This is a genomic window from Parcubacteria group bacterium (assembly GCA_016186325.1).
Classification (GTDB): domain Bacteria; phylum Patescibacteriota; class Minisyncoccia; order UBA10092; family UBA10092; genus JACPHB01.
Map to the genome: position 1 here is coordinate 1 of JACPLW010000002.1, position 54909 is coordinate 54909.

Annotated in this window: 61 protein-coding genes and 15 tRNA genes (1 of these 76 only partly in view); 32 read left to right on the forward strand and 44 right to left on the reverse strand. The window is 42.6% G+C overall.

Going from position 1 to position 54909, the window contains the following annotated elements; translation table 11 throughout:
- Nucleotides 1-344: 344 nt before the first annotated feature.
- From HYW79_00410 to HYW79_00460, 11 genes are all read right to left on the reverse strand, one after another.
- Nucleotides 345-431, reverse strand: a tRNA-Leu gene (locus tag HYW79_00410).
- A gap of 8 nt (nucleotides 432-439) precedes the next feature.
- Entirely contained in the window at nucleotides 440-859 is a 420-nt protein-coding gene (gene rplS / locus HYW79_00415; GenBank protein ID MBI2635003.1) for a 50S ribosomal protein L19, read from the reverse strand.
- Nucleotides 860-880: 21 nt separating this feature from the next.
- Nucleotides 881-1720 (reverse strand): RluA family pseudouridine synthase, encoded by an 840-nt coding sequence (locus tag HYW79_00420; protein MBI2635004.1) that lies wholly within the window; start codon nucleotides 1718-1720, stop codon nucleotides 881-883.
- A gap of 25 nt (nucleotides 1721-1745) precedes the next feature.
- A complete protein-coding gene (locus HYW79_00425) occupies nucleotides 1746-2384 on the reverse strand; it encodes a hypothetical protein (protein MBI2635005.1) in 639 nt (212 codons plus the stop codon).
- A 32-nt stretch (nucleotides 2385-2416) separates the two neighbouring features.
- Nucleotides 2417-2488, reverse strand: a tRNA-Val gene (locus tag HYW79_00430).
- Nucleotides 2489-2705: 217 nt separating this feature from the next.
- Nucleotides 2706-3884 (reverse strand): hypothetical protein, encoded by a 1179-nt coding sequence (locus HYW79_00435; protein MBI2635006.1) that lies wholly within the window; start codon nucleotides 3882-3884, stop codon nucleotides 2706-2708.
- Between the two features lie 70 nt (nucleotides 3885-3954).
- Nucleotides 3955-4029: transfer RNA gene (locus tag HYW79_00440), tRNA-Val, on the reverse strand.
- A 20-nt stretch (nucleotides 4030-4049) separates the two neighbouring features.
- Nucleotides 4050-4121: transfer RNA gene (locus tag HYW79_00445), tRNA-Ile, on the reverse strand.
- Nucleotides 4122-4380: 259 nt separating this feature from the next.
- Nucleotides 4381-6222 (reverse strand): ATP-dependent metallopeptidase FtsH/Yme1/Tma family protein, encoded by a 1842-nt coding sequence (locus HYW79_00450; protein ID MBI2635007.1) that lies wholly within the window; start codon nucleotides 6220-6222, stop codon nucleotides 4381-4383.
- A gap of 132 nt (nucleotides 6223-6354) precedes the next feature.
- Complete coding sequence (locus tag HYW79_00455; protein ID MBI2635008.1) at nucleotides 6355-7596, reverse strand: MBL fold metallo-hydrolase; 1242 nt, start codon at nucleotides 7594-7596, stop codon at nucleotides 6355-6357.
- A gap of 340 nt (nucleotides 7597-7936) precedes the next feature.
- Nucleotides 7937-8968 (reverse strand): hypothetical protein, encoded by a 1032-nt coding sequence (locus HYW79_00460; protein MBI2635009.1) that lies wholly within the window; start codon nucleotides 8966-8968, stop codon nucleotides 7937-7939.
- A 285-nt stretch (nucleotides 8969-9253) separates the two neighbouring features.
- Here HYW79_00460 and HYW79_00465 point away from each other — a divergent pair, with 285 nt between their 5' ends.
- Nucleotides 9254-10015: an NUDIX domain-containing protein gene (locus tag HYW79_00465; protein MBI2635010.1), complete on the forward strand. Its 762-nt coding sequence runs from the start codon at nucleotides 9254-9256 to the stop codon at nucleotides 10013-10015.
- Nucleotides 10016-10017: 2 nt separating this feature from the next.
- A complete protein-coding gene (locus HYW79_00470) occupies nucleotides 10018-10626 on the forward strand; it encodes a hypothetical protein (protein ID MBI2635011.1) in 609 nt (202 codons plus the stop codon).
- Nucleotides 10627-10666: 40 nt separating this feature from the next.
- On the opposite strand, the gene HYW79_00475 is transcribed toward HYW79_00470, so the two are convergent.
- On the reverse strand, nucleotides 10667-11836 hold the full coding sequence (locus HYW79_00475) for a 30S ribosomal protein S1 (protein ID MBI2635012.1): 1170 nt from the start codon (nucleotides 11834-11836) through the stop codon (nucleotides 10667-10669).
- 133 nt (nucleotides 11837-11969) lie between these two features.
- Between HYW79_00475 and HYW79_00480 the strand changes: the two genes are divergently transcribed.
- The 3 genes from HYW79_00480 to gyrA are packed head-to-tail and all read left to right on the forward strand — an operon-like array spanning nucleotide 11970 to nucleotide 15528.
- On the forward strand, nucleotides 11970-12692 hold the full coding sequence (locus HYW79_00480; protein ID MBI2635013.1) for an MBL fold metallo-hydrolase: 723 nt from the start codon (nucleotides 11970-11972) through the stop codon (nucleotides 12690-12692).
- Nucleotides 12692-12940: a hypothetical protein gene (locus HYW79_00485; GenBank protein MBI2635014.1), complete on the forward strand. Its 249-nt coding sequence runs from the start codon at nucleotides 12692-12694 to the stop codon at nucleotides 12938-12940. The genes HYW79_00480 and HYW79_00485 overlap by 1 nt, the downstream gene beginning before the upstream one ends.
- 50 nt (nucleotides 12941-12990) lie before the next feature.
- A complete protein-coding gene (gene gyrA, locus HYW79_00490; GenBank protein MBI2635015.1) occupies nucleotides 12991-15528 on the forward strand; it encodes a DNA gyrase subunit A in 2538 nt (845 codons plus the stop codon).
- A gap of 735 nt (nucleotides 15529-16263) precedes the next feature.
- Here gyrA and HYW79_00495 read toward each other — a convergent pair.
- A complete protein-coding gene (locus HYW79_00495) occupies nucleotides 16264-16518 on the reverse strand; it encodes a hypothetical protein (protein ID MBI2635016.1) in 255 nt (84 codons plus the stop codon).
- Nucleotides 16519-16656: 138 nt separating this feature from the next.
- Here HYW79_00495 and HYW79_00500 point away from each other — a divergent pair, with 138 nt between their 5' ends.
- The 3 genes from HYW79_00500 (at nucleotide 16657) to HYW79_00510 (ending at nucleotide 19133) form a co-directional block, all read left to right on the forward strand.
- Entirely contained in the window at nucleotides 16657-18117 is a 1461-nt protein-coding gene (locus tag HYW79_00500) for an HD domain-containing protein (protein ID MBI2635017.1), read from the forward strand.
- The gene (locus tag HYW79_00505; protein MBI2635018.1) at nucleotides 18114-18980 is read left to right on the forward strand and encodes a hypothetical protein; all 867 of its coding nucleotides are present in this window, start codon (nucleotides 18114-18116) and stop codon (nucleotides 18978-18980) included. The genes HYW79_00500 and HYW79_00505 overlap by 4 nt, the downstream gene beginning before the upstream one ends.
- 80 nt (nucleotides 18981-19060) lie before the next feature.
- Nucleotides 19061-19133: transfer RNA gene (locus HYW79_00510), tRNA-Pro, on the forward strand.
- A 4-nt stretch (nucleotides 19134-19137) separates the two neighbouring features.
- Here the strand turns inward: HYW79_00510 and HYW79_00515 are convergent.
- Nucleotides 19138-19695, reverse strand: a complete 558-nt coding sequence (locus HYW79_00515; GenBank protein ID MBI2635019.1) for a hypothetical protein — start codon at nucleotides 19693-19695, stop codon at nucleotides 19138-19140.
- A gap of 535 nt (nucleotides 19696-20230) precedes the next feature.
- Here HYW79_00515 and HYW79_00520 point away from each other — a divergent pair.
- Together HYW79_00520 and HYW79_00525 are read left to right on the forward strand one after the other, a co-directional pair.
- Nucleotides 20231-20836 (forward strand): RNA polymerase sigma factor, encoded by a 606-nt coding sequence (locus HYW79_00520; GenBank protein MBI2635020.1) that lies wholly within the window; start codon nucleotides 20231-20233, stop codon nucleotides 20834-20836.
- A 22-nt stretch (nucleotides 20837-20858) separates the two neighbouring features.
- Nucleotides 20859-21194: a hypothetical protein gene (locus HYW79_00525; protein ID MBI2635021.1), complete on the forward strand. Its 336-nt coding sequence runs from the start codon at nucleotides 20859-20861 to the stop codon at nucleotides 21192-21194.
- An 85-nt stretch (nucleotides 21195-21279) separates the two neighbouring features.
- On the opposite strand, the gene HYW79_00530 is transcribed toward HYW79_00525, so the two are convergent.
- The 7 genes from HYW79_00530 to HYW79_00560 all read right to left on the reverse strand — a co-directional run bounded on the left by HYW79_00530 (nucleotide 21280) and on the right by HYW79_00560 (nucleotide 25804).
- Nucleotides 21280-21350: transfer RNA gene (locus HYW79_00530), tRNA-Gly, on the reverse strand.
- 55 nt (nucleotides 21351-21405) lie between these two features.
- On the reverse strand, nucleotides 21406-21678 hold the full coding sequence (locus HYW79_00535; protein MBI2635022.1) for an HU family DNA-binding protein: 273 nt from the start codon (nucleotides 21676-21678) through the stop codon (nucleotides 21406-21408).
- 39 nt (nucleotides 21679-21717) lie between these two features.
- Nucleotides 21718-23241 (reverse strand): ribonuclease Y, encoded by a 1524-nt coding sequence (gene rny, locus HYW79_00540; GenBank protein MBI2635023.1) that lies wholly within the window; start codon nucleotides 23239-23241, stop codon nucleotides 21718-21720.
- 203 nt (nucleotides 23242-23444) lie between these two features.
- On the reverse strand, nucleotides 23445-23729 hold the full coding sequence (locus HYW79_00545) for a hypothetical protein (GenBank protein MBI2635024.1): 285 nt from the start codon (nucleotides 23727-23729) through the stop codon (nucleotides 23445-23447).
- A gap of 261 nt (nucleotides 23730-23990) precedes the next feature.
- Entirely contained in the window at nucleotides 23991-24467 is a 477-nt protein-coding gene (cdd, locus tag HYW79_00550; protein ID MBI2635025.1) for a cytidine deaminase, read from the reverse strand.
- Between the two features lie 262 nt (nucleotides 24468-24729).
- Nucleotides 24730-25314 carry a hypothetical protein gene (locus tag HYW79_00555; protein ID MBI2635026.1) on the reverse strand — a complete coding sequence of 195 codons (585 nt, stop codon included), beginning with the start codon at nucleotides 25312-25314 and terminating at the stop codon, nucleotides 24730-24732.
- Nucleotides 25315-25585: 271 nt separating this feature from the next.
- Nucleotides 25586-25804: a hypothetical protein gene (locus HYW79_00560; GenBank protein MBI2635027.1), complete on the reverse strand. Its 219-nt coding sequence runs from the start codon at nucleotides 25802-25804 to the stop codon at nucleotides 25586-25588.
- Between the two features lie 296 nt (nucleotides 25805-26100).
- Between HYW79_00560 and HYW79_00565 the strand changes: the two genes are divergently transcribed.
- From HYW79_00565 to HYW79_00585, 5 genes are all read left to right on the forward strand, one after another.
- On the forward strand, nucleotides 26101-26430 hold the full coding sequence (locus tag HYW79_00565) for a hypothetical protein (protein ID MBI2635028.1): 330 nt from the start codon (nucleotides 26101-26103) through the stop codon (nucleotides 26428-26430).
- A gap of 216 nt (nucleotides 26431-26646) precedes the next feature.
- Entirely contained in the window at nucleotides 26647-27318 is a 672-nt protein-coding gene (locus HYW79_00570; GenBank protein MBI2635029.1) for a helix-turn-helix domain-containing protein, read from the forward strand.
- Nucleotides 27309-27382: transfer RNA gene (locus HYW79_00575), tRNA-Gly, on the forward strand. The genes HYW79_00570 and HYW79_00575 overlap by 10 nt, the downstream gene beginning before the upstream one ends.
- Before the next feature lie 127 nt (nucleotides 27383-27509).
- Nucleotides 27510-28292, forward strand: a complete 783-nt coding sequence (locus HYW79_00580; GenBank protein MBI2635030.1) for a hypothetical protein — start codon at nucleotides 27510-27512, stop codon at nucleotides 28290-28292.
- A gap of 26 nt (nucleotides 28293-28318) precedes the next feature.
- Nucleotides 28319-28540, forward strand: coding sequence for a hypothetical protein (locus HYW79_00585; GenBank protein ID MBI2635031.1), 222 nt, complete (start codon nucleotides 28319-28321; stop codon nucleotides 28538-28540).
- Nucleotides 28541-28612: 72 nt separating this feature from the next.
- Here HYW79_00585 and HYW79_00590 read toward each other — a convergent pair.
- The 10 genes from HYW79_00590 to HYW79_00635 form a co-directional block, all read right to left on the reverse strand.
- A tRNA-Phe gene (locus HYW79_00590) sits at nucleotides 28613-28683 on the reverse strand.
- Between the two features lie 47 nt (nucleotides 28684-28730).
- Nucleotides 28731-29216: a hypothetical protein gene (locus tag HYW79_00595; GenBank protein ID MBI2635032.1), complete on the reverse strand. Its 486-nt coding sequence runs from the start codon at nucleotides 29214-29216 to the stop codon at nucleotides 28731-28733.
- The gene (locus HYW79_00600; protein MBI2635033.1) at nucleotides 29213-29803 is read right to left on the reverse strand and encodes a peroxiredoxin; all 591 of its coding nucleotides are present in this window, start codon (nucleotides 29801-29803) and stop codon (nucleotides 29213-29215) included. The genes HYW79_00595 and HYW79_00600 overlap by 4 nt, the downstream gene beginning before the upstream one ends.
- Nucleotides 29804-29903: 100 nt before the next feature.
- Nucleotides 29904-30986, reverse strand: coding sequence for a sigma-54-dependent Fis family transcriptional regulator (locus HYW79_00605; protein ID MBI2635034.1), 1083 nt, complete (start codon nucleotides 30984-30986; stop codon nucleotides 29904-29906).
- 140 nt (nucleotides 30987-31126) lie between these two features.
- Nucleotides 31127-31879 (reverse strand): hypothetical protein, encoded by a 753-nt coding sequence (locus HYW79_00610; GenBank protein ID MBI2635035.1) that lies wholly within the window; start codon nucleotides 31877-31879, stop codon nucleotides 31127-31129.
- A complete protein-coding gene (locus HYW79_00615) occupies nucleotides 31876-33288 on the reverse strand; it encodes a hypothetical protein (protein ID MBI2635036.1) in 1413 nt (470 codons plus the stop codon). The genes HYW79_00610 and HYW79_00615 overlap by 4 nt, the downstream gene beginning before the upstream one ends.
- Before the next feature lie 89 nt (nucleotides 33289-33377).
- Nucleotides 33378-34046 carry a hypothetical protein gene (locus HYW79_00620; GenBank protein MBI2635037.1) on the reverse strand — a complete coding sequence of 223 codons (669 nt, stop codon included), beginning with the start codon at nucleotides 34044-34046 and terminating at the stop codon, nucleotides 33378-33380.
- 42 nt (nucleotides 34047-34088) lie between these two features.
- Entirely contained in the window at nucleotides 34089-34409 is a 321-nt protein-coding gene (locus tag HYW79_00625; protein MBI2635038.1) for a nucleotide pyrophosphohydrolase, read from the reverse strand.
- A 3-nt stretch (nucleotides 34410-34412) separates the two neighbouring features.
- A complete protein-coding gene (locus HYW79_00630; GenBank protein ID MBI2635039.1) occupies nucleotides 34413-34679 on the reverse strand; it encodes a hypothetical protein in 267 nt (88 codons plus the stop codon).
- Nucleotides 34680-34718: 39 nt separating this feature from the next.
- Nucleotides 34719-34790 (reverse strand) — tRNA-Arg (locus tag HYW79_00635).
- Nucleotides 34791-34877: 87 nt separating this feature from the next.
- Between HYW79_00635 and HYW79_00640 the strand changes: the two genes are divergently transcribed.
- Complete coding sequence (locus HYW79_00640) at nucleotides 34878-35930, forward strand: trypsin-like peptidase domain-containing protein (GenBank protein MBI2635040.1); 1053 nt, start codon at nucleotides 34878-34880, stop codon at nucleotides 35928-35930.
- Between the two features lie 394 nt (nucleotides 35931-36324).
- On the opposite strand, the gene HYW79_00645 is transcribed toward HYW79_00640, so the two are convergent.
- Nucleotides 36325-37086: a hypothetical protein gene (locus HYW79_00645; GenBank protein MBI2635041.1), complete on the reverse strand. Its 762-nt coding sequence runs from the start codon at nucleotides 37084-37086 to the stop codon at nucleotides 36325-36327.
- 875 nt (nucleotides 37087-37961) lie between these two features.
- Between HYW79_00645 and HYW79_00650 the strand changes: the two genes are divergently transcribed.
- Nucleotides 37962-38201, forward strand: a complete 240-nt coding sequence (locus tag HYW79_00650; GenBank protein ID MBI2635042.1) for a hypothetical protein — start codon at nucleotides 37962-37964, stop codon at nucleotides 38199-38201.
- 380 nt (nucleotides 38202-38581) lie between these two features.
- Here the strand turns inward: HYW79_00650 and HYW79_00655 are convergent, their stop codons facing one another.
- From HYW79_00655 to HYW79_00665, 3 genes are all read right to left on the reverse strand, one after another.
- Nucleotides 38582-38725, reverse strand: a complete 144-nt coding sequence (locus tag HYW79_00655; protein ID MBI2635043.1) for a hypothetical protein — start codon at nucleotides 38723-38725, stop codon at nucleotides 38582-38584.
- Nucleotides 38725-38798, reverse strand: a tRNA-His gene (locus HYW79_00660). The genes HYW79_00655 and HYW79_00660 overlap by 1 nt, the downstream gene beginning before the upstream one ends.
- 69 nt (nucleotides 38799-38867) lie before the next feature.
- Nucleotides 38868-39116 carry a hypothetical protein gene (locus tag HYW79_00665; protein ID MBI2635044.1) on the reverse strand — a complete coding sequence of 83 codons (249 nt, stop codon included), beginning with the start codon at nucleotides 39114-39116 and terminating at the stop codon, nucleotides 38868-38870.
- A 129-nt stretch (nucleotides 39117-39245) separates the two neighbouring features.
- Here HYW79_00665 and HYW79_00670 point away from each other — a divergent pair, with 129 nt between their 5' ends.
- The gene (locus HYW79_00670) at nucleotides 39246-39452 is read left to right on the forward strand and encodes a hypothetical protein (protein MBI2635045.1); all 207 of its coding nucleotides are present in this window, start codon (nucleotides 39246-39248) and stop codon (nucleotides 39450-39452) included.
- Between the two features lie 70 nt (nucleotides 39453-39522).
- Here the strand turns inward: HYW79_00670 and speD are convergent, their stop codons facing one another.
- From speD to HYW79_00685, 3 genes are all read right to left on the reverse strand, one after another.
- A complete protein-coding gene (speD, locus tag HYW79_00675) occupies nucleotides 39523-39915 on the reverse strand; it encodes an adenosylmethionine decarboxylase (protein ID MBI2635046.1) in 393 nt (130 codons plus the stop codon).
- A 136-nt stretch (nucleotides 39916-40051) separates the two neighbouring features.
- The gene (locus tag HYW79_00680; protein MBI2635047.1) at nucleotides 40052-40621 is read right to left on the reverse strand and encodes a hypothetical protein; all 570 of its coding nucleotides are present in this window, start codon (nucleotides 40619-40621) and stop codon (nucleotides 40052-40054) included.
- Nucleotides 40622-40781: 160 nt separating this feature from the next.
- Nucleotides 40782-40853: transfer RNA gene (locus tag HYW79_00685), tRNA-Arg, on the reverse strand.
- Between the two features lie 77 nt (nucleotides 40854-40930).
- Here HYW79_00685 and HYW79_00690 point away from each other — a divergent pair.
- The 4 genes from HYW79_00690 to HYW79_00705 all read left to right on the forward strand — a co-directional run bounded on the left by HYW79_00690 (nucleotide 40931) and on the right by HYW79_00705 (nucleotide 43485).
- Nucleotides 40931-41001: transfer RNA gene (locus tag HYW79_00690), tRNA-Pro, on the forward strand.
- Between the two features lie 75 nt (nucleotides 41002-41076).
- Complete coding sequence (locus HYW79_00695) at nucleotides 41077-41331, forward strand: GIY-YIG nuclease family protein (protein MBI2635048.1); 255 nt, start codon at nucleotides 41077-41079, stop codon at nucleotides 41329-41331.
- 37 nt (nucleotides 41332-41368) lie between these two features.
- A tRNA-Ala gene (locus HYW79_00700) sits at nucleotides 41369-41442 on the forward strand.
- A gap of 1431 nt (nucleotides 41443-42873) precedes the next feature.
- Entirely contained in the window at nucleotides 42874-43485 is a 612-nt protein-coding gene (locus tag HYW79_00705) for an HIT family protein (protein ID MBI2635049.1), read from the forward strand.
- Between the two features lie 30 nt (nucleotides 43486-43515).
- Here the strand turns inward: HYW79_00705 and HYW79_00710 are convergent, their stop codons facing one another.
- Nucleotides 43516-44334 (reverse strand): CDP-alcohol phosphatidyltransferase family protein, encoded by an 819-nt coding sequence (locus HYW79_00710; protein MBI2635050.1) that lies wholly within the window; start codon nucleotides 44332-44334, stop codon nucleotides 43516-43518.
- 152 nt (nucleotides 44335-44486) lie between these two features.
- On the opposite strand from HYW79_00710, the gene HYW79_00715 reads away from it, so the two are divergent.
- From HYW79_00715 to HYW79_00735, 5 genes are all read left to right on the forward strand, one after another.
- Nucleotides 44487-44891 carry a YraN family protein gene (locus HYW79_00715; protein ID MBI2635051.1) on the forward strand — a complete coding sequence of 135 codons (405 nt, stop codon included), beginning with the start codon at nucleotides 44487-44489 and terminating at the stop codon, nucleotides 44889-44891.
- A gap of 183 nt (nucleotides 44892-45074) precedes the next feature.
- Nucleotides 45075-46310 (forward strand): ornithine--oxo-acid transaminase, encoded by a 1236-nt coding sequence (rocD, locus tag HYW79_00720; GenBank protein MBI2635052.1) that lies wholly within the window; start codon nucleotides 45075-45077, stop codon nucleotides 46308-46310.
- 54 nt (nucleotides 46311-46364) lie between these two features.
- Nucleotides 46365-46437: transfer RNA gene (locus HYW79_00725), tRNA-Val, on the forward strand.
- A 170-nt stretch (nucleotides 46438-46607) separates the two neighbouring features.
- Nucleotides 46608-46681, forward strand: a tRNA-Val gene (locus HYW79_00730).
- Nucleotides 46682-46823: 142 nt separating this feature from the next.
- Complete coding sequence (locus HYW79_00735) at nucleotides 46824-47126, forward strand: hypothetical protein (protein ID MBI2635053.1); 303 nt, start codon at nucleotides 46824-46826, stop codon at nucleotides 47124-47126.
- Nucleotides 47127-47183: 57 nt separating this feature from the next.
- On the opposite strand, the gene HYW79_00740 is transcribed toward HYW79_00735, so the two are convergent.
- Nucleotides 47184-48080 (reverse strand): tyrosine-type recombinase/integrase, encoded by an 897-nt coding sequence (locus HYW79_00740; protein MBI2635054.1) that lies wholly within the window; start codon nucleotides 48078-48080, stop codon nucleotides 47184-47186.
- 130 nt (nucleotides 48081-48210) lie between these two features.
- Here HYW79_00740 and rpsO point away from each other — a divergent pair, with 130 nt between their 5' ends.
- The 4 genes from rpsO (at nucleotide 48211) to HYW79_00760 (ending at nucleotide 51619) form a co-directional block, all read left to right on the forward strand.
- Nucleotides 48211-48477, forward strand: a complete 267-nt coding sequence (rpsO, locus tag HYW79_00745; protein ID MBI2635055.1) for a 30S ribosomal protein S15 — start codon at nucleotides 48211-48213, stop codon at nucleotides 48475-48477.
- Nucleotides 48478-49017 carry an NYN domain-containing protein gene (locus HYW79_00750; GenBank protein ID MBI2635056.1) on the forward strand — a complete coding sequence of 180 codons (540 nt, stop codon included), beginning with the start codon at nucleotides 48478-48480 and terminating at the stop codon, nucleotides 49015-49017.
- A 103-nt stretch (nucleotides 49018-49120) separates the two neighbouring features.
- Nucleotides 49121-51232 carry a polyribonucleotide nucleotidyltransferase gene (locus tag HYW79_00755; protein MBI2635057.1) on the forward strand — a complete coding sequence of 704 codons (2112 nt, stop codon included), beginning with the start codon at nucleotides 49121-49123 and terminating at the stop codon, nucleotides 51230-51232.
- 12 nt (nucleotides 51233-51244) lie between these two features.
- Nucleotides 51245-51619 carry a hypothetical protein gene (locus HYW79_00760; GenBank protein MBI2635058.1) on the forward strand — a complete coding sequence of 125 codons (375 nt, stop codon included), beginning with the start codon at nucleotides 51245-51247 and terminating at the stop codon, nucleotides 51617-51619.
- A gap of 98 nt (nucleotides 51620-51717) precedes the next feature.
- Here the strand turns inward: HYW79_00760 and HYW79_00765 are convergent, their stop codons facing one another.
- The 3 genes from HYW79_00765 to HYW79_00775 form a co-directional block, all read right to left on the reverse strand.
- The gene (locus tag HYW79_00765; GenBank protein ID MBI2635059.1) at nucleotides 51718-52266 is read right to left on the reverse strand and encodes a hypothetical protein; all 549 of its coding nucleotides are present in this window, start codon (nucleotides 52264-52266) and stop codon (nucleotides 51718-51720) included.
- Nucleotides 52267-52488: 222 nt separating this feature from the next.
- Entirely contained in the window at nucleotides 52489-52665 is a 177-nt protein-coding gene (locus tag HYW79_00770; GenBank protein MBI2635060.1) for a hypothetical protein, read from the reverse strand.
- Nucleotides 52666-52702: 37 nt separating this feature from the next.
- Nucleotides 52703-52885: a hypothetical protein gene (locus tag HYW79_00775; protein MBI2635061.1), complete on the reverse strand. Its 183-nt coding sequence runs from the start codon at nucleotides 52883-52885 to the stop codon at nucleotides 52703-52705.
- Between the two features lie 148 nt (nucleotides 52886-53033).
- On the opposite strand from HYW79_00775, the gene HYW79_00780 reads away from it, so the two are divergent.
- The gene (locus HYW79_00780) at nucleotides 53034-54134 is read left to right on the forward strand and encodes a hypothetical protein (protein MBI2635062.1); all 1101 of its coding nucleotides are present in this window, start codon (nucleotides 53034-53036) and stop codon (nucleotides 54132-54134) included.
- On the opposite strand, the gene HYW79_00785 is transcribed toward HYW79_00780, so the two are convergent.
- Nucleotides 54123-54909: the 3' portion of a hypothetical protein gene (locus HYW79_00785; protein MBI2635063.1), read on the reverse strand. The gene runs 338 nt beyond the window's last position; 787 of the gene's 1125 nt are visible here — the last part of the coding sequence; its start codon lies off the right edge, out of view; the stop codon is at nucleotides 54123-54125. The two genes, HYW79_00780 and HYW79_00785, sit on opposite strands and share 12 nt — an antisense overlap.

A 54909-nucleotide genomic window follows, 5' to 3' on the forward strand; every position in this document is an offset into this window, starting at 1 on the left:
GAGCGCGACTTGTATCTGACGAAGAAAGACACTCTCCTGCGTCAAAAAGCGAAGCTGGAGGAAAGTTTGGGAGATTTTGGGCAACAGGGAAAGAATCGGCTCGAACCCTTGCGGAGTTTCGTTTTGTCCTTGAAAGAAGCGGAAAAAGTGGCGCAAACAAAAAATTACGCCGAATGGCGCAACTTTTTCCGTTCTCTCGGCTCTAACCCTGAAATCAAGGACAAAACGCTTTCAATCAATTGGGGCGAACTCTGGGATTTCACGGCGAAAACAAAAGCGGATTTTGCCCTGCTCCGCGCGGCGTACTCGCCGCGCGGAGCAGTCAATTCCGACAAAGTTAATTCTGGTGCGCGGGAGAGGACTCGAACCTCCACGCCCTTTCGGGCACCAGCACCTCAAGCTGGCCTGGCTACCGATTACAGCACCCGCGCGTATTAAATTAAGCCGTCGGAACTTCTTCAGCAGCCGGTAATACTTCCTCTTTTGCCGTTTCCGGCGCGACAGCTTCGGCAAGCTCAATTTGTTTCATTTTGGTTTTTTTGCCTATACGGCCGCGCAGGTAATAAAGCTTGGCACGGCGAACCTTTGCTTGCGACAATACCTCAATCTTATCAACGGTCGGCGTGTAAAGTGGAAAAATTCTTTCAACCCCGACGCCACTTGAAATTTTTCTGACGGTGAAAGTACCCGACTTGTCGCGGCCGTGTTTAACAGCAATAACAAGGCCTTCAAACGCCTGCAAGCGTTCTTTGTCGCCCTCCTTGATCTTTTGCCAGACACGAATTTTCATTCCGGGTTTAATTTCGGGCATTCCAGCTTTCAATCCTTTTTTATCAAATTGTTTTATTTTGTCGGTCATATTCAATCGCTTATTATTCCATCATTTTTCTAATTTAGCAAGTACCTGCTCTAAATCATCCGGTAAATCCGCTTCAAGCGCCAGTTTTTTACCGGATGGTAAGCCGAAGCTTAAATAATGCGCATGAAGAAATTGGTGAGTTAATCCTTGGGGAATTTCTTTATTTTTTCCATAAATTTTGTCTCCGGCAACAGGCGTGCCCAATGAAGCCATATGAACCCTTATTTGATGCGTCCTTCCGGTTTTTGGTATTACTTCAACCAAAGAATAATTCCTGTATTTTTTAATAACTTTGTACTCGGTAACCGATAACTTGCCGCTGACTGTTTTTTCCAAGTTTTTCTCCGGCCTTACTACCATTCTTTTCCTAAAATCTTTAACAGACCGTGCCAGTTCCGAAACAATTTCTCCTTTTTCATTTTTAAGATGGCCGCAAACCAGGGCAAAATATTTTTTAATAACTTTCCCCTCCCCCGCCCGAACGACCGAAGTCATTCGGTCTGGCGGGTGCCATTCTTTTTTTAAAAATTCAAATGCTTTTTGGTTTTTGGCTATAACCAAAAGTCCGGAAGTATCTTTATCAAGCCGGTGAACAATGCCGGGCCGCAAGTTCTCTTGTCCTGCCGTTCGAGGCCCTGATGGGCCCTCAGGCCCTAGAAGGGAGCTTGTCGAGGGGTCGCCGACATTTTTTATTTCCGGATAGCGCGCAATTAAAGCATTGGCGATTGTTCTGCTTGGCTCGTTTATGGAAGGATGGACCGAGATTCCCGCTTGTTTGTTCAAAACCACAACATCGTTGTCTTCATAAACAATAATAAGCGGAATATTAAAATCCGGTTTTAATTTTAGTTGACTAGTCATAACGTTTAAACCAAACCGTCTCAATTTAGTCGGGCTTGTATTGTTTAATATATTTATTTTCTTCAATCTGTTCATATCCCATTTTTTTAGCTAATGTCGTGGTCAAACCTTCGTATTGTCTATCTGAATTTTGACTCCTGGAGTTATCAACAATTTCGCTTCGTAAACCACTGGCAGAAATTTTATCAGAATATTTTTTCATAATATTTTTAATAATTCCCCCTCTCATTAATAGCATTGCGCTTCCATACCCCAATCCTTCGTAATCTTTATTGGTTTCGAATTCTCCCTTTACAGTGTTTTTTTCGAAATTGAACATTAATCTTGTCATAGAAATTTCACCTTCGTTGAATAGGCTTGTATTTCCGATATTTGCTGGTGGAACTTCTTGGAATAAACCGACCCTAATCCATATATTTCCGGATTTTCTTGGATAAATTTCATACAATAAAGTAAATATTTTTCCATCAATTTCCAGCGATTCTTCGAAGCGTAGCTGTTCCTGTAATGTAGATTGTAAAAGTCTATATGCGTGCTCCAATATTTTTCTGGTTGATTCTTTAGAAATTTCTCCCTCTATCTCGAAATAACTTAAAATAAGTTTTAATTCTTCAGAATCTATAGTTTCTAATTTATGTAAACTATTCTTTGGCTCTTGCTCCATAATATATGTTAAAATATTTATTTTCTAAAATGTGGGCGCAGAAGGGATCGAACCTTCGATCTTTACAATGTCAATGTAACGCTTTACCACTAAGCTATGCGCCCTTATTAAATTATCAACTTAGTGGTGTTTTTTGATTGAAGTTCGAACATTTTTTGACGAAAATCCGAATTCCGAATTTTAAAATCCACTCGCTCGGGCGGGCAAAAAGGAAGAGGGTTGGGGGGGAAGGAATTTTTGCCCGCCCTCGCTTTCCGATTCCGATTTTCCCGCCGCCGAATTTCGTGCCAGTAAAACTGGCGCGCCGCTTACATTTAAAGATTATAATTCTTTTCCCTCGGCTTCAACTTCTTTCTTAAATTTTACCTTATCCAAATTTTCCAGTTGCTTTTCCGTTAATCTTACATCAACAATTTTTCCGATACCAACTTTTAGCCCGGTGGCATTTAATAATCTAATCAAGGCCAATTGGTTCATAAGCTGATTTCGCATTTTCTCGTCTTGATTCAAAAAATCTGGGTTTTCTTCCAGCGCACTCATAGCTTCTTCCATTACTTGTTTATTTTCACCCTTAACAACGCTACCGAGTTTAAATGTCCATTTGCCGTCTTGTTGATGAAATAAAACATTTTCCTGACCAACTAAATCAATAAATTTGCCCGATGCTTCAAAATATTCCTTGAATCTCAATAAAAATTCTCTCGCACAATCTGCAAATTCTTTATCTTTATCCGCTAGCTCAAAAATTGGTTTCAGCTTTTCGTTAAATTTCAAAAAATCTTTTTCATCAAATTCACCACCGCCTAAAAGTGCCCTATTCATTTTGTCATAGACTTCTCTATTTTCCTCAATAGATGGGTCTCGCTCGGTATAGCCAGCACTAAAATCTTTTTTATTCGGGTCTTTAAAAATATCACTCGCTTCCTGTATTGAAATTACACCCTCAATATTTTGCGAAATACCGTTCTGCTCAACACTTATTTTTTGCACCATTACTTTTTCACGCAAGCAATGTTCTTGTCCGAAATGTTTGTATAATTGTTCATTTTTACCATTTTCACCTTCTACGTATTCATCTGCCATTTTTCTTATTTCAGGGGGCAACTCAGCTTGTCCAATACTGCTCGCTTTTTCTAAAGCACTTCTATTTAACTTTATAACAAAAGCTGGATTTTGGGGATAAATAAAAACATCATGAGTGCCACCATGTCCGACTCTTTGCAACTGATTAAAATCAATAAATCCTTCTTTGTTTGGCAATTCACTTATAAAGGATTGAATTTTTATATCTTCACTTTCTATGCCGAACTGCTCTCTAATCTCCTCAATCTTATTTTCGTCATCAATTTTTCTTTGGATAGCTTCTATTCGCTTGGTGTTATCAACGCCCTCTTCTTGTGGCGGTTGACTTGAAACTATTTCAGCTTGTGGTATTTCCGCGGCTTTCTTCTCTTCTTCCGGATTTTTTGGTTGCCTAAATTTTACTTCAAAATTTTCCATAAAATTATTTCATTAAATCATCAATTGAAACACCTAGCCCTTTAGCAATTTTCGCCATAGTTTCAATTTGTGGGCGCATCTGGATTTGAACCAGAGACCTTCTCAATGTCAATGAGACGCTCTAACCGGGCTGAGCTATGCGCCCTTATTAAATTATCAACTTAGTGGGCGCACTAGGATTCGAACCTAGAACCGGTCGTGTATAAGACGACTGCTCTGCCATTGAGCTATACGCCCGTTCAATCTATCATAATTTACAACAAAAATCCCGCTTTGGCAACGGGATTTTTGTTATTCCGATTTTTAAATAAAAAATGATAAATAAATTATTTTCCGAAGCTTATGAAAGCGTTTTAGCATGGTTTCACCCCGCAGTTGCGGGGTGAATAAAACGCTTTCATCGGACAGCGAGGTCGCCGCTGGGCGAATGAGCGCGCGAGAAAAATGATTTATTTATTATTTTAGCGCGCGAAGAAAAATGTGGCGAGAATTCCAATTACGCCCCAACCATAATCGCTTCAAACTCATCCCGTTCAATCGTTTCTTTTTCTATCAGCCGCATGGCAATTTCTTTAAGTTTTTTCCTTCTTTGGGAAATGATTTTCTTTGCCGTGTCATAAGCAATAGAAAGAAAACTCGTAATTTCTCTGTCAATAAGCTGGGCTACCGATTCTGAATAGTTTTTTTCTGATCCGAGTCCTCTGCCTAGAAACACCATTTCGTTTTCTTCGCCCAAAGAAATTGGGCCTAGTTTTTCCGACATCCCAAATTCGGTAACCAACTTTCTCGCCAGGTCGGTTGCTTTTTTAAGATCACTCGCGGCACCGGTAGTAAGTTCTTTGAAAACAATTTTTTCGGCCGCATAGCCCCCCATCAAAACGGCAAGATCGGCCAAAAATTGGCCTTTGGAATGAAGATGGCGGTCTTCAATCGGGAGCTTTAAAGTATAGCCGGCGGCACTGCCACGGGAAACAATCGAAATTTTATGAACCGGGTCGGCATTGGGCAAAACGCCGGCAACCAACGCATGGCCCGCTTCGTGATAAGAAGCAATTTCTTTTTCTTTTTCTGAAAGAATGTGGCTTTTGCGTTCCGGCCCTAAAAGAACTTTTTCAATGGCATAGTAAAAAGTTTCTTGCTCAACGATTTTTTTGTTCTGGCGGGCGGTTAAAATCGCCGCCTCGTTTATGACGTTAGCCAAATCGGCGCCGGAAAAACCCGGAGTTCTTTCGGCAACCCTTCTCAAGTTAACTTCCGGAGCCATGGGCTTATCAAGCGCGTGGATTTTTAAAATCGCCTCGCGATCGTTTATATCCGGAATATCAATCATGATTCGGCGGTCAAACCGTCCGGGGCGAAGCAACGCTGGATCCAAAATGTCGGGACGGTTTGTAGCCGCCACAATAATAACGTTGGTCTCACGGTCAAACCCGTCCATTTCAACTAGAATTTGATTGAGCGTTTGCTCTCTTTCATCATGACCGCCGCCAAGGCCCGCGCCTCTTTGCCTGCCAACCGCGTCAATTTCGTCAATAAAAATGATAGAAGGTGCGAATTTTTTTGCCATATTGAATAAATCTCTAACTCTTGAAGCGCCAACCCCGACAAACATTTCCACAAACTCGGAACCGGAAATGTAGAAAAAAGGCACGTTGGCTTCGCCGGCAACAGCTCGAGCTAAGAGGGTTTTGCCGGTGCCCGGCGCGCCTACAAGAAGAGCGCCTCTTGGAATTCTGGCGCCAATATCTAAAAATTTTTTTGGATTTTTCAAAAAATCAACAATTTCAACGAGTTCTTCCTTGGCTTCGTTCGCTCCGGCAACATCGGAAAACATAACTTTTTTGCGTCCATCAAACGGCCCGGAAAGTTTGGCTTGCGATTTGCCAAATGAAAATGCACCCATATTGGCGCGACCGGCCTGCCGCATCATGTACCATATTAAAAATCCGACGAAGATAAACGGCAAAATAATGGGAAGAACCGTGCCGGCCCAAAAACTAAAACCAACGCTTTGTTCAACTTGAATATTTACATTTTTTAACTTAGCGCCGTCAACGCCATAGTTTTTCAGGGTTTCGGAGAGCGAACTTTCAATTTCTTTTTTGGCAAAAAATTTATCGTTGTTTTTAGAAGTTATTTCCAAATCATCGTTTTTAACGACAATTTTCGAGATTTCTTCGTTATTTATTTTACTAACCAGCTCGGAAAGAGCAATCACGTTCGGCTTTTCAAAAGCCGAATTAAGATAAGCAAAAATAAACGCGATCAAAAATAACGCGCCCAAGACAATAAGAATCTGATTGATAAACTTTTTATAATTGAATTTAATTATTTTCATAATCGGTTTTTGGTTATATTATCATAAAATTCAGAAATAGGCAATTTAATACCCCGTCCCGCAGCCCCGACGTTGTAGTCGGGGCTCCGACCATAATGCGTCGGAGCTGCGGGACGGGGTTATCCTAGAATCTTACAAATCTCTAATTTCTTGGCCATTATAACCGCCTAAAACTCGAATACATTGGTTATGATCTCTAATTTTCCTCATCAGCCCTTGAAAAGCTGAAAGAGTGGCATGGGTAACAATTACCTGCCACGGATTTATCTTGTATACCCATTCAGACAGCTCTTTTCCGGAAGCATGCGACGAGAGATGAAATCTCTCCACATCGCAATGTCTGGGAATTTGCTGACGGTTTACTTGGAACTGATGGCCGCGCTCAAGCTCTAAGAGCCGCCGGCCGCCGGTGCCCTCTACTTGATAACCCGGCAAAAGCACCGCGCTTTTATGGTCTGTCAGAATGTGGGGCAGATAAAACATCGCGAGTCCGCCCTCAAGCATTCCATGGGAAGAAACGATTACCGCCGGACCGCTTTTAAGAAGTTCTTGGCGGTAAGCGTAGGCCTCTTCCTGCTCTTCGGGAACGGCAATCAAATTTCTGGGAAAAGCTAAGCCATTATCATTAGGACTCCATTCATTAGAGTCGTTGATGATACCGGCCGCCGTTCTAATCATCCCATCAATATGAACCGGAACATCAATTCCGGCCTTGGCTAAGCCATTGGCCAAAATAATGCCTATGTTCGGTCCAGTGATGGAAAAAGACGGGACCAAAACCTTTCCACCCCGGCCTAGAATCCCGATAACCCGATTAACAAACCGTTGTTCCTCATGTTCACGGTCCGGCAAATTCCGGTCGCCGTAAGTTCCCTCCGTGATTAAAACCTCCGGAGAAAAAATATCATTGATAACTTCAGCCCCCTTAATGGTCGGCTGGTCGTGAAAACTAATGTCTCCCGAATGAGTTATCCTAAAACCGCTTGGGGAAACGATATCGATGCTCGCCGCTCCATTAATGTGGCCGGATGACCGAAATCTCATTTTCCAGCCCGGCCAAGGCGAAAACCATTCCGGCTTATGGACTAACTTAAATCTTTTGGGACTCACCGCCTTACTTATATCGGAAGCGGAGAAATATATATCAACTTTTTCTCCTCTATCCAGTTTACGAGTTACGACTTTGTAAGAATCCCACAAAAGCATGCGGGTAAAGCGCCAAGTAACTTTGGTGCTGTAAACAGGCGTATCGGGATGCGCGTTCGTAAAAAGAGGCAGCATTCCGATGTGGTCAAGATGGCCGTGAGTTAAAAGCAACGCATCAACATGGCCTTCCACTATCGGCGGAGGCAAAATCTTTCCGCCTCTTTGCACTGCTCCGCAGTCAATAACAATCCTTTTGTTGTCAAGTTCAATTAAGTAATGAGACCCCGAGATGGGGACTCCGCCACTGAGCGCAGTAAACCTCACCTTTCCCTCCTTTTGGGCTTTTCTTAAGTTTTTTATTTATTTTAAAACTGATATAAAAGAGCTGATAAATATCATTTATCCCAGGAATGTTGGAAACCGAGCTTCCAACATGATAGATAACATTTATCAGGTCTTTTTAAAAATTTTCCCGCCTTTGGCGGGATCAGCCTCGGGCTGAAAAAATTTGGGGCGGCGAGACCGAGTGTCTCGCCGCCCCGCCGCCCCCGCCAATTGCGAAGGGTTATTACTTCTTGCCGCGAGCGCGGTCGCGCTTCCAGTCGGAACTCTTATGAGTTCCGAACTCAGCGCCGAAGGTGCGCCGGTTCGCGGCGCCGCCTTCCAGCGAGCGCGCCTGGCTGACGCGCCCGGCGCTCTCCGCCTCACGCTTGACCACGAGGCGAAGCCCCGCGACCGTATAGAACGTGAGAACTGCCCGCCGCTCCACCCAGTCAGGGTGGTCTTGCGGCAGATCCTTGCGGGCCCGGAAGTCCTCGAGGGCCTCCGAGCGGCACGTGCCGCAGCAGCGAATGCCGTAGGCGAGCGTCTTGCCCGCCTCCTCGATCTTGACCACTCCCGGAGGGATTTCTCCCGGAGGGATTTCCCACGGGAAGTTCTCCGCGTCGGCGCGGAGAAGCTCGCCGGCGACGATGTCGCCGCCGTCGCCCTTGCCGTGCTGACGGCGGTGAAGCTTGCCATCGTCTCCCCGCTCGAGGAGGAAACGCTGGGTCAGCTCCACCGGCTCGTTGTAACCGCGATGCCGCGGAGTGGCGCACGGCATCTTCTTGCCGGCCACGAGCGGATCGGGATCCGGCTGCTCGGCGACCAGCTCCGCGATCGCCGCCTTCTCCGCGGCCAGCTCGGAAAGATAGTGCCTGAACATGGACCGGGTGATCTCCACCCCGTCCTTGGCCTCGGCAGCAAACCGCTGCCGAATCCCACGGACCGTCGCCTGGCCCTTGTAGAGCCCGGCGTCCCAGTCCGCCTGCATCTCGCTGTCGAAGAGCAGCCGGTCGTCGTTGGCCGGCCTGCTGCTGCCGTCCTTCTCGGCCTTCTCGCGCTTGCCGCGCGAGATGATCTCGGCCGTCGCAGCCTCGATCTCAGCCACGGTCACGTCGGCCGGCATCCGCGGCTTGACCACCTCCGAGGCGGCCCACACCGCGAAACCGAGCGACCACCCCTGCTTCTCGGCGATACGCTTGAGCGCCTCGATGACGCCCTGCTGGCTGAACCGCTTCTTGTCATCCGCTGCTACAACTATCTTCCTGGGCTTGGCCATGATTGGCCTCCGTTGTCCCGCCAAAGGCAGGGACTTTTGTATTGGTTGTCGCTCTTGAGGGCCGTTATTGGCCTCTTGAGCTTAAACCCTGTTTAGGAACTATTAACCACATTATATCAAATATACAGAATATGTCAAGTACCTACTTATGCCGGCAGGTAGGCTTGACAATATAGCTAAAAAGGCGTACTATAAAAACAATCCGAGCACCTGCTTTCGCTCGTCGTCGGCGGATCGTGTTTCGCCGAAGCCGAGCTTCAGCGAGGCGAAGGCGGGGAAGATTCTTTGACAACAATAATAAACAAGGAAGAGGCGATGGAAACACTGCCTAAAACGATGTCTTGTTTCGGAGTGATTATAGAACATAATCAAAGCCCGCCAAGAATTTATCTGGTCCATAATACCGCAGACCCTTTGGGGCCGAATGGCGAGGAAGGCAAGCCGACTGGCTGGGGACTTCCCGGCGGCGGCAGTTTGGATGGCGAAAGCCCTGATGAAACTGTTCGCCGAGAAGTGCTTGGCGAAGCCGGATTGGTTACCGAAATTGCGACACGAGGAAAAAATTCCGAATTCGGCGAAATCCTTTTTGAAGATAAACCGCTCATCAATAACAAAGTTTACATTTTTCATCTTAAAAGGATTGGCGAGGGATTTAGAAATATTGAGGAAACCGGCGAAACCGGAAGGGTTATGCTGGCAGATTTGGGAAGCATTCTAAAAATGCCCTTGGCTATTAAGAACATCCGTCATGAAGACGGAACAACGGAACAAATCAAAAACCCGGAAGGGATTTATTTTTCCGTCAGAGAAAGAATTTTCGGGGTACTGGATTATCTGGGTTATGATTTTTATAATCTCATTCCCGATCTTGATAAACTAATCAGTGAAATCAGCCGAAAGGAAGTCGGTAATTACATTTACAACTTGCTTGCCGAGGTGATTGCAAAAAAGAATGAACTTTACGAGCGCCGGGCGCGGCGTCTGCGACCTGACGACGACGAGCTTTTGGAAAGATACAGCGAGTGGGCCGTAAGGCAGGAGGGATGACAATGGGAGAGCAAAAGTTCGTCAGAATGTTTGGCCGACCCGAAATCCACATTACCGCCTGCGCTGTTACCAGAGATCGGGATTTCAACAATGTTATTAGCGACATTATTATTGAGACCAACCAGTTTTGGGACAGATATCCTCCTCATCATGAAAGAGCGTTGCTTAAAATGTATCAACAGAACCCGGGAAAGAACCTGATTTGTAACGATAGTACTCAAACCCTAAGAATCCCGATGTTGTTTTTGGGCAATAATTCCAACGATGGCTGGGGAGAATTGCAATTCCTTATTAAAGCGCCGAGATTGGTGAGACTAGCCCGTCACCGCTGTTTTGATACCAGGGTCAATCAATGGGTTCCAGAAACTAAACTGATCCAGCCAAAAACCAATATGGAAACCCACGCTTATCTGGCCCTGCGGTTTTACCACAATAGTTATCTGCCGCCGAAGATGCCGAAAACGCGGCGATGGTACTTTGAGCCGGTATATGTGTCAATAAGAAATTCGGATTTTTACAAAATTGATGTTTTGTGGGAAAAGGAAAAAATCAAGATTACGGTAACCGTATTAGACAAAAATTCGCCCGAAATTCCGAAACATTTGAGGTAAATAAATTCGCCCCGTCTGCAATTTGCAGGACGGGGTATTTTTAAACTTTTTCTTCTTTCCCGCCCGTCATTGCCTGCGCCTGCCCGCCAGTCGCTGATGCTCCAGGCATCTGCAGGCGGGGCTCAGACTGCTCACGGACAGGCAAAAGACCCAAACTCATCCGGTGTTCATCGGGAATAAAAGTTAAAACTTGAAATTTATATTTTTTGCCCGCTTCAAGCGCGGCTTTCATTTTATCGCCTGTGCCAAACTCCGAAATATGACAAAGTCCTTGCAAAGATTCGTTATCCGGACAAACCACCTCAACAAAAGCGCCAAATGGATTAAACTTTTTAACCAGACCTTCAACTGTTTTGCCTTTTTCAAAATGAGGAATGGCCACTTTCCAAGGATCGGGCTTTAACCGCTTTAAAGACAGAGAAATCCTGTCATTGGTGATGTCAATAATCTGGGCAGAAACATCATCACCGACTTTCACAAAATCAGCCGGATTTTCTATTAATTGCCAATCAAGTTCGGAAATGTGAATTAGCCCTTCGAGCTTGTCTTCACCAGCGGGCTTGCCCTCCGTAACCACGCTTTGCGGGGTGAAGGAGGACCATTTTATAAACGCGCCCCAATCAACAATGCCGGAAATCTCACCTTTGACAATATCGCCTATTTGATAATGGCCGATGGCCTCTTTAAAGTTTTCTTCTTCGGCCGCTTTTTCCGAAACAATCAGTTTGCCTTCTTTAGAATCAAAGTCTAAAACGCGCACCTTAAAGTCACAGCCTATGAATTTTAACAGCTCTTCTAATATCTTTGTTTTGTCTCCGCCCTCAACCCGCGGGTAATGTTCGTTTGAGAGCTGACTAACCGGAAGAAATCCGGCAACGCCGCTGATTTCAATCATCAGTCCGCCGCGATTGGCGTTAATTATTTTTGTGACAACTGCTTTATTTGTCTTTTTCAGTTCACGAATCAAATCCCATGATTTCTGACTTTGAGCTTCCGCGAGAGACAACTCTCTTAAACCGGCCTCATTTTCGACTTCCACAATTTTGGCAAAAACACTATCGCCGATTTTCAGGTTCTTTATTATGTTTTGGGCATTGGCAAATTCTATGCCGTAAACAATGCCAATACCGAAAATGCCAAGATCAATATATAAATTCTTGGCGGTTTTATTTAGCACTCTTCCTTCAATTACCTCGCCGGCCTTGGGCATGTTAAATGCTTTTGGCAGTTTGGCCAGAAGATTTTGCATATTTAAAATTCCTATTTGAGCTTCCATACCTCACCAAGGTTATCATAAAATATCTTCTTGTCAACTGTCATAAAATCTGATAACATTTTCTCATATGACAATTTCTTGGTATGGAGAGGCCTGCTTTTTACTTGAAAGCGGGGGCATAAGAATCTTAATCGAACCGCCGCAAAAAGAATCCGGAATTAATCCACCTCGCTTAAAAAGCGATGTTTTGGTTTATTCCCGCCCCAAAGGGGCGCCGCCGGAGGCGAGCCTCGCCAAGGGCGGGAGGCTCGCCTCATCAAATGAGGCGGCGAAACCTCGCGCCGAGAGAGTGGCTTTTTCCGACCCAGAATCAGGAGCGTTTATAATCGAATCGCCGGGCGAATACGAAGTTAAGGGCGCCAATATCCTAGGGATTGCCGACCCCGCAGCTGCGGGGCAAGCAAATATTATATATAGCATTGAAATGGACGAAATAAAAATCGCCCATCTCGGTTTTGCGAATAAAAAATTTAATAGTGAAAAATTAGCAGAGCTTGACGATCCGGACATTGTTCTCGCGCCTGTTGGCGGAGGCGACATTTTGGACGCCGAAGGAGCAATGAACGTTATAAACCAGCTGGAACCGAGCATTGCCATTCCAATGCTCTATGATATAAAGGGATTGAAAACCAAAAAAGCCCCTCTTTCCATGTTTCTTAAAGAAAGCGAGGCGAAAGAATCTCCCCAGCCAAAATTAATAATTAAGAAAAAGGACTTGGTCGAGGAAGAAACAAAAATTATAATTTTATCCCCCTACGGGGGATCTCCCGCAGGGAGAGAACAATCATAATGAAACGAATACTGGAAAACATCCAAACCAAACCTGGCGCCGTAAAACACGTAGTAATGTGGGTCGGAATTTTTTTAATAATGACCGCGATTTTTAGCTTTTGGCTTATGACTTTTTCCTGGCAAGTATCTCAAACTGCGGAAAATAACTCCGCTTCAGAACTTGAAAAAGAGCTGCCATCGGTTTTTAACAGTTTAAAATCACAGACCGGCCTTCTTTTTGAAACTATGAAAAACTTAGGCAAATAAAATGGTCCCCCCACCCTTTGCGGATTTTGCTCTAAGTTTAAAAATGGATAATGACTAAAAAAATAATCACAAACTCTAAAGAAACCCCTAAAAACGAAAGAGATTCGCAAAACTTAAACTTATCCGCAAAGGGTGGGGGAGAAACGGGCTACGTAAAACCGCGGGAAATCGTCCGCGAGATGGAAGATTCGTATCTTGAGTACGCGATGTCGGTTATTATTTCCCGCGCTCTTCCCGATGTCAGAGACGGACTAAAGCCGGTTCACCGCCGGATTCTTTATGCCATGCACGATCTGGGCCTGACCCATCAGGCAAAATTCCGCAAATCGGCTCTTGTTGTCGGCGAGGTTTTGGGTAAATATCATCCGCACGGCGATATTTCGGTTTACGACGCCTTAACCCGGTTGGCGCAGGACTTTTCTTTGCGTTACCCGCTGGTAAACGGACAAGGTAATTTCGGAAGCATTGACGCCGACGCGCCGGCGGCGATGCGTTACACGGAGGCGCGGCTTACTTCGCTCGCCGAGGAAATGCTAAAAGACATAGATAAAAACACTGTAGATTTTATTGATAATTATGACGCCACCCGCAAAGAGCCAAAAGTTCTTCCGGCCGCTGTTCCCCAGCTTCTTTTAAACGGCACCGTGGGTATAGCCGTAGGTATGGCTACAAATATTCCGCCCCATAATCTTGGGGAGATAATTGACGCTACTTGCCAACTTATTAAACATCCTAAAAGTTCGGTTGAAGACCTTTTGGAATTCGTAAAGGGTCCCGACTTTCCGACCGGCGGCATTATTTATTCCAAAAAAGATATTGCCGCCGCTTACGCCACCGGTAGGGGGCCTATTATCGCCCGCGGCGTAGCCGAAGCGGTTGAGGATAAAAAAGGCCGCGCTCAAATAATAATTACCGAAATTCCGTATCAGGTAAATAAATCAACCCTTCTTGAAAAAATTGCCGAGCTTGTCAGCGAGAAAAAAATTGACGGTATCCGCGACTTACGCGACGAATCGGACAGGGAGGGCATGAGAATTGTCATTGAGCTCAAAAGCGACGCCGCGCCGCAAAAGATTTTGAATAACCTCTACAAGCACACCGATCTTCAAAAAACTTTCCACTTAAACATGCTGGCTTTAGTTGACGAAATCCAACCGCAAGTTCTTTCGCTTAAGGCCGTTTTGGAATATTACCTAAAACACCGAGAAGAAGTGGTGGTGCGTCGCGTAAAATACGATTTGGTAAAAGCGCAAGAGCGAGCGCATATATTAGAGGGCTTAAAAAAAGCGCTTGATTCAATTGATGAAGTAATTAAGGTTATAAAGAAATCGCAAGACAGGAGCGAGGCCTTAAAAAATCTTATAAACAGGTTCAAACTCACGGAAATTCAGGGGAGCGCTATTTTGGAAATGAAACTTGCCACTCTAGCCAATCTTGAAAGAAAAAAGATTGAAGATGAACTTATTGAAAAGGTAAAATTGATTAAAGAATTGACCCTTATTTTAAAAAGCCGCGAAAAAATACTGGAAATAATTTATCAAGAGCTTCAGGCAATAAAAGAAAAATATAACGACCAGAGAAAAACGAAAGTTATGGCCTCGTCTCTGGGCGAATTCAGAGAAGAAGATTTGGTACCGCTTGAAGAAGCTGTCGTAGTCTTAACCGAATCCGGATACATTAAAAGAATGAATCCCTCTCTAGTCCGCTCACAGCATCGCGGCGGCAAGGGCATGACCGGAATGTCTACAAAAGAAGAGGACGCTGTCACCCACTTTGTTTCAGCAAAAACCCACGATAACGTTTTGTTCTTCACCAACACCGGCCGCGTTTTCCAAACTAAGGTCTGGGAAATTCCGGAGGCCAGCCGGCAATCGCGCGGCAAAGCCGCAGTAAACTTTTTGGCCTTGAGCGGCGATGAAAGAGTTAACGCGATTCTGACATACAACGAAAAACAGCTAAAGGAGAAGGGCACTGAAAAGTTCTTGGTGATGGCAACCAAGAGCGGACTAGTCAAAAAAACACCGATCGCCGACTTCGGTTCGGTTCGTCATTCCGGCCTCATTGCCATAAAACTTAAGAAGGGCGACTCTCTCAAGTGGGTAAAAGGCTCTTCGGGCGAAGACCAAATAATTTTTGTAACTATGCTCGGGCAAGCGATAAGATTTTCGGAAAAAGACGCGCGGCCATTGGGGCGGGCGACAGCCGGAATGCATGGCATCCGCCTGCATCAGGGCGACGAAGTTGTCAGCATGGATGTAATAACCGCCTCGGCCGCAAAAGACCAAAACACCAAATTCTTGGTGATTATGGAAAACGGTTTCGGCAAAAAAACATTCATTAAATTTTACAAAAAACAAAACCGGGGCGGTTCCGGCGTTAAAACCGCTAAAGTTACCCCTAAGACCGGAAAAATCGTTTCGGCGTTCATTATAGGACCAGACACTAAGGAAATGATTGCCATTTCAAAAAAAGGCGTAGTAATCCGCCTTGATCTTGAGTCAATTTCAACCGTTTCACGTGTAACCCAAGGCGTCCGTATAATGAGAGTTGAAGCGGGAGATAAAGTAGTTTCAGCAACGTTGTTGTAGCGACTTTACCATAGGAACTATTCTGCAGTGATCATATAGTGTATTTCAAAAGTTACAACTTAAGAACCGATCGGAAATTAAGTTGTTAAAAATTTAAATTATGTCAAAACCTATAAAAGTTAAAAAGACATTAAAATAATTGAGGGCCCTCGCATTGCGCGGGGGCCCTTATATTTATTTCACCTGAGTCGCTTCTGGCAGCAACCCAGATCCCCCATCCATCCGCACGACGTGCGGAGATGGGCGATCCTACTGCTGCTCGTCACCCTGGGAGGAGACTCCATGGTGATGAACGGCACCGGCTCGACTGCCGCCGGCTTCCGTGGAGGAAGAGCGACGAGCTTGACGCTCACCAGCCGGCGCGGCCTCTCCTTCCTGGGCAGTGCCCAAGAATGGTGGCCGTTCGAAACTGCGTCCGCGGCCACACCAGCGAAGGTTGCGCCGTGCGCAACCTCCTCGAGGATTTCGCGGCGCTCCTTGCCCTGACGGTTGTAACCGCAGAGCAACTTGAACGGATCGGAACTATCGAGATTAAGGATAGACCCACGACGCGTGATGCCGCGTGAGGCCTTACTCCCGATGAGTTTCGCATCTCCTCGCCGCCGCCGTCTCGTGTCCAGGCGGCGGTTGTTGCCGTCGTCGTAGGTGTTCCTGAACCGCCCAAATTGCATCTTCGCCTCCTCCTTCTTCTTTATTTAAAAAAACAGGGGGGGGTCGAACCGCCCCCCTCGGATCCTAGACGACGACGCGCTTCGCGCTCGACGCGTGGAGCTCGTCGAGCGCCGCCTGGGTGAGGTTCTTGCGGACCCACATGTGGGCTCCGCAGAAGAGCGGCCGCACGCCCGGACGGCGCGCCTTCGTCGCGCGCTCGCCGCCGTTGCCCCGCTTCTGACGGCGGGGGTTGTCGCAATCGGCGACGCGGCACGACGCCTTGAAATGCGCGAGCCACTCTTCGCGAGGTGGAATGACGGCCACGATTTCGTAGCCCATGGTCCTCTCTCCTTTTGCCCCGCAACTGCAGGGCTTGTAAGAGTTTCGTGAAAGAACGGTTAACTATGCTTAATTATTATAATCTATATTCAACAATTTGTCAATACCGCGCCCAATGTGCTAAAATAGGCAACATATATGACTAAAGAAAGTTTAAATATCCCAAAAGAAGTTAGAGAAACAATAAAGGCGCTAAATGACGCGGGGTTTGAGGCGTATGCCGTTGGCGGGTGCGTGCGCGATTTTATTTTGGGCCGGGAACCGAACGATTGGGATATAACCACCAACGCTAAACCGGATGAAATCCAGAAAATATTTAAAAACAGCGTTTACGAAAATGATTTTGGCACGGTAGCGATAAACACAGAAAGCCAAAACGAACGGCTTAAAATAATAGAAATTACCACTTACCGGATAGAAGAAAAATACACCGACAAAAGACACCCCGATGCCGTTAAATTCACGACAAAGCTTGAAGACGATTTGGCAAGGCGCGATTTTACCGTAAACGCCATCGCTTACGACGGAAAAAAATTTATTGATCCTTTCGGCGGACAAAAAGACATCGCCTCTAAAATTATCAGAACCGTTGGCAACCCGAAAGAAAGATTTAATGAAGATGCCTTGCGCCTGATGCGCGCCATCCGCTTCGCCGTCCAGCTGAATTTTAAAATTGATAAAAAAACCGTAGAAGGTATTGGGGAAAATTCCGGCGATATCGTGGCCATATCCAAAGAGCGCATCCGCGACGAAGTAATAAAAATCATAAAAACAGAAAACGCCATGGCCGGCATTGAGATGTTAAGCGAATTCGGGCTTTTGAAACACATCATGCCAGAAATGGAAGAAGGGATTAATGTGGGTCAAAACAAACATCATATTTATACCGTCTGGGAACATAATTTAAGAGCTTTAGATTGGGCAGCAAAAAATGATTATAAAATGGAAGTTAGAATGGCTTCCCTGCTTCACGATGTCGGAAAGCCCAGAGCCAAACAGGGAGACGGGCCCGATTCCACTTTTTATAATCATGAAGTAGTCGGCGCTAAAATGACCGCTCAAATTTTGGAACGGTTAAAGTTCCCTAAAAAATTCGTTGAAAAAGTAACGCTTTTGGTACGCTATCACTTATTTTACTATAATGTTGAAGAAGTCAGCGAAAGCTCGGTGCGCCGGCTGGTAAAAAACGTCGGTCCGGAAAACATGGACGATCTTTTGGAAGTAAGAATGGCCGATAGAAAAGGTTCGGGCGTCCCCAAAGCCGAGCCATATAAGTTGCGCCACCTCCGCGCTATTATTGAAAAAGTATCGCGCGACCCGATTTCTGTAAAAATGCTTAAAATCAACGGAAATGATTTAATGAAAGAGTTGAAAATGGAACCGGGGCCGCGCTTGGGCTATATACTAAATATCCTTCTTGACGAAGTTTTAGACAACCCGAATAAAAACACAAAGGAGCATCTTTTAGAGAACGCTAAAAAATTAAATAAAGAACCGCTTGAAAAACTGGAAAAATTATTTAAAATGGCTCAAGCTAAAACACAGGAAGCGGCGGAAGAAGAATTTAAGGGAATTAAGGAGAAATATTACGTAAAATGAAACATCAAGAAAAATTAGGAAGGCCGGTCATTGAAGACCCGGAAAATGGGAAGGATAAAGAATTGGGCCAGCCGGTAATTGAAGAGGAATTTGAAAAGGAGTCGGTTGAAGCAACACTTGCCGTGGTTAGAGAAGCGCTTGAGGAATTTTACAGCCGCCGGTCAAGTCGCGAAGATCAAACTGCTCTCTTTTTGCAAACCATGCGTGATCCGACGGAGCCCCTTACGATATCTGTGGAAGAAATAAAAAAAGAAGATGGCGACGTAACTATTCCGCTTGCCATATTAGAAGCGGTAAGAGGCGAGATACAGTACGAATACGATGCCTTGAACTCGTTTGAGCTTGACGCGGAAAACCGGAGCGAAAATGAAAAAATTGAAACGCTGCGCCGAGATGACTTTGAAAAAGAACTGCATTATCAGGAAGCCAGCGACGTTCTTTTTTCACATGCCGATTATGAAAGGCCGACCCACGACGATCTTTTGAAATACCTTAGCAAAATAAAAGGATATATTAGGAAACTTGCAAAAGAAGAAGAGGAAAAATATAAAGGCGCGGGAGAGAGCGAGAGCAAGAACAGGATTCTTCGTTCACGGCTTTTAACCGATGTCCCGGCAATCGAGAGGTATGAAACCGGACGGCATACAACCCGCGACTATCGGGAAATTATGGATGCAATCGATGCTAATCTTTTGGGTTATCGGGACCAAATAGGCGCCGCACTTCTTCAGTATGCGAACGATCCGCAAGAAATGTTTGTAAGCTATATAAAACAGAGTCTTAAAGAAACCAGAAGGCTAGAACTTATTCTTTCACAGCTTGAAGGCGAGCGAAACGAACGTGTCGCCAAAAAACAGCCATAATTTTATCGGGGCATAGTATACCGGCAGTACGCAGAAGAAAAATTTTATTATTTCTATAATCGGGCAATTAAAATCTAAAACAGGGTGTGGTCTAGCAGCTATGACGCCGGCTTCGGGAGTCGGAAATCGAGGGTGCAAGCCCCTCCACCCTGACAGGTCAAGCAGTAAGAAACTTTTTAAACTTATTTTTCAGGTTCTTCTCTGAAAATTCCTTAGGGTAAATGTCTTTAGAATAAATCGCTATTAAAGCAATTTTATTTTTATAACAAAGTTTCTTTTTTTCTTTTATGGCCCGGTCATATCTGGGGCTATCGTTTGCTAACCCAAAATATTCTACAAAAGTTTCTTTATTTTTAGCGAATACTTTCCAATCCGTTTTATGGTGTGTTTTTGGATAACACGCATCTCTTTCGTGTAATATATTATTTTTATAAAGCCAGTTATCAATCAAAAGCTCCGAAACGGAATCGCATAAATGACCATCTATAGCCGTAGCATTAATACGCCTATACATCCGATTGTCGTGTGAGCGATTGGGGATAAACCCTGCCGCCTGAATAGTATTATTCCAAGAACCAAAAATTTTTATACACGACTTAGTAATTCTTTCCATCTCTCGCCTCGCGGGTACTCTTTCAAATTTCTGCGTAAACTGTTTTATGATATCTATAAGTTGTTCAGAGGTATGGCTCCTTGTTTCTATCCGGCACTTCATAGAGCAATATTTTAGATTTCCATTACCCTTTTTGAAATGCTCTTTGCAATTTATGCAAGTTTTTAATTGCGCCTTTCTCTTCGGACTTTTTTTATTATTTACTATTGCGGCACAAGACCGAGAACAATAACTATGTGGAGAGATTTCGTTGGGTGTTCGTTTGAAAATCTTGCCGCAATTTTCACATATCAATTTTTGTTTTTTCGTTTTATAGTAGTATTCGCACTTTCTTGAACAATAAAAATTCCACTTAAATTTTAAATTTTCATTAAATCGACCGACACTTCGATAAACTGGCTTTTTACAATTTTTACAAAAAACTTTTTTAAGATTGGTCATGGGTATTATTTACTATTTTGTGTTTTATAAATTAATGTTAAATTAAAAGAGCTTAGTCTTTATTGATTATACCATAAATGGGAGGATTTAGCACTGGTTCGATTCCCAATGCCCCGACCAGTTGAAATAAAACTATTTCGCTTTTGCAATAGTTTAAAGTATGGTAGAGTTGTTGAATTAAGATGCGCAACAATAAATGAACTTCCTTGAAGAATCCGTAAAAGAAGACCTAAGTCAGCCAAAGGATGAGGAAATTTTGATTTTATCGCTTGATAAGCCGGCGCTTTTTAAAATTTTAATTGACCGTTACGAAGCGGCTTTTTTAAGAAAAGCGTTTGATATCCTGAAACAACATGAAGAGGCCGAGGATATAGTTCAGGAAACATTCGTAAAAATTTATTTTAACGCCAAAAAATTCAAAAAAATGGCGGGGATTGAGTTTAAGAGCTGGGCTTACAAGATCCTCGTAAATACCGCCATCAGCCGATATCGGAAAACGAGCAAAAAATGGCAGGCCGAATCTACCAATCCGCTTGATTTGGAGCTAGCAAGCGAGCGAAACTTATCAACCGAAGATATCGTTTTAGAAAGCGAGACAAAAAGCTTGGCGTCTGAATTATTGTCGCGCCTTCCCGAACAACTCGGCCGCTTGCTTTCAAAATACTATATTGAAGACAAGCCGTATAAGGATATAGCAAAAGAAGAGTCAATAACTGTTCCGGCCTTAAAAATGAAGTTATTTCGAGCCAAAAAAATTCTAAAAAATCTTACCAAAAACGATGAAAACGGACATAAAATATAAAAATCAGTTAAGTGACCGCGTAATGAGGCGAGTTTATTTCATATGGTTTTCAAGGCGCGTTTTGCCTTATCTTGCGGCAGAAGCCATGTTGTTCTCGGCATTCCTTTATCTGATCGGCCAACAGGTTTACGTGGCCAAAGTTTTGGAATATGCGACATCGGTATTGGCCTCAAATATAGCCCATCCGGCGACTTTTGCGTCTTTTGCTATAGACCTATTTATCAGAACCGGCATTGGCGTACAAATTTCAGTAATAGGCTCTTTAGCCATGGTTTTCTTTCTCTTTAGAAACTTAATCAGCTCCACGTTCCAACTAATGGCGGCAAAAGAAACCAAATTGAATAATCAGATGTTATAGAGTAGTAAAGGTCGTTTTTACAAAAATATTAAACAAACCAGTCCCGCATATGCGGGACTGGTTTGTTTTTTCACTATAAATTTTAAGCGGGTAGGGGGAATCGAACCCCCGTCATTAGCTTGGAAAGCTAAGGTAATTCCATTATACGATACCCGCCTTCGTCCCGCCTCGGCGGGACTTCGGCGGGGCAAGCCCGCCAAAACTAAAGCCATTATCTTACCGCTTCTTTTAAGTTTTTTCCGGCGCGGAACTTTGGAACTTTTACCGCCGCAATCTGAATTTTTTCTCCGGTGCGGGGATTAACTCCAACCCGGGCCTTTCTTGATGAAACGCTAAAAGCGCCGAAACCGGTTAAAGAAACTTCTTCGCCTCTAGAAAGCGAGGATGTAATTTCATCCAATGTAGCGTCTATAGCTCTTTCGGCTTCAGCTTTAGTAGAGCCGAGTTTTGCCGCTACCATATCAACTAATTTATCTTTGTTCATATGATTCTTTTAATAATACTATTTTAGATTTTATAATTTTTACCGAGCATACTCAATAGCTCTCGTTTCTCTAATAACGTTAACTTTAATTTCGCCCGGGTATTTCAGTTCGCTTTCAATTCTTTTGGCAATTTCCTTCGCCAATTGAAGCGCTTTCAAATCATCAATAGTCTGCGGAGCAACGAAAACCCTGATTTCCCGGCCGGCAGAAATGGCGTATGATTTTTCAACGCCTTCAAAAGAGTTAACAATACCCTCGAGTTCGGTAAGCCGCTTGACATAGTTTTCAATCGTATCGCGCCGCGCGCCGGGCCGGCCTCCGGAAATGCCGTCGGCGGCAGTTACGATATACGATTCAAGAGTAGAAAAAGGATAATCCTCATGATGCGACTCCATTCCTCTAATAACGGCCTCATCAACGCCGTATTTTTTAAGAATTTTTCTTCCCAATTCAACATGGGTACCCTCAATTTCATGGTCAACCGCCTTGCCGATATCGTGGAGCAAGGCCGCTTTTTTAGAAATCTCAACATTGGCGCCGAGCTCCTTTGCCATCATTCCGGAGATATGAGCCATTTCAATTGAGTGAATAAGAACATTTTGACCGTAGCTGGTGCGAAACGCCAAACGGCCTAAAAGTACAACAATTTCTTTCGGCAAGCCTAAAATGCCGACCTCGTAAGCCGCGGCCTCACCTGCTTCCACCAATTTTTTGTTTACCTCTTTTTTTGCTTCTTCAACTTTTTCTTCAATTCTGGCCGGTTGAATCCGTCCGTCGCTCATCAGCTTTATTAAAGCGGTTTTAGCAATCTCCCGCCTTAACGGATCAAATGAAGAAAGAGTTATAGCTCCGGGCGTTTCATCAACTATTACTTCCACGCCGGTTAATCTTTCAAGCGTGCGGATATTGCGGCCTTCTTTTCCGATAATCCGACCCTTTAAATCGTCTGACGGAAGGTTAACAGTAGAAGTAGTAATTTCGCTAACGTGAGAGCGGGCGTATCTTTGAACCGCCACAGTCATAATTTCCCGCGCCCTTTTTTCCAACTCTTCAATTCGGTTTTTTTCCATTTTGGAAATAGCCGCAACAAGATCGGTTTTAGAATCTTCTTCTACTTTTTTAAATAAACTGTTCTTCGCTTCTTCGCCCGACATTCCGGCAACATGTTCAAGCATTTCTTCGCTTTTTGCTTTGAAAACCTCGGCTTCTTGCTTGATGGTTTTAACCGCGTTAACCTGGCCTTCAATGTCCGCCTTCAAGTTTTCGAGCTCGCTTTCTTTCTGATCAATTTTTCTAATTTGAGAGTTTAATCGCTCTTCTTGGCGCGTTAAAACCGCGAGTTTTTCCCGCTCTTGATTTTTCGCGTCTTCAAAAATTTTTACTGCCTGGTCTTTTGCTTGAAGCAAAAGTTCTTTGCTTTTGGTTTTTGCTTCTTCAAGCTGGTTCTTGATCTTAGTTTCTGCCGAATTTAAACTTCTTGTAGCAAAAATCTGGCGAGTAAGATAGCCCAAAGCCGCACCCAATGCCAAGGCCAGGGCGCCGATTATAAAATAGAAGGTCATATTGATATTTTCCTAAAATCTTTAAAGTCATTTTAGTACTTGTACATGATAACAAAAATAAATATTTTTGTCAAAGGTGTTTATTTATGAAAAATTTGATTTAAAAAAAACCGCTTAATGACCAAGCGGAACTATTTTTATAATTAGTTTTTTCTTTCTTTTAACGTTCTGCCGATTTTATATTCCGTCCCTATCTTTCTCTTTCATGCGCTGTCTCCTGTACGAAACAAATGACGAAATGGTTCAAGATATTTCTTAGAAATCTTCTTATCCCTGACTAGGGTCATAAGATCTCGGTTTTCCTTTGGATCTTTGTGATGAGCGGTAATAGTTGCGCCTTGTGTCTGTTCAAATAGTATCCACATATAGGTGCGGAGGGCATCGCTTATAACTTCAACGTTCTTTCGTCTTGTAATCTTAGTAAATTCTCTAATTGCATCAACGGCTTTACCTGTAACTTCAATAGTTAATTTCTTTTTCTTTGCCATTTCTGTCTCCATTATCATTTGATTTAGTTTTTAAATAACAAACTTCGTTTAAAACAAAAATAGCACCTGGTGCTATTTTTGTAAAGTGAGCGGGCCGCCTCGTCCGCCAACAAGGTTGGCGAGACGAGCGAGACATTGCACGCCCCTCCTTCGCCCCGCTTTGCGGGGCTTCGGACGGGCAAGCGTTAGAACTTGTTTGGCGGGTGTAGTAAATGATTGGTTTGTGCCAAGTTTCAAATAAAAAATAGCCGCAGAGCGGCTTTATTTCTGATACCTCACAATATCTATACCCAAATCGATTGGGCCGAAAGCAAGGGGCAGAAGTTCCCTAATAGTAGTGAGAACAATTAACTCTTTCTTGGTGGTTGAAAGAACAATCTGTAAATCACAACCGGATATTTGGGATATTTCGTAAAGCACTTGTCTGCAACTTCCACAGGGTCCTGTAACCTCGGTCGTATCAAAGTTCTCACCACGAGCAATGACGGCAATGCCTATGAATTTTCGTATTCCCATTGCATTCGCCCTAAGTACCGCCGAGCGTTCTGCACAAATTGTTGAACCATAAGCGGCGTTTTCAAAATTCGTTCCTGATATTAATTGTCCATCTTGTGCAATGAGCGTTGCCCCAACATAGAAGTGAGAATAAGGATTATATGAATTTTTGAGAACTTCCAATGCTGAATTTAATGCTTCTCGTTGTAGTTGACTCAACAATTCATATTTTACTGTCTGCATTTTTGCCTCCACTATTACTGCAGCATGAATGTGTCAACTGTAAATTGTATAACATATTTATTTTTTTGCAAGCAGTTTAAAATTTCCTTTCATCACTCGTAACCGCAACAAAAACAACCGCGCAATTGCGCGGTTGTTTTTATAACAAGCAGGACATTGCACGCTTGCCCACATTGTTTATTTTTGTGAAATGAGAAAACCGCATGGCGTACCATGCGGCTTCTCGGTGAACGTTGTTACCGAGTTGTTTCTACTGCGACGGCTAGTTAGCCGTCGATATCTTCATCCGTACCGTAGGTCGGTGGATGAAAAGAAGGTACATCATCATGGTGTTGCCAGTCAGGAATCCGACCGGCTGGATCAAGTGCTCCCAGTTAAGCGTTGGGATTGCGAGCATCGCGGGGATACAAGAAGCCCAGAAGAAGCACCAGCCTGCACGAGACTCATCCTGTGGCCTGTACCATATATTCACGAAAGTCGGGATTGTTCCGACCAATCCCGTGACTTGCGCCGCCAACATTCCAAGAATGGGGCTGTCAAAAATCCCCCAGAGCGCGATGCCGACCAGCGCGCCTACGAGCGACCACGTGTCCACTCGCGTCCATCCTGACTTGCCGTACTTGAGCGACAGTAGGAAGACGAGACACGCTCCGGTGATCGCTCCGACAATTTGTCCATTCACTGCATCCTTCACATACATCCCCGCGAAGGTGATACCGTCTATGACCAACCAGATCAACCACGAGGCTTTCATTGGTTGGGTCTGCCGCTTGATTATTGCGGCAACGTAGGGCACGAACCCTAGTAAGAAGATGACTCCAGAGAGCTGTGACAGAAACGTCCGCATTGCGCACCTCCATTTTGTCTGTGAGTGTTTGGGGATTTAATAAGTATGATCTCTGCGACACAATAAAGCTCAGGATTTCTTCAGCTCAATTGTGTCGCAGGGATGAATTTAAAGATCCAATATTGATACATGCAATTATACCATATAAACTTGATGCTTGTCAAATGAGCGGGACATTGCACGACGTTAGAACCTGTTTTGAGCAAAATAAAACTGCCCTGGTCTATGCCTTGTCGACAGTTGTTATGATAAAGTGATGGACAGAGTAGTATTATCGATAATCTCGATTACCGGGTGGTTCTAAAATTAAGACACTGTTCTCGGAAATGTTTAATTCTTTAAGCTTTGGTTTCAAGCCACCGTAGTTGTCTTTTTCGTATTGCTCATCTAGAAGCCTTTTTGCTTCCAGCTCATCATTAGCAGTTATCAAGAGCACTTGAGGTGTGCTGTAGAAGTCTCTTTCACAGTAAAATACGCACTTGTTGGCCATTTTTCTTCCCCTTGTCTCTTAACTTTTAAGATTAAAGAACAAAACAAAAATAGCACCAGGTGCTATTTTTGTAAAGTGAGCGGGCCGCCTCGTCCGCCAACAAGGTTGGCGAGACGAGCGAGACACTGCACAACCCTCCTTCGCCCCGCTTTGCGGGGCTTCGGACGGACAAGCGTTAGAACCTGTTTTGAATAAAAGATTCAAAATACTTGGCATTCGCTACAGCGATTTAGTTACCCTATCGTGTATTGCACTATTTTTTTCGCCGTGATACAAAATACCGTCAGGAGGCGAAAATGGCCAAGGCGCATCTAAGTTCAATCTCTGTAACTATGCCAGACGGCGACATCCTAGTTTGTAGTATTAACTGCGGCGAACTCGTAGACGGGTTGAAGCTCATGTCCTCTCCGTCCGTGCGAGAAGTCCGCTTCAGCATAGTGGACGAAGAAGGAAGAGACGGAACTCTTCTTTTCGTTAAGGATAGTCAACGAGCAATAGCGGTCTACGCGATTCCTATGGCTTTGCAAGATCCGAAGGTCTATTACGACAACCTTGCGACCCGAGCTAAAGCCGCTGCGATGGGAGGAGTGATGGGCTGTCTCGAAGAGTTACGTGGAGATGATTGACGCATACGACGACCAAAGAGTATCTCGGCCGTCTTTTTACTTAGCGGTTAGATTTCTACCTACTTTTAATTCAGAACACCATATTATGTGCAGCACTCTGACGGCAAGCGGGTGAGCAGAATCGAACTGCCGTTAATCTTTTTAAGATAACGGGCTATCCACAAGACAAAACCGAACCATTGTGATATTATTTATAGGTGGTAACAACACGTCATTATGCGTAATGATAAGCATATTGCTATAAAATTAAGAAAGCAAGGGAAAAGTTACAGTAAGATAAGCAAAGAGTTGAACGTGCCTAAAAGCACGTTGTCTGCTTGGCTTTCGGATATAAATTGGTCTAGGTTTATAAAAATTGGTCTTACGAGAAGAGCTAATTATATTGCTAGAAAACGATTACGATCATACAATAAAAAACAGAAAATATTTTGGGAAGCGTGGCGAGCACAGGCAAGACAACAAGCTCGCAGTAGCTTTCCGAAACTTAAGTCAAATCCTCTCTTTATATCAGGAATAATGATTTATTGGGGCGAAGGTGATAGTAAAATAGAAAATTCCAACGTCAGGATATCAAACACTAATCCAGATATGATCAGGGTTTTTAATTTATTTTTGCGGATAATTTGTAAGGTCCCAAAAGAAAAAATAAAAATGGCAATGATTTTATACCCTGATCTCAATGAAATCAAATGTAAAAATTTTTGGAGTAAGACTTCTGGTGTGCCTAAGGGTCAATTTATAAAAACTCAATTTATCAGGGGTAAACATCCTACCAAAAGATTGACTCACGGAATTGCTTTAGTATACTACCCTAGTAGAGAACTAAAAGAAAAAATATTCGTCTGGATTGAGCTTTTCCACAAACAATTTCCGCTCATGCGGGTGTAGCACAATGGTAGTGCGCTTGGTTGCCAATCAAGATACGTGGGTTCGATTCCCATCACCCGCTCCATAACACAAAAAGCCCTGTAAATGGGCTTTTTGTGTTGACCCACTTACCCATTGCCAAAAGATATTTTTTGCGTTATTATGATAGCACATAACGATAGTGGATAAGTTGTTATTAATTTTACCTAATTATGCGCACAAAAATAAGAAAAATCACTCAAATTTTGGCTTTATCGGGCCTTTTTGCCGTATTTAGCTTTATCGGTTTAAAGTTCGCCGTGGCCCAAGAATTGCCGATGACAACCGCCGCCGACAAAGTTCCGTCTCTTAAAATTTTGCCGGCCGGCTTTTATCAATTTAACAATTTAAACATTTTAAAAGGACCCACTTTGGATGAGCCGCCGGCGACCATAGAAGCCATTCAAAAAAATGAAGATTCCTGCGTCGTTTATGAAAACGGTAAAACCGACCGTCCTTTACCATGTGTCTTTAATAGCGAAGCGAGCAATAACTTTATAATTCAGATAGATGAAAGAACGACACTTCTTGGCAGTAATCAAGAGCCGGCGCTTTTAAGCGATTTTGCGGCCGGCGATCATGTTAATGTTTTGGGTTGGCTATTGGCTGATTCAAAAACCATCCGGGCGGCTGTTTTAAGAAGTTTAGAACAGAATAAAGATTTTCATCAGTCATTTTCGGGAACTATAAAAAAAGTTGACGCCAACGGCTTTATAATAACTCTTGATAATGGCGATGAAATTTCGGTACAAACCCCGATTGTTGAAGGAGCGCAAGTTACAGTAAAGGGCGTTTTTGATAAAGTTAATATGGCAGTAAGCAATGTTTTATCGATGGCTTTCAGGTCGAATATAGTATTGGAAGCTCCCGCGGAAAAACCGGGGGTAGAAAAACCGGCGCCGGCCGCCAAGCCCTCTATTTTGTTTAAGAATTTCCTCAAAGTTTTCGGATTGTAAATTACAATTAAACCAATTAAAAAAATATGAAAAAAGAAAAACTTATAAAAACTTACGATGGTAAAGATTATTGTTTTGGAGGCCTTGGATGCCCAATTGTTGAGTTTTCGCCGGGTAAAAAAATTGTTAAGTTAAGCGACCCGGAAAAACCGCAAAACGGGCAATTTACTATGGGGGCGGTAGAGTACAACTTATTAATTAAAAACGCCAAAAAAGTTAAGGAAAAGACAGTCAAAATTTTGAAGTAACAACCCCGCTCCGCAGTTGCGGGGCGGGGTTGTTTTAAAGTTTACACTGAGCGAGTAAAACGAGTCGAAGTGTGCCGCGGGGCAGAATCGAACTGCCTTCAGATGCTCTTCAGGCACCTGCTTTACCATTAAGCTACCGCGGCCTATTTTGGTTATTTTATCGTGTTTTCTATTCAAAAACAAGGCGTTTTTAGAGATCTCGTTTCAGCTTAGGATTCCACAGCGTCAATTCGATTTTTCTTTTCCCTCCGAATGTAAAGTGATGCCGGGCAGGGTAACCTGATTTAGACGTGTTACTTATTGCCTTATTACCACCTATATAGAAACCGATATGTTTATGCGCATTACCATTTCTAAAATCTGTTTTTTCCCATACTATTACACTTCCGATTTCGGGTTTTTTTATTTCTTTCCATCCGGATTTTTTTAAATCCTTAACGGTAGAATCAACGGTCGCGTGCCCTTCTTTAATAAACCTAAACAACAGTAAAATTGACGAAACATAAAACGCGCATGAAAGTTCGCCGTTTCTCGTAATATCGGTTTTTTTGCCATTTACTTTTGCGTATAAATTACGAAACAGCTTAGAACCGACACTGTTTTTAATAACAGCAATATACGTGTCGAAAATAATTAGAATTACTTTTTGTTTTTTTGCTGAAGTCGCCGAATTCATCGCTTCTCGTATTCTTTGTGCACTTTGCCGGATTTTTTAATTGACGGCGTGAGCGCTATTTTATCTTCGTCCCATTTGGCGGGGCAAACTTTTCCCGGATTTTTAGAAACGAACTCAAGCGCCTTGAGCTTGCGGAGCGTTTCAACAGCGCTTCGCCCGATCGAATCGGAAACAATGTCAACGGCGCGCAGTATGCCCCCTGGGTCAATAATAAAAGTTGCCCGCTCTGCCATGCCATTTTCTTCGCTATAAATGCCTAATTCTTTAGAAAAATTTCCATTATGGTCTGACGCGAGCGGATATTTAATTCCGGACAGCAGTTTTTCAATTTCCAGCCAAGCCTTGTGGGTATAAACCGTGTCGGTGCTCACTGCCACGATTTCAGCTTTGAGCTTTTTAAATTCGGGGTAAAGATGATTTAAATCGGCAAGTTCGGTCGGGCAAACAAAAGTAAAGTCCGCCGGATAGAACAAAATAACCGTCCATTTGCCGGCAAGGTCTTTTGAAGCGAGCCGCCCGACTTCGTCTTTAAGAGGCCAATAAACCTCCAAAGAGAAGTGGGGAAATTTTTTATCAATTTGAAACATAATTTTATATATTTTAATTTTACCAGAAAATCGTTGAAATGAAATAGGGACAGGCGGTGCTGAAACACTGCCTGTCCCCCCTGAATCTGACCGGCCGGCATCAAACCTTGCCTTTCGAAATTTTCGTATCATTTCTCCAGCATCCCCGAGTACTACCCAATCCATACCTATGCAACTTACTGTACAAAGTTTTTAGGGCTATTCCAAGGCTTATAGCGGTTAGTTTTTTATCACCGCCCGAATTTTTTAGCGCCGCCGAAATCATCTCAGCCTCGAGACTGGCCATGGCCTCTGAGAGAGATCTGCCCCTCTCTGGATGAGAAACTGCGCTATTGACTTGATTGATTTGGGCAGATTCGCCAACCGCCACCTCGGTGTCCATCTTACCAAGCGCGGTTCGCACTGCCTCAACGGTCAAAACCCCAATGTCTTTATTTGAAAACAACTTTGAATGTTTGATAACATTTTTCAGCTCGCGGACATTGCCCGGCCAGCGGTGCTGGCACAAAAGCGCGAGCACGCCTTCCTCAATCTCTTCCTCTTCAGATTCAGATATCTGAAGGAAATGGCGCGTAAGAAGCCCGAGATCGCCATCACGTTCCCGAAGCGGCACAATTGGCACGGGGAATTCGTAGAGCCGATAGAAGAGATCGCTGCGAAACTTGCCATTCTTAACCATTGCGTAAAGATTTGCGCCCGTCGCAACAATCAATCGAACATCCACCGGCCTGTACTTCGTCTCGCCGATTCTGCGAACCTCATGATTCTCGGTAGCCCGAAGAAACCGAGCCTGAAGATGCGGCGGCATATCCTCGACCTGATCAATAAAGAGTGTCCCGCCATTCGCGGCCTCAATAAGGCCTATTGCTGGATGATGTGCGCTTGTGAATGCGCCTCGATCATGGCCAAAGAGCTCGTTCTCCATAAGTTCCATTGCTAGCGAGGCACAATCAACTATAATGAACGGCTCATTCGCGCGATTACTCATCGCGTGAATCTCATGCGCGGCCACTTCTTTGCCGACGCCGGTCTCGCCCTGGAGGACAATGGTTTCCTCCGTCGGCGCGAGCTGCTCAAGCGTCCTCTTCATCTTCTGTATTCCGGCGCTTTCTCCTATAAATCTGGACCATCTTACTTGAGTCTCTGTTCGCAATCCAATGCCTTGCATCCCAATCCTATTCATTATTATCCCCCTCGGTGTTAAGGTTCAACTTCCTGTCACTACCGACAAAATACAATAAAAACATAGAAAAGTCAAATAATAAAACAACTCGTAATTTACTCTTTGAATTAATAAGGACGCGGCGTATTCAGGTGAGCCATTTAAAAAAGATCAATTTTGCTTTTCCAATCGTCCATAATATTTACCATTTTCTCGTTATCAGAACGGCCGAGTTTTTTCAACTGCTTCTTGTCGTCTACCCATTCGCCCCCGTCCCAATATTCAACATTGTCAAATACTGTTTTGTATAATGCTTTTTCACCGTACACGGTACCTACATAAAAATAATTCCTGACGGCTTTTTGAGCATGCCTCACACCGTCTAACATCAACCACATACCGAGTGACTGGAAAACAAGAGAAAGATCATAAAAAGAATACCAAAAATGAGTCATATCTTTATCTGAAACCTCAAAGACATAAGCTAATGGCTTATTATTCATACTATATGAAACTATGTCGGTTATAAGGCCATGATTGAGTATCGTTTTCAAACGCTCTTCAGGCATCACCAAGGGTCCATGCCGTTTTGAAAAATAATCAGAACAAAAATTAATGAAACCTTTGTTGCTTATGTCAAAATTCTTAAGTGGCACCAATTCGCGAATCAGTTTACCGTCAAATTTTCTTGCAACTCGGCGATTTTCGCTTGAAAGTTTAAATGACCCCAACGGAACACGCGCGCTTCGAGCCATATAAAAAATATCCTTAACTCCAGGACTGCCAGAATACGGCAAATAGCCGGCAGTATAGATGTCAGAGAGTTTGTCTTTTTTGTTCCGAATACAATAATTCGCGTAACCAAAAGAATATGTTTTATAATTGTGTCCAAATTCACTTTGAAACTTTTTCATTTTTTATAATTTTCTTCTAACCACTTTGTTACCAACCCTACAAACCCGTCAAATCCTCCCGAGGACATGGCAAGCACTACCGAGTCCTTATCAACGTTATTCTCCATTAATACTATTCCCTTTTGTATACTGTCAAATCCCCTAACCGAATGCCCCGCTTCACTTACTCTGTTTACTATCTCTTTCAATGTTAACCCGCTATCATTCGGGGGTTTATATATAAAAATTTGATAAGCGCCGTCAAAAACTCTGTCGTACCAATCAATCGCTTCGCGACTTCTCCAACTTAAAGAGTGTGGCTCGAACAAAATTATAAGCTTCTTGCCGGGAAAATGAGCTCTAACTGCTTCTATCGCCGACTTTGCCTTAGGAAGAGACGAACCAAATCCTTCATAAAACGGAACTGATGTTTTGTCTGATTTTTTGTCCAACCGCCTGTTAATTGCCTTGAAGGAAGCGATGGCTTCAGAAAATTCGCTTGGAACAACCAGATTCAGCGACAGCAACAAGACGCCTGCGCCAAGAATATTCTCAACATTATGAAGCCCAAGTAAATTCGTCTTTACATTAACTATAAAACTCTCTCCCTTAAAAATATCGAAACAGGTTATCTCTCCTAATTTAATATTTTCAATATGCCAGTCGGCATTGCTCTTTGTACTGTAAAAATTTGTTTGTTCCTCAAGGCCGCATTTTGAAATTGTTTCTTTTACTCCTTCACCGTCGGCACATGCAACAATTAATCCGCCCGGAGGGATTGAGGATAGTAATTCAATAAATGGAGCTTTGTAGTCGTTATGGGTCTTAAATACATTAACGTGGTCGTGAGCCAAAGACGTCAGTAAAACATGCTTTGGATGATAATGTAAAAATTTAGACGAGTCGTCCCAGTTTGATGTTGGATACTCATCACCCTCAAGCACGAATATATTACCGTCTCCCTTCTTGGAACTTTCATCGGGAGTATTGGGTATTGCGCCAATGAAGTAGCTGGGATCCTTTCCGGCATATTCAAGACACCATGCAACAAGAGCCGCGCAAGTTGATTTACCATAACTGCCAACTGCCACAACATTTTCTTTGCCTATATTTAGCTCTCCCAGAACTTCGGGAAATGACTTTACCGAAACACCCGAAGAAAAAGCAGCCTCAACTTCTTTATTCTCTTCCTTCGTTAAACCAGAATGTCTGCCAATTATAATTAAGCTGGTATCCTTAGGAATATTGCTTGGACTGTATCCTTTTTTAAAATTGATGTTGTGTCTTTTTATGTATTCCGAAACGGGCGGATAAAAGTTGTCGTCAGAACCGCTCACCTGCCAACCATAGTCAATAAGCAGTTTTGCAACCGCGCTCATCCCAGCACCGCAAATACCAATAAAGTGAGCTTTTTTGTTTTGAGAAGACATTTTTCGGTGGACCTACGGGGAATCGGACCCCGGATTTGATCATGCCATGATCACGTGTTACCACTATACCATAGGCCCCTATTGTAAAATTAAATTATTTCTGCAATTTTCATTAACTCATTAAATATATCTGCAGAAAAATAATCAATTCTGCAAACACCCTTATAATCCAATTTTTTGGATGGCCTCCCTAATGTTCTTGGATCTATTTGTGCTTTATAAAATTTTTTAAGAGGAATTCCTGTTGTTTTAGACCAAAATTTTTCTAGAGTTTTTATATCTTGGTCGGCTCTACATTGTAAGGTGCATCGAAATTTATTTTCATCAATATTATAACAGCGTCGTAATAATCGTAAAAATAAGCTAATTACTTTTGGATCAGAGTTCCCGAAAACTACGGAACAATTCGATTTTTTTCCTTCGCCCATATATAGCATTGCGACAACGATTTTAGCAATATTTTTATCTTCAATAAGTTTTTTAAGATGCCAAACGCGATCAGATACTAATTTTAAGTACTGTTCTCGTTTTTTTCTGTTTGTCGCCAAAGCCAATTTTCGACTTCTATTAACATTATCTATGACCCGATTTTTTAATACTTGTTTTTGATCTTCAGACAATACAATATTTTTAAACCAAACTGATAACGTACTCTTGGAAATTGGATGATTTAATTTATTCTGAATTTCACCGTATGTTTTTCCATTTTTTCGCAACAATACGGCTTTATTTTTTAAGTGGTAGTATCTTGATTTCATAAGCAGATTGTAATTGTACTATAGAACTATACCATGTTCAAGTCAACTCTTCAATTTTTGGTCGTCAAATCTATGCTTGTCTCTCGTCATCGATTTTCTAAAACTTTTCTTTATCGCCCTATCTAAATCAAGATTATTGGAATTGGCAAAACAAATTAAAGTATAAAGAATATCGCCGATTTCTTCCTCCAGGTCTTGTTCCGCTTCGGTTTTCTTTTTTGATTTTTTACCGTAAAGATGGTTTACAATACGCGCAAACTCTCCACATTCTTCAAAAAGGCAGGCCAAAATAACCAATGGCGGCCAATATGGCCACTTGTTTTCTTTAAAAAATTTATCTAATTCTTTTTGATATTTTTTCATAACTTATTCCCCAAGAAGTTCTTCGCGCTCGGAAATCTCCTGACGCAATTCTTCTACCTCAATTCTAAGAGTTTCTATTTCTTGAGCATTTGCACTCGCGTCTTTCTCTAATTCTGAAAGTTTTACTTCTCGTTCTTGCAACATTTCTTTTAAAGCAGGGATCTGATCGATCATTTCGGCAAAATCTTCGGGAGACATTTCCGCAGCGCCTTCCGTTTCTTCAACACTTTTTACTTCTTCTGACTTGTTTTGTGGCATTTCTATACTCATATGTTATTTATCTTTATTTAATAATAAACATTAGCCCTATGCCCTCGAGAGGAATTGGACCCCTATCTTACCCTTAGGACGGGTCTGCTCTGTCCGTTGAGCTACGAGGGCAACATGAATAAAAATTAATTTGCGTTAACTGCGTTATATATTATACTATATATAAACAAACAATATTAAACCTTAAATTTTAATAATATGCCAGAAAAATCTCCTATTATAAAATTAGTTAAAAAATGCGCGCCGGCAGTTGTTTCAATTGTTATTGCCAAAGATCTTCCGAAATTGGAAAATTTTCCGGATTTTTTCCCTTTTTTGCCTTTTAATCCCGCCGAATTATACAAACAAATCCCGCCGGAAATGTTTGACGAACACGGGCGGGTGAAAATTGGCGGCGGTTCGGGATTTATAATTTCCGAAGACGGCTTTGTTCTGACAAACAAGCATGTAGTGGTTGACCCGAAGGCCGATTACACGGTTGTAACCAATAATGGCGCGAAACATCATGCTAAAGTTGTGGCTCGTGATCCAATTAATGACGTTGCTGTTCTTAAATTTGAAGGAAAAAGCCAGCCGTACATTGAACTAGGCGATTCTACAAATCTTGAGCTGGGGCAAACAGCTATCGCTATTGGCAACGCTTTGGGACAATTCCAGAATACTATTTCATCCGGAATCGTTTCCGGCCTTTCGCGAAACATTTCGGCTCAAACTGAAGTAGGTGGTCAGAAACAGGAATTGCGAGGCGTAATTCAAACCGATGCCGCAATCAACCCGGGAAATTCCGGCGGCCCATTGGTTGACATTAACGGCGAAGCTATTGGAATTAACTCCGCCGTTGTTTTCGGCGCTCAAAACATTGGTTTCGCTATTCCCATAAATGCCGCAAAGAAAGCACTGGCCGATATTAAAAAATATGGCCGCATCCGCGCCCCATTTTTAGGTTTGCGATACATATTAATAGATCCGGTTTTGAAAATGAGGCACAATTTACCGGTAGATTACGGCGCCCTGGTTGTCCCCGAAGCCACGCCGGGTGATTACGGCGTTCTTCACAACAGTCCGGCAGAAAAAGCCGGAATAGAAGAACATGATATTATTTTGGAAGTCGACAACAAAAAAGTAACCAAAGATCTACCTCTTTCGGATATTATTCAAGCTCATGAAGTCGGCGATAAATTGGGCCTAAAATTGTTAAGACGGGGCGGAAAAGAACTGGAAACAACGATAGTTCTTGAGGAAATGAAGTAAATTTTAAAGATTTGACTTTTTGTTTGAAATTTCTTAACTTTTAAAGAAAGTTCTTAAAATCAACCCAAAATTGGAGAAAGAATGGGCGGATTAAGGGCTTTGGAACTTTGTTTAGAGTGTAGTAACGCAATTGAAGTGATTACCGTAGATTCTGTAATGACACCGGGCAGATGCTGTCCGCAAGAAGTAGAATGCGTTCATTTAAATAGACACTGGCCGGGTTGCAAGGTTGGAGAGGATATCTTTTCGAGAGAACCAGTATGCAATCAATTAGCTACAGGTTCTCCCACCAAAATTTTTCCTCCATTTAGAATTATTGCACAGTCCCAATAACCCCATAATTTCGGGGTTTATCCCCACACCCATGCATGGGTGTGGGGATTTACTTATTAATTTATTCCGTTTTACCCTCAATTTTTTCAGGTCGGCATTTCCACAACATTTCAAATATTTGACGCAAGGTTTTAGCCACATCCGGATTTTGCATAAAAACTCCTTGCATATGTCGAAGTGAAAATATCTGAATAAAATCATCACCGATTTCTATGGAAGAATCGCTAAAATAATCTTTCGGATCCAGATATTTCATAGCCCATCCGAAATAACTCTCTCGCCCCTTATACCACGAAAGCGAAGGGTCATTCGGTGTCATGCCCCGAAGTTTAATGCCGGCTTTTTTGCAATCCTCATTCCATTGATGAAATATTTCCTGCATTTCAGGCGAAATATTTTCAGTTTCCCGCGCATAAAATCCGAGGATTTCCTGGCCGGCCATTCGTTTAACCGATTCGGTTATCATGTTTTTAATTCCTCGCTCGCCCTCATAATAGAGTGTTTTAAATTGCGGGCCGGTTTTATCTGCCATTGCCATAAGTTGAGGTAAAACACTTTTTGAAAGATTAAGGCGTTCTTCCGCTTCTGCAAAAAACTCATCAGGAGATTTTGCAATATATAGCTTTTTTCGTGTTCTGGGGATTTTTAACGCAAGACCCTTGTTTATAAGATTTTCAAGAATGACATATGTCGTGGGCCGCTTAACTTGCGCCTGATCAGCAATCATTTGAGCAGAACCGCGCCCAAATTGAACTAAAGCCATGTATACTTTAGCTTCTTTTTCATCAAGTCCTAAATTTTTTAACGCTTCTTCAATTTTCATAATAAGAACAGTATAGTCTATTTAAAAAAGTTTGTCAATAATTTTGACAAATAAATGTTGTAAAATGTAAAAATTGGCTTAAATTAAGGTAAAAGTTGAGCTTTTTTAGTTATAAATTCCGATATATTTATTGACATAATCACAAATAAATGCTATACTACAGGCAGAACATTAAGATTCATTAAACGTACTCCGAGCGCGAAAACTGATCTGGCACGCGAGAGGGCGCGGCGGATTGGCTAGTAGATAAGACTTGGGGGAATAACATCCATAAAGGAGGTGATTTCATGGATAAACGGCACTGCTACCTTTCAGTAGCAGGCTGGCGCTACCCGCGTCATACCATCATTGATGGAAATGTCATCATGATGGAAGTGGCGATGGGAAGCTGCCAACACTGTCCTACTTGCTCTCGGCGAGTAGAGATGGTGTCATCTCGGCTTCGGGGTACCAACTCCAAGTGGAGTTGGGAGGGGTTCGGTAACGGACTTTACCTCAAAGTCGAGATGCCCGATGACGCTGAACAAGTAGAACAATACTTGTCTCGGCTAATCGGAGTCTCTGTCTGGCTCAGATAGCTAGACAGAAAGCCAGTACCGGCGTCGGAGTGGAACCGACGTGACAACAGAAGGCTCGACTGACCCTCCACCAGTCGGACCAAACCAAGAGACGATTCCATATGCCGAGTCCGGTCGGCTTATCCCAGGAATCTCTCGGGGCGCGCGGCTGCCTTCAAAAGAAAACCGCAATGGTCGAGCAAAAAACCGCTCGACCTCCCACCAAAGTTTTTGAAGCTTTCGAAAATTTTGGTGGGGGAATAATGAAAGTTCTTTAATCAAGAAATAAAAAAGAAGAGGGGGTGAGGCCTTATTGTGGTGAAATTCATCGTTACATGCGATTGGATTGTCTTCGGAGATCGTCCTTTTGGCGGCGACATGCACACAGATGTCGCTCGCCGAAACGGCATCCCGAAAACATCCGTCCGGGGCGGTGGACTCTCCGATCTGACAGAGCGCCGGATATTTGGGACATCGTATGGTTTCGGATCATACGATCCCGAAGCAATCCGAGCGCTTCTGCCAGATTGGCAGATCGCCGAGCCCTCTGACTACTAGAACAAATCCAAAATGGAAGGAGGTGAGTGCATGGTAGAGGACATGGAGTTTTTCTTCGAGGAAGACGACATCGACATCTCCTTCGAGGAACTCGGACTCTGCCCCCACTGCGGAGCGGCAGATGACGAGGGATGTGAGGGTAGTTGCCCCAGCTTTCTGGAGTAACTGCCTCACTAACCCCATCCATCGGGGATATAGGTGGAGTAGTCGGAGCCTGCGGTGTCCGACGAAAAACTCTGATGCAATGTTAGAGCGGCTAAAAAGCCGAATCAGGCTAGGAGAGTCCATAGAAACGGCAAAACTCTCCACGGGTCGAGTGAAAAAAGAAATCTCGACCTCCTACCAAAGTTCTCAAAAAGTATTTTGAAAATTTTGGTAGTTTATTTTTTTCTCTTTTTTAAGTGTTTGAAAAATTCGATTTGCCGCAATCGTTTTTTTGCTTCGGCAAGAGTTTTGTATGAACCGAAAGAACGGCCGGTAGTTTCTGATAAAACAACATACTTGCCTTTTATTTTTTTAATCATGGGGTGCCTAACGGGATTCGAACCCGTTCTTAGACTGCCACAGAGTCTAGTGCTGCCATTACACCATAGGCACCATACGCAAAGAAATATACGTTTTTAATTGACGCTTGTAAAATTTACCTGCCCAGAAACGAGGCATTATTTATTCCTCTACCAAAAAAACTTCGAAGCCGTCGCCGATTTTTTCATCAACTTTTATTCCAACAATGTCGCCTTTTTTTGCCGAATCAATATCTTTATGTTCCATTTGCATTGAACTGACCGTTTGTTCAACTTCCTTGTCTCCGTGAACAAATTTAACTTTATCGCCAACAGCCAGCTTGCCTGAAAGCTCAATAATAGCAACACCTATGTTGCCGTAATAATGAGTAATTTTGCCGATTTTTTTCATAAAATGAATTTAATGCTAATTATAACTAATATATACCATAAAATTTCAATTATTACAATAACTTGACAAGATTAGAGTTATTTGGTATAATTTAAATGCAGGATGTAAATTTCTCAGTAGGAGAAGAAAATGCAGATCAGGAAGCAGTTGAGGCGGATGGCCAACGCGGCTAACGCGATCGCGGCGGGTCGCGAAAGGCCGATCACCCCGGAGCCAAACGGGTACGCCGGCGAGCATCACCGGATTCGCCACAAGTCCAACAAGGGACCGCGGATGCGCGGTTCCGGGACCGCGCCGCGCCGCACGAAGAAGAAGGGTGGTGGCGCCGGCCAGTAGCCGGCGCCCCACACGCCTTGGAGCGATTCGTCCGTCAGTCGACGGACGGACTCGCTCCGGGGCGCTTTTTTTATCCCCTCCTTACCACAGAAGCTTTGATGGTTTTGCAACCCCAATGTTGTTTTATAAGACGAACGGTTTTTTTATCATCAAAATCCCGACAAGAATAGACGTCCATTGAAACGTAGCCTAACTCCGGCCAGGTATGAGCTGAAATGTGGCTTTCGTAAATCATAACAAAACCAGAAAGTCCCCAATCGCCTTTTTTATCAGCTTCTTCGCAAAAAACCACGTAAGGAATCGTTAATTTTCGCATCCCGATTTTTTGGGGCAAATCGTTAAGAAAATCAAAAACTATTTTATGATTTTCGAGTTTTTTTCGCTCGATGCCGCGAGCGTCAATCATTAAATGTTTTCCGTAAACCTTATAGTTACTCTTCGATACGGTTTTTTTTCTGTTCATCGCATTTCAGTTTAAAAAATTTTTTGATATTAATGAACATTTTACAATACACTTTAAAAAGTGTAAACGTGTGGATAAATAAAATTAAGAAAAAACTTTACGGGAACAAGTTTTTCTTTGTTTACACCGAGCCTGCTTACTTTGTAAATTTGAAAGTGGAAAGTATTTGTTTAAGAATTTCTTTTGATTCAGATGTAACGGGTTGAAGGTTAAAGGTAACGACTCCTCCATTGGGATGAGAAATCCACGCGCTGGCACTGTCGTCAGCACCCGTTCCCCAATCAATTGACGCGATAACTTTACCTATCTTAAACGATTCGCACCTCAAGGAATCATTGGGGTATGCGCTACAATAAGTTATTCCCATAACACTAAGTTGGCTTTGGGAAATAAAGCCAAGAGTTATAACATACCCGTTATTATATTTCGCTCCTCCGTCACTTCCTTTTGGTAAATAACAAAGAGCGAGCGATGTATCCCCTAATTCTCTTTGCGATTCACAGGAGGTAGGCGGATATTGAAAAGAATAGTTCAAATTACTGTCGGTATATGTTTTCAAATTTACGGTTTTATCTGGCGTTGGTGACTGTTGCGCGACAGGTTCTGACTTCTTTACAAAAGCAAAGTATCCTACTGCGCCGGCAAGAGCGGCAACAATAAACAGAATCAAAATAATGTTTGCAAAATTTTTTCGGTTGATATTCATATGTTAGTTAACAATTTAATTTTTTGATTTTATGATTAAAAAACTTTCTCTTCCCTCTTTTTTATATACTATCCGTAAAACACGGTCTCTGTCAAAATTTCAAATTTGTTTTCTGCGTGTTTAGTAAAAATTACCATAAAAATTAAATTTTTTACCGTTGCGCCCTCGAAGGGAATCGAACCCCTATCAACGCCTTAGAAGAGCGCTGCTCTGTCCATTGAGCTACGAGGGCAATAATTTAGAATAAACGTAAAATAACATAAAACGGGTTGAAATTCAACTAAAATTTTGCTATAATATTTAAAATATCGGGGTATAGTGTAATGGCAGCACGAGTCTTTTGGGAAGATTTAGTCTCGGTTCGAATCCGAGTACCCCGACAGAGAAAAACTAAATTTTGGGCCTATAGTCTAGTGGTAGAACACGTCATTCGTCCCGATTTATTAAATTTTTAAATGTTTTATTGCTATATATTAAAATCGAGAATAAATGGTGCTTATTATGTAGGAAGTTGCCAAAGCATTGCTATAAGGCTTGACCAACATAATAAATTTTTAGTTCCTTCCACAAAAAGATATGTTCCATGGGATTTAGTCTATCAAGAAAAATTTGTTACATTAAAAGAAGCTAGAAACAAGGAACTAAAAATAAAGTCCTGGAAGAAAAGAAGTTCTATAGAAAAATTAGTTAAAACATTTCAAAATTTTTAATAAATCGAGGATCCGCGATAACCTTGGTGGGCCCAGAGGGCCCATAGTTAAGTGGTATAACGGCGCATTCGCATTGCGTAAGCGGGAGTTCGATTCTCCCTGGGTCCACCAAGGTTATCGGGACATTGACGAAACGGCGGTCCGATTCCGCCTAGGTCCACCAAACAGGAAATTGCAAGCAAGAGGGAGTCGCCTTGCCCGTCTCGCTCCCGCGCTCCGCGCGGAAAAATGGTGGCGCAATTCTTGAACAAGCCCTAAGAGGCTATTTTGTTTTCTAAGAAAACAAAATTCAAATAATGACAAGGTTTTGGGCATAATTATTGAGGTTTTAGGCCATATTTTTGATTATGCCCAAAACCTTGACAAACTGACGTAAATTTGCTATAATAAAGATATAAAAATTGATGTAGTTTTAGATCAATTTTTGCTCTTGTTCTTTGCAAATTTGCGAGCGAATCTCCTTGAGATTTTGAAATGAGCAGCGCATTGAGTGGCTGAAACACCACTTGTTGCGCTAACAGATATTTAATGCACTGCTTATAACGAGTTAGACCTCGTCGTGGTCGTGTAGGACACACGATTCAAAATCGCAAACCAAAGGAGGAGCCGATGGAAGTAGGAGTGCTGTTCTCAAGCGACGGCATTCTGGCGCTAAACAAACCGCCCGGGATGTGCAGTCAGGGACCCAAGACTTCGGATATCCCGGAGTTGTGGGAACTGCTACGAACACACCACCCTGGCGGTCATGTCGCTCATCGGATCGATCAGTACACATCTGGTATCAATCTAGCTGGTGCTTCAAAACGGCAGATCAGTTATCTGATGCGTAACTGGCACCAGATCACGCGAAAGAACTACCTGTCTGTCTCATCAACAACCCGACGTGGAGCGAGAAGGTTGTGGACACGCCCCTCAAGGGTAAGTCCGCAATCACTGCGTTCACGGTGCTTGAGCGTTCTGGATCGTTGGCGTTGATTCAATGCCAGCTAGTCCAAAACGGGCGGACTCATCAAATCCGGCGACACCTGAAGTCGATCGGTGCACCGATCGTCGGAGACCGAAAGTACAAGGGTCCGACAACCAGGGTGCGGTCTGGTCAACTGCTTCATGCGTGGCGCATGGAGGTCAGACTGCCGGACGATTCTGGTAAGCCCGGCCCTTGGATTACCATTCAGGCGCCGATCCCCAACGATTTCAAGCAGATCAACTTCGATTGGAGTCGCTGGGATGCCAACGCCAACACAACGCTGGAGATCTGGGCAGTTCCCTCCGGTTGGCGACACTAACTCGCCCCTCTCAACTCAAAAGGCCCCCGTGGTAGCAACATCACCACGCGGGGCCTTTTTCATTTTTACAAAGAACTTTTGATAGCAGAAAAATAATTTTTCTGCTATCATCTAAAAGAAAATTTTTCATAAGATTTGATACAACGAACAGCAGAAATGCTGATTTTTTGTTTCACGTGAAACATTGTTTGACGTGAAACAATGTAATTGTTAATCTTCAACTCAAAGAAATTGGACTTTAAAATTGGGGGAAAACATGAATAGCAATTGTGTTTTCTGCGACCGAACCAAGATTGAGGAGCGTATTATTGCCGAAACGGAAGATTGGTACTTAATAGCTACCATTGGCCAAATAACAGAAGGCGGCTATGTTCTCATAATCCCCAAGCGGCATGTACCTTGCGCCGGAGCGATGAAAGAGCAAGAGATTGTTAAAATGGACGACATATCGCGCATTGCAAGCGATTACACAGAGGTAGAGTACGGCGTAAGACCTATCATCTTTGAACATGGCATTGTGGGCCAGACGATTCAACATGCCCATCTTCATCTTTTACCCGCCCGGATTCGCATGTGCGGCAGAATCTATCGGGATTTTCCCAACGCGCAGATCTGCTTCTTAGATTCGCTCAAACTGCTTCGATGGACTTATGATGCAATGGGAGGAAAAAAGTATCTCCTTTGGAGCACCCCGGAAAACCTGTTGAAGACCGTTATTGATCCGCCAGCGCCGTTGCAATATTTACGGCTAATTGCAGCCGAACTTGTTGGCCATCCGGAGCGCGCAAATTGGCGCGATTGTGATCCTGAAACCGACAAAAAACTGTGGCAGGAGACCGTTAGCCGCCTTAAGCCATATTTTTCATGAATTTTAAAAAAATAACCCGAATAGCAAGCGCTATTCTGGGTTTTTTAATTTTTTATTCCTTAATAACAGGCGTATTTTGTACATTTTATCTTCATATTCCGCTTGAAAAACCTCATGAAGATAAAATCCTAAAGAAACAAGTTGAATTATCAGAAGAATAATACCTGTATAAAGGTAAAAATTGTTTTTCCATATTATGCCGGCTAAATAGAAAATCATGCTGAAAGCGGTAAGACCGGTGTGAAACCGCGCCCCGATCGTCGTTACTAAGTCATTTAGCAGAAATTCTTGCATAAACTCAAAATACAGCTGATCCCGCCTTTCGCGACGCTTTTCTCGCTGATAAAGCCACGTACCCAGCAAAATCAAAAACATACATGTTGCAGTGACTAGTAGAATCGTGTTCATAATAAATAATGCCGGCCATCCAAACGATTTTGTCGCGTAAATGCTTAAAAATATCATCCATAAGATAAGTAAAAAATCTCTGGTATGATCCAAGAGAGTCCCCAAAGCTGTAACTTCATTGTTATTTCTCGCGACTGGGCCGTCTAAAAGATCGGTAATCCACGCAAAAGCTAAAAGCCATACTTGACGCCCAACATCATCCCCAAAATAAAACAGATCAAAAATCGCCCAAATAAGAACAACGAATCCCACCACGGTTAAATGATTTGCTCTTATTCCTATGGCTGCAAAAATATCGGTTATTTTTGTCCGCTTAAAGAACCGGTCGCGCCACTTTTTCTCAAGCGGTGTCCAATATCCCTCCTTCGTTAAAGCTTCCGCTGACGCCAAGGCTTTGGCGGACAAGTCGGCGGGCAAGCTCTCTTTTTCCTCTTCGGCCATTATTGTCCCTCCAAGTTTTTAAGGGTCTGATTTTTAATAAAAGAGTAAACGAAATGTGAAAAAAAATCAATCTGCCAGCTGGTAAATTGATTTTTTTTCACCACAAATGATATGTTTCACGTGTAACATTTGATAATGTTACACGTGAAACAATGACCACCGAGAAACAAAACATAGGAAGATTAGGTGAAGATATTGCCGTAAAATACCTTGAAAACAAAGGTTATAGCATTTTAACTCGCAATTATCGCAAGCCATGGGGCGAAATTGACGTAATCGCATCGGAAAACGTTGGTAAAAACCAGTTCTTGGCTCTAAAGAGCCAAGAACTGGTTTTTTTTGAAGTCAAAACCCAAAACCAAAGATTTGAATGGCGGCCGGAAGAAAATATAACAAGACATAAAAAACACCAATTATCAAGAATTGTCGCAACTTACATGAAAGAACATGAAATTTCAGAAAGTCAAGATTGGAGAATTGACGTTTTGGCAATAAAACTAGACTTTGAAACAAAAAATGCTCAAATTGAGCACATCAAAAACATTGCTCTAAATTAAATCCACTTATCCCCAACTTACCCACCCCTCCGCCCAGAAATTGGGCGAGGCTTGCCCTGCAACTGCGGGATGGCAAAACTATTGATGTCGGACATCAATAGTGGGTGTTGACAGCAAAGTTTAAAGTTATATGCTATGAGCATAAACAGAACTTTAAAATTTTAAGAGAGAAGGGTCTCTGAAATGGGAAAGAAAACGCAACGTTTAGTTGAATTAGCCCATAAGCACTTGCCCAGAAATTACGCTCCACCGGATGATCTTGTTTTAAGAAGAGGACATGGCTGTTATCTTGAAGACGTTAATGGTAATACCTACCTTGATATGCTTTCTTGCTATTCTGCCGCAAACTCCGGTTACGGCAATAAATCGGCAAATACGGCAATATTACGGCAAATTGCCAAAGGTATTTTGTGCAACGCCAATTGTTTCTGGGAAGAGCAGAAAATTCTTTTTGCCCATGACTTGGCCAAATTCTGCAACGATTTTGGCTTAAACGGACTTGATGTAGTTTTACCTATGAATAGCGGCGCCGAAGCGGTTGAAACGGCTATAAAAATAGCGCGTAAATGGCGTTACTGTTATTTAGCAAAAGGTATTGCCTATGACACAGCAGAAATTATTTGCTGCGAAAACAACTTTCATGGCAGAACTCTCGGCGCTATTAGCATGTCAACAGTAGATCAATATAAAAAATACTTTGGTCCGCTAATCCCAGGCATAAAAATCGTTCCTTTCGGTAATGTAGACGCTTTAAAAAAGACAATTAATAACAATACAGCCGCATTTTTAGTTGAACCGATACAAGGCGAGGGCGGAGTTATTATCCCGCCCAATGACTACCTTTCCGAAGTAAGGAAAATTTGCGATGAACAAAATGTTTTATTTATTTTGGATGAAATCCAGAGCGGTTTTGGCCGAACCGGTAGAATGTTTGCCTGCAACTACGATAATGTTGTTCCGGATATGATAATTTTGGGCAAGGCCTTGGGCGGCGGACTTCCGATTTCCGCGGTTGTCGGCAAAGAAGAGATAATGGATGTTCTTGATCCGGGAGATCACGGTTCTACATTTGGCGGCAATCCTTTGGCTTGCGCCGCGGCGCGGGCCTCGCTAAGTTTTATGCGGCGCCGTCGGCCGGATAGGCGAGCGGCTGAATTAGGGTTTTACTTTAAAAATAAGCTTAACAAGGTGGCGGCGCAAAGTCCGCACATTAAAGAAATAAGAGCACTTGGTCTTTGGATTGGCATTGAAGTTCACCATAGCGGCCCAACGGCTCATGAATTTTGCAAAGAGCTTTATAAAGAGAAAATACTCTGCAAAGAAACTAGAGAATATACCATTCGCATGAGCCCGCCCCTTACAATCACTAGAAAAGAGCTTGATTTTGCGCTTTCAAAAATCCAAAAAGTTTTTACATAATAAATTTTACCTCCATTGCATTTGGAGGTTTTATTATGTAAATTTATAGCCATAGGGCGACTAGCTCAATCGGCAGAGCGTCTCGTTTACACCGAGAAGGCAATAGGTTCGAATCCTATGTCGCCCATAATTTAGCAAAGTGGGCCAAAGCCAAATGTTTGGCTTTGGCGGGAATTTTAGTGAGCTTTAGCGAGCGTTAAAAAATTCCCCGGAAGAGCGACTCGTTTATTCCCGATTTGTCTAAAAATTCAAGTTCTTGTAGAATTTTTAGCAACAAATCGCAATCCCGCTTAAAGTGGGCGCATAGCTCAGCTGGTTAGAGCGTCGCATTTACACTGCGAAGGCCCTCCGTTCGAATCGGAGTGCGCCCACTTTGTGCGGGACACCGAGTAGGTCCGAGGTTCAATCCCTCGAACGCCCATCAAAATTTGATATTTGACACAACAAAAATAAGAAGTTATAATAGAAAAATTAGATCCGATAGCTCTTTTCAAATGTAAATGAGGGAACTAAATGGCGACATCTGTTGGTAAAGCGGCCTCTAGAAAATCTGACAACTCCGAGCTTGTAAAAGCTCAGAAGAAAATAAAAAAATTAGAGGGTCTTTTGGCGATAGAACTTGAAAGAGCCGCCGAACTTCTGAAAGAAAACACGGAGCTTGAATCAAAGTTAGAAGAAACTCGTAAACAGCGTGATTGCTGGCAAAAACTTTACAGAGAGATAAATCCGGACAAAAAGATTGACTGTAATCGGCAGAATGCCCTAATTGTGAGGGGTGAAATAGATATGAGCGAAGTATTGGGACAGGAAAAATAAAAAGATTAAAAGTCCCAGTATTACACTCCGTGAGACAAGCGTTGTCTTATGGGGTTTTTATTTTCTCTGTTTTCCGTGAAAAGCGTTGTGGACTTCTCTTAATTTTTTATCGGTTATGTGGGTGTAAATTTGAGTCGTGGTTATATTTGAGTGTCCCAAAAGTTCCTGAACCGAGCGGATATCGGCGCCATTCATTAAAAGATCTGTGGCAAACGAGTGGCGCAAAGTATGGGGCGTGACTTTTTTTGAAAGCCCGGCTTTAGCCGCATAATGCTTCATCAACCGTTCAACACTTCGGCTTGTCAACCGCAGATTATCGGTCTTGGCCGGATTTTTTGTTTGCCTGATGAAAAGTGCCTCGTCAACGTCCTCTCGTCTTTCCAAATAGTTTTTTAGCGCTTCTTTGGCGGTATCGGAGATGAAAACCAGGCGGACTTTATCTCCTTTGCCGCGCACCGAAAACTCGCCGGATTTAAGGTTGACCGAATCGCGGTTTAAATTGCAAAGTTCAGAAACCCGCAGTCCGGTGGAAAATAATAGTTCCAAGATAGCTTTATCACGAGCGTTGGTTGGAGATGTTAGTAGGCGCTCAATTTCGTTCCCTTCAAGGAAAGATACCTGCCTCTCCGATTGTTTCCCCAGCTCAATTTTGTCGGCCGGCATAACCTTGAAATCCCGCCGTGCCAGATATTTTAAAAAATTCCTAAGCCCTATTAAATAATAATTCTGGGTGATCTTTTTAAGCCCTCTTCCGTCCTGATTTGCCTGCCGGTTCAGCCAAAGACGGTATTGCCTGACCATTTCCGGTGTGATTTGTTCCGGTTTTAAAACCTTAGAAAACTCAAAGAATTTTTTTAAATACCGTTCGTAATTCACCCGCGTTTTAATTGACCGGTTTTTTTCTATTTCCAGATAATCCAAATAGTCTTTTAGCAATTCGCCTATGTTTGTCATTATTTTGATAATAAAATATTTTCCGACATTCTACAACGACAGAAAAATGTAGCTCCTCCGGCGATCGCCGGAGGAGCTACATTTTTATAATCTTTACTAGACTAGAATTATATGATATTATCTTCATACGATGCTAAAAACCAAGGAAAAGTCAAAAATTATTGAGAAACATAAGATTCATCCGACCGATACCGGTTCGACTGATGTCCAGATTGCCATTTTAAGCGAAGAAATCGAAAGATTGGCAAAACACCTCAAAAAACACGCCAAAGACAACCACTCGCGGCGCGGGCTTTTGGGAATGGTTTCCCAAAGAAAACAGCTTTTGAGCTACCTGCAGAAAACCAACGAAAAAAGATATAACACTTTGGTTAAAAAGGTGGGATTAAAAAAGTAAATGCCAATAATAAAACATAAAGACCAGCGTGTCGCGATTTTAATAGATGTCCAAAACCTTTACCACTCGGCAAAAAACATTTACAATGGCCGGGTAAATTTTTCCAAAGTTCTGGAAGCAGCTTTGGCGGGCCGAAAGTTGGTTCGCGCCTTGGCTTACGTGATAAAAACCGAAACTGGGGAAGAATCGGCGTTTTTTGAAGCATTAACCAAAATGGGGATTGAAACAAAGATAAAAGATCTTCAAATTTTCCCCGGCGGCATGAAAAAAGGCGACTGGGATGTGGGAATGGCGGTAGACGCGATTCGACTTAGCGAATTCACGATAGATTCAATAGTACTTGGTACCGGCGATGGCGACTTTGTCCCGCTGGTTGACTATCTAAGAGGAAGGGGCCGTCAAGTGGAGGTTATTGCTTTTGGCAGATCTACTTCGGCAAAGCTAAGAGAGGCGGCGGATGATTTTATCGACATGTCGGCCGACCCAAGAAAGTTCACAATCCCAATAAAGAAATCCAAACGGAAACCAATGAAAAAATAATTAAAAAAATTAAATAAAATAATAATTAATGGTTCGTCTGTGGATAGGTAGTTCAGGACCTTTAGGTGCTGACCTAAAATCTATAGACGGACCTGCAAAAAATATGCAGGAAGTAAAAAAATATTCTCTGGATTTTGCCCCGCCATCAGCGGGACGAGCCGGCCAGACGCTAAAAATTGAAATAGGCAAACTGGCAAGTCAAGCTAATGGCGCCGTAACCGCACAACTCGGTGATACGGTAGTTTTGGCAACGTGCGTAATGTCAAAAAATCAGAAAATCGGAGTGAATTATATGCCGCTCACGGTTGATTATGAAGAAAAGTTTTATGCCCGCGGCAAAATTTTGGGCTCAAGATTTATGAGGCGGGAAGGCCGGCCTTCGGATGAAGCCATTCTAAACGGCCGTTTGATTGACCGGGCCCTGCGTCCGCTTTTTGATACAAGTATTCGCAATGAAATTCAAATTGTCACCACGGTTCTTTCGGTAGACGATAAAAATGACCCGGATATCGTTGCCATGATCGCTTCCTCGATAGCTCTTGCGATTTCTGACATCCCGTGGAACGGGCCTATCGCGGCTGTAAGAATTGGTCGCGCCGATTCAAAATGGATCTTGAATCCGAGTTTTGAAGAACGCCGATCGGGCATTACCGATTTAGTTGTTTCGGTCTCTCCGGACTTAAAAATAAATATGATCGAGGCCGGCGGATCTGAAATAAAAGAAGAAGAACTTTTGGAAGGATTCAAATTCGCCGAAGAAACTCTTAAAAATATCGTTGAGTTTATCAAAAAGATCGCCGGTGATTTTAATACACCAAAAGCGACGGCTGTTCTTGAGGCTACCGATAGCGAACTAGAAGAAAAAGCAAATGAATTTTTAAATGAAGACAACGCTCTTGAGAGCGCTCTTAACGAAAAGAAAAAAACGCAGTTGTGGATGAATTTAGACGTTTTAAAAGAAAAATTGACGGCTTATATCAATACCATTGATGAATCAAAAGTAAAAATGGCAGAAAACTTTTTTGAAAAGGCAGTTGATAAAATGGTTCATAAAAATATTTTGGAAAAAGAATTGAGGCCAGACGGGAGATCTCTCGACGAATTGAGAGATTTAAGTTCTGAAATATCGTTTCTTCCCCGCACCCACGGTAGCGGCCTATTTCAGAGAGGCGAAACCCAAGTTTTGTCGGTTTTGACTTTGGGCGCTCCTTCCGATGAACTTATTATTGAGGGAATGGTAATAAGCACTAAAAAACACTTTGTCCACCAATATAACTTTCCGCCTTTTTCGGTCGGAGAAATTGGCCGGATGGGCGGGCCGAAAAGAAGAGATATAGGCCATGGCGCTTTAGCCGAAAAAGCGCTTCAAATGATGGTGCCTGAAAAAGAAGAATTTCCTTATGCCATAAGAATCGTCTCCGAAGTTTTATCGTCCAACGGTTCTTCATCTATGGCATCAACTTGCGCCTCAACATTGGCGCTTATGGATGCCGGCGTGCCTCTTAAAAAACCGGTGGCCGGCATCGCCATGGGTTTGATGAGCGACGGGAAAAACGTTCATAAAATTTTAACCGACATTCAAGGCCCGGAAGACCACTATGGCGACATGGATTTTAAAGTGGCCGGCACGCGCGACGGTGTTACCGCCCTGCAAATGGATGTAAAAATTGATGGAGTGGATATAGAAACACTCGAAAAAGCCCTGGCGCAGGCAAAAAAAGCGCGGCTCCAAATTTTGGATCATATGGCAAAAACCATCGCCGAGCCAAAAAAAGAATTATCGCCACTCGCGCCAAGAATTATTACCATGCAAGTTCATGTTGACAAAATTAGAGAGGTTATCGGCCCGGGCGGCAAAGTGATTAACGATATCATCGCCAAAACCGGCGCCACGGTTGACATTGAAGATTCCGGCTTAATTTTCATAACCGCCGAAAATGAAGAAAGCGGGCTCAAAGCCAAACAAATGGTTGAAGATATCGTTAAAGAGTACAAAATCGGCGATATCGTCACCGGTAAAGTAATTCAAATTCTTGATTTTGGCGCCATTGTTGAAATTGGCCGCGGAAAAGACGGAATGATACACATTTCGGAGCTCGCTCCGCGCCGAGTAGAAAAAGTCACCGACATCGTAAACATCGGCGACGAAGTAACAGTGAAAATAAAGAGGGTTGAAGGCGGAAAAATCAGTTTGTCGTTAAAAGACGTGAGTTAAGAAATATAAAATATGAACGAGAATTTGCCAAAATCTGAAACTAACGAAGAAAGTGAGAAACATCTATTAAGTGACGCAAAACGTGTAATAAATTCTATGTGGAAAAAAGCGATGGACGCGGGCGATCTTCCATTGAGCGTAGATCCGAGTTATCAGGTTTGGCTAGAAGATTTGGAAAAGCGTAAAAGCGAATTCGCAAGAGTTTTGTTTAACAAAGCTAGAGAATCGGTTGGAGAGGATAAACTTCGTTCAGCGCAGACACTTAAACATCTTATGGAGCTTCTCAATAACTCGGAGCGGCACGAATTGTTAAAAGAACTCATGACAACAGATGAAGCGATACAAAAATTGATTGCGGATGCGGAGCAGCAGGTGAGATCAAAATAAATACTTCTCAATCAAATTACGGATTTTCAACCGATCGGAATAATGTCCGTAATTTGAAGTAAGTGCAAAAATAAATAAAGTTCTTTTTATAAAAATTTTTATAGACGAAATCTCTCTTTAAGATCTAACTCAATATCAACATCTTTAATTCTTAAAAATCTTACGTAGGGAGCGAGGTTAAACATTTCTACAATAAAATCTATTTCATTTTTACATTCATATGGATGAATAAATACACTTTTCTGCATTGGGTAAAAGCCAAGCTCTTTTAACTTAGCTGCCAGGGCTTTTCTCCCAACATTTTTATCTTCGGGTATATCAAAAATTACTAAACGCCATAATTTGTCCCATTGCGTTGGTTTTTTAATTTCTATTTTATCCAAATCATATTTTAAAATTCTGCTTTTCCCTTTTGCGCTCAAAGTAAGCATAACCGTTCCGTCTTTATCTTCTTTATAGTCAACAAGCTTTGATCGGTACAATCTTTTTATTGCTTCTCTTAAATACCGCTCATTTATTTTTCCCCATTCTTTAGAAACTTTCTTTAGAATACGAAAATAATGATCTGGCCGACGTGTTAAAGATAAAGCAAATCCAGCTTCTAAGAGAAGTAAAACTTTTTTACTTGCCGGTCCTAAATGTTTCATGTATTTCCTTTACTTTATTATTTTTGATAATTTAATTTTTTTTATTATTTAAATTTAAATAATATCACAAAGATTACGGATTTTCAACCGATCGGAATAATATCCGTAATTGGCAATAGACACAAAAATAGAAAAATCAGTTTGTCGCTGAAGGATGCCGCAGATAGAAAATAGAAACAAAAAAAAGCCGTTGGAATTATATCCCACCGGCAAGAAGTTATTTTATCTTCTAACTTTAGCTCCGCAATCCCAGCAACGCTTATCGTCACTTGTCCAAGTATCGTGATCACAAGCAAATTTACCAACATCTTCAACAGGAATTATTTTCTCAAAGCCCCTTGAACGAATCCGGAGTACAAGATATTTACCTTGCGCATCACGCCGATACTCTGTTTTCATGTTGCCTCCTTGGAGTTGAAGAGTGCCCCCCAGGGGCTTATCTGAAAACATGGCACATATCGTAATCTTTTTTAACTCTTGTCGCGCTATAGCCAGAGATTAGGCGAGCTTCTCGATACGCTTGAGGTAAAAATGTATCACATCTTGGCGAGCACCAATTTTTATGGTCTTTTATTTCTTTCTCAACGGCTTTTCGCAGTTCTTGGACAGTTTTTTTCATAACGCCTCCTCGTTGTTAAAAAACAGAAAAAGTGCTGTGAACAGAGTCTATAACACAACAGTTTTAAACTCAAGTTTTATGTTGCTGTGGATAAACGAACAACATTGTCCTGCAGCTGCGAGGTGGTTTTTATGTTATAATAAAAATAATGGCAGACCCAACTACACAAAAAGACGAAAATATTGTTATTCGGACAATGAAAAGCGACCTGGAAGACTTGAACAATCCTCGTCCAAAAAAAGAGAAGGAACCGATTCCGGTAATGCCGGCGGGATCTATTTCTAAAGAGACGCAATACAAGGCACCTCAAATGCCAACGCTCCCGCCACTGCCAAAAATAGAAGAGAAAACTAAACCGCCTATTTTAATTGTTCCGCAAAAAATTATTCCTCCAAAGGAGATCACTGAAATCCCCGCGAGACCTATATATAAAGCTATGCCCGCGTTGATTAAGATTGGCGCCATCGGATTGGGCGTAATTTTAATCACGATTTTTGGACTTTATGGCTATTGGAAAGTTTTTATTCAAACTGAACCGCCGGCGCCACCCGTTATTACGCCTAGCGCCACAACCACTGTTCCCGGATTTCCTATAACGCCATCCGCTACCACAACAGCACCCATAAAATTCTTCAATAAACTACCGAACAAAACGGTGACAATTGATTTGTCTTCAAAAACACCGGGCGCGCTAATTCAAGCATTACAATCTGAAGCGGCTGTAAGCGAGACACGCGCTTCGGTAAAACAAATTAAAGTAACCTACCTGGGGAAATCTATAACTGCTCAAGAATTCTTTGACTTGATGTCTATCTTCGCTCCACAGAATTTTCTGTCAAACTATGAAAATGAATTTGCTTTTACTTTTTTCTATCACTTATACCAGCAAAAAAACGAAGTGCGGCCAATTTTGATTTTAAAAACCAAAAACCGAGACTTGGCTCAAACCCAGCTGCAAGATTGGGAAAAAACCAGCTTAATAAGCGATATGTACCCTTTGTTTTTATTAGATTTTAAATTACCAACAATAAAATCTTTTAAATCTTACTTATTTATCAATCAACCTGTCCGATATCTAAACATTAATGTCCCGTACGCTTCATTAAGCTACACAATCTATAACGACTTTGTTATTTTATCGACTTCCAGTGCCGGAATGTTTGTAATTTTGCAAGACTTGACGGGACAAAGCATTTCCGCCGATTACTTAAAGCGTCTCGAGGCTTCACTCGGAAATTTAACCAGATAAAAAACTCTTTAGCCTTAGAATTCTAAACAAGGATTCATCGATTCTCTTTTCCGTAATCTCCTTATTGAGCACGGCTTTTTTTAATTGGTTTAAAATTTTAACTTGTTTTTCCGGCGTGAAAGTACTGATAAGCATATCCGCGCCGGCATTAATAGAATCTACGGCAACTTGTTCGATTGAGCCTCCAACCGATGCCATTTCAAGATCATCGGTAATAATCACGCCCTCAAACTGAAGTTGTTTTCTCAAAATACCACCAAGCATTTCTGAAGACAGCGTAGAGGGTTTTTGACTTATAAAAGGAATGGCAATGTGGGCAGTCATAATTGCAGGAACCCGGCTGTCAAGCAGTATTTTTTTAAATGGTACCAGGTTAATGTCAAATGTTTCCTTATTGATTCTTAGCAACGCTTTATTATTGTGAGGATCCGATAAAATGTCGCTATATCCCGGAAAATGTTTAACAACCGGCATTACGCCGCCCTTGATATAGCCGTTTACCATAGCTCCCCCTAATTTGCCGCTGTTTTCAGGAGTAGTCTCAAATGTCCGATGATAAAGATAAGAATTTTTATCCGAAACATAATCCAGAATCGGCGAAAAATTCATATTCACGCCTAATTCTTTCAGTTCTTGCGCTCTTTTAAAAGCGACGCTTTCTGCTTGAGCTATGCTGATAATTTTGTTTTGCGGCGTTAATTCGCTCAAAAATTTAAAACGCACCATAACCCCTCCTTCTTGATCGGTGGCAATCAAAAGCGGAATTTGAGAAATT

Excerpts from the sequence above, each read along its gene's own strand:
- rplS (MBI2635003.1), bottom strand. The coding sequence starts at position 859 with ATGACCGACAAAATAAAACAATTTGATAAAAAAGGATTGAAAGCTGGA.
- HYW79_00420 (MBI2635004.1), bottom strand. The coding sequence starts at position 1,720 with ATGACTAGTCAACTAAAATTAAAACCGGATTTTAATATTCCGCTTATT.
- HYW79_00425 (MBI2635005.1), bottom strand. The coding sequence starts at position 2,384 with ATGGAGCAAGAGCCAAAGAATAGTTTACATAAATTAGAAACTATAGAT.
- HYW79_00435 (MBI2635006.1), bottom strand. The coding sequence starts at position 3,884 with ATGGAAAATTTTGAAGTAAAATTTAGGCAACCAAAAAATCCGGAAGAA.
- HYW79_00450 (MBI2635007.1), bottom strand. The coding sequence starts at position 6,222 with ATGAAAATAATTAAATTCAATTATAAAAAGTTTATCAATCAGATTCTT.
- HYW79_00460 (MBI2635009.1), bottom strand. The coding sequence starts at position 8,968 with ATGGCCAAGCCCAGGAAGATAGTTGTAGCAGCGGATGACAAGAAGCGG.
- HYW79_00470 (MBI2635011.1), top strand. The coding sequence starts at position 10,018 with ATGGGAGAGCAAAAGTTCGTCAGAATGTTTGGCCGACCCGAAATCCAC.
- HYW79_00475 (MBI2635012.1), bottom strand. The coding sequence starts at position 11,836 with ATGCCCAAGGCCGGCGAGGTAATTGAAGGAAGAGTGCTAAATAAAACC.
- HYW79_00480 (MBI2635013.1), top strand. The coding sequence starts at position 11,970 with ATGACAATTTCTTGGTATGGAGAGGCCTGCTTTTTACTTGAAAGCGGG.
- HYW79_00485 (MBI2635014.1), top strand. The coding sequence starts at position 12,692 with ATGAAACGAATACTGGAAAACATCCAAACCAAACCTGGCGCCGTAAAA.
- gyrA (MBI2635015.1), top strand. The coding sequence starts at position 12,991 with ATGACTAAAAAAATAATCACAAACTCTAAAGAAACCCCTAAAAACGAA.
- HYW79_00495 (MBI2635016.1), bottom strand. The coding sequence starts at position 16,518 with ATGGGCTACGAAATCGTGGCCGTCATTCCACCTCGCGAAGAGTGGCTC.
- HYW79_00500 (MBI2635017.1), top strand. The coding sequence starts at position 16,657 with ATGACTAAAGAAAGTTTAAATATCCCAAAAGAAGTTAGAGAAACAATA.
- HYW79_00505 (MBI2635018.1), top strand. The coding sequence starts at position 18,114 with ATGAAACATCAAGAAAAATTAGGAAGGCCGGTCATTGAAGACCCGGAA.
- HYW79_00515 (MBI2635019.1), bottom strand. The coding sequence starts at position 19,695 with ATGAAGTGCCGGATAGAAACAAGGAGCCATACCTCTGAACAACTTATA.
- HYW79_00520 (MBI2635020.1), top strand. The coding sequence starts at position 20,231 with ATGAACTTCCTTGAAGAATCCGTAAAAGAAGACCTAAGTCAGCCAAAG.
- HYW79_00525 (MBI2635021.1), top strand. The coding sequence starts at position 20,859 with ATGAGGCGAGTTTATTTCATATGGTTTTCAAGGCGCGTTTTGCCTTAT.
- HYW79_00535 (MBI2635022.1), bottom strand. The coding sequence starts at position 21,678 with ATGAACAAAGATAAATTAGTTGATATGGTAGCGGCAAAACTCGGCTCT.
- rny (MBI2635023.1), bottom strand. The coding sequence starts at position 23,241 with ATGACCTTCTATTTTATAATCGGCGCCCTGGCCTTGGCATTGGGTGCG.
- HYW79_00545 (MBI2635024.1), bottom strand. The coding sequence starts at position 23,729 with ATGGCAAAGAAAAAGAAATTAACTATTGAAGTTACAGGTAAAGCCGTT.
- cdd (MBI2635025.1), bottom strand. The coding sequence starts at position 24,467 with ATGCAGACAGTAAAATATGAATTGTTGAGTCAACTACAACGAGAAGCA.
- HYW79_00555 (MBI2635026.1), bottom strand. The coding sequence starts at position 25,314 with ATGCGGACGTTTCTGTCACAGCTCTCTGGAGTCATCTTCTTACTAGGG.
- HYW79_00560 (MBI2635027.1), bottom strand. The coding sequence starts at position 25,804 with ATGGCCAACAAGTGCGTATTTTACTGTGAAAGAGACTTCTACAGCACA.
- HYW79_00565 (MBI2635028.1), top strand. The coding sequence starts at position 26,101 with ATGGCCAAGGCGCATCTAAGTTCAATCTCTGTAACTATGCCAGACGGC.
- HYW79_00570 (MBI2635029.1), top strand. The coding sequence starts at position 26,647 with ATGCGTAATGATAAGCATATTGCTATAAAATTAAGAAAGCAAGGGAAA.
- HYW79_00580 (MBI2635030.1), top strand. The coding sequence starts at position 27,510 with ATGCGCACAAAAATAAGAAAAATCACTCAAATTTTGGCTTTATCGGGC.
- HYW79_00585 (MBI2635031.1), top strand. The coding sequence starts at position 28,319 with ATGAAAAAAGAAAAACTTATAAAAACTTACGATGGTAAAGATTATTGT.
- HYW79_00595 (MBI2635032.1), bottom strand. The coding sequence starts at position 29,216 with ATGAATTCGGCGACTTCAGCAAAAAAACAAAAAGTAATTCTAATTATT.
- HYW79_00600 (MBI2635033.1), bottom strand. The coding sequence starts at position 29,803 with ATGTTTCAAATTGATAAAAAATTTCCCCACTTCTCTTTGGAGGTTTAT.
- HYW79_00605 (MBI2635034.1), bottom strand. The coding sequence starts at position 30,986 with ATGAATAGGATTGGGATGCAAGGCATTGGATTGCGAACAGAGACTCAA.
- HYW79_00610 (MBI2635035.1), bottom strand. The coding sequence starts at position 31,879 with ATGAAAAAGTTTCAAAGTGAATTTGGACACAATTATAAAACATATTCT.
- HYW79_00615 (MBI2635036.1), bottom strand. The coding sequence starts at position 33,288 with ATGTCTTCTCAAAACAAAAAAGCTCACTTTATTGGTATTTGCGGTGCT.
- HYW79_00620 (MBI2635037.1), bottom strand. The coding sequence starts at position 34,046 with ATGAAATCAAGATACTACCACTTAAAAAATAAAGCCGTATTGTTGCGA.
- HYW79_00625 (MBI2635038.1), bottom strand. The coding sequence starts at position 34,409 with ATGAAAAAATATCAAAAAGAATTAGATAAATTTTTTAAAGAAAACAAG.
- HYW79_00630 (MBI2635039.1), bottom strand. The coding sequence starts at position 34,679 with ATGAGTATAGAAATGCCACAAAACAAGTCAGAAGAAGTAAAAAGTGTT.
- HYW79_00640 (MBI2635040.1), top strand. The coding sequence starts at position 34,878 with ATGCCAGAAAAATCTCCTATTATAAAATTAGTTAAAAAATGCGCGCCG.
- HYW79_00645 (MBI2635041.1), bottom strand. The coding sequence starts at position 37,086 with ATGAAAATTGAAGAAGCGTTAAAAAATTTAGGACTTGATGAAAAAGAA.
- HYW79_00655 (MBI2635043.1), bottom strand. The coding sequence starts at position 38,725 with ATGATTAAAAAAATAAAAGGCAAGTATGTTGTTTTATCAGAAACTACC.
- HYW79_00665 (MBI2635044.1), bottom strand. The coding sequence starts at position 39,116 with ATGAAAAAAATCGGCAAAATTACTCATTATTACGGCAACATAGGTGTT.
- HYW79_00670 (MBI2635045.1), top strand. The coding sequence starts at position 39,246 with ATGCAGATCAGGAAGCAGTTGAGGCGGATGGCCAACGCGGCTAACGCG.
- speD (MBI2635046.1), bottom strand. The coding sequence starts at position 39,915 with ATGAACAGAAAAAAAACCGTATCGAAGAGTAACTATAAGGTTTACGGA.
- HYW79_00680 (MBI2635047.1), bottom strand. The coding sequence starts at position 40,621 with ATGAATATCAACCGAAAAAATTTTGCAAACATTATTTTGATTCTGTTT.
- HYW79_00695 (MBI2635048.1), top strand. The coding sequence starts at position 41,077 with ATGTTTTATTGCTATATATTAAAATCGAGAATAAATGGTGCTTATTAT.
- HYW79_00705 (MBI2635049.1), top strand. The coding sequence starts at position 42,874 with ATGAATAGCAATTGTGTTTTCTGCGACCGAACCAAGATTGAGGAGCGT.
- HYW79_00710 (MBI2635050.1), bottom strand. The coding sequence starts at position 44,334 with ATGGCCGAAGAGGAAAAAGAGAGCTTGCCCGCCGACTTGTCCGCCAAA.
- HYW79_00715 (MBI2635051.1), top strand. The coding sequence starts at position 44,487 with ATGACCACCGAGAAACAAAACATAGGAAGATTAGGTGAAGATATTGCC.
- rocD (MBI2635052.1), top strand. The coding sequence starts at position 45,075 with ATGGGAAAGAAAACGCAACGTTTAGTTGAATTAGCCCATAAGCACTTG.
- HYW79_00735 (MBI2635053.1), top strand. The coding sequence starts at position 46,824 with ATGGCGACATCTGTTGGTAAAGCGGCCTCTAGAAAATCTGACAACTCC.
- HYW79_00740 (MBI2635054.1), bottom strand. The coding sequence starts at position 48,080 with ATGACAAACATAGGCGAATTGCTAAAAGACTATTTGGATTATCTGGAA.
- rpsO (MBI2635055.1), top strand. The coding sequence starts at position 48,211 with ATGCTAAAAACCAAGGAAAAGTCAAAAATTATTGAGAAACATAAGATT.
- HYW79_00750 (MBI2635056.1), top strand. The coding sequence starts at position 48,478 with ATGCCAATAATAAAACATAAAGACCAGCGTGTCGCGATTTTAATAGAT.
- HYW79_00755 (MBI2635057.1), top strand. The coding sequence starts at position 49,121 with ATGCAGGAAGTAAAAAAATATTCTCTGGATTTTGCCCCGCCATCAGCG.
- HYW79_00760 (MBI2635058.1), top strand. The coding sequence starts at position 51,245 with ATGAACGAGAATTTGCCAAAATCTGAAACTAACGAAGAAAGTGAGAAA.
- HYW79_00765 (MBI2635059.1), bottom strand. The coding sequence starts at position 52,266 with ATGAAACATTTAGGACCGGCAAGTAAAAAAGTTTTACTTCTCTTAGAA.
- HYW79_00770 (MBI2635060.1), bottom strand. The coding sequence starts at position 52,665 with ATGAAAACAGAGTATCGGCGTGATGCGCAAGGTAAATATCTTGTACTC.
- HYW79_00775 (MBI2635061.1), bottom strand. The coding sequence starts at position 52,885 with ATGAAAAAAACTGTCCAAGAACTGCGAAAAGCCGTTGAGAAAGAAATA.
- HYW79_00780 (MBI2635062.1), top strand. The coding sequence starts at position 53,034 with ATGGCAGACCCAACTACACAAAAAGACGAAAATATTGTTATTCGGACA.